At 61.0% G+C, this 54231-nt stretch carries 59 protein-coding genes (2 of these 59 running past the window's edge); 22 read left to right on the top strand and 37 right to left on the bottom strand.

Annotation, left to right across the window (positions count from 1 at the left end; all coding sequences use genetic code 11):
* Positions 1-496, top strand: the 3' portion of a protein-coding gene (locus ACJ8PI_RS11250) for a LysR family transcriptional regulator (protein ID WP_060430518.1). The gene continues 365 nt to the left of window position 1, outside the view; only the last 496 of its 861 coding nucleotides appear in the window; the start codon falls outside the window, past its left edge; the stop codon is at positions 494-496.
* A gap of 164 nt (positions 497-660) precedes the next feature.
* Here ACJ8PI_RS11250 and ACJ8PI_RS11245 read toward each other — a convergent pair whose 3' ends face one another.
* The 4 genes from ACJ8PI_RS11245 to gabD form a co-directional block, all read right to left on the bottom strand.
* Positions 661-1104, bottom strand: a complete 444-nt coding sequence (locus tag ACJ8PI_RS11245; protein ID WP_072269740.1) for a cupin domain-containing protein — start codon at positions 1102-1104, stop codon at positions 661-663.
* Between the two features lie 233 nt (positions 1105-1337).
* Positions 1338-1706, bottom strand: a complete 369-nt coding sequence (locus ACJ8PI_RS11240; RefSeq protein WP_172904844.1) for a glyoxalase superfamily protein — start codon at positions 1704-1706, stop codon at positions 1338-1340.
* 22 nt (positions 1707-1728) lie between these two features.
* Complete coding sequence (locus ACJ8PI_RS11235) at positions 1729-2142, bottom strand: GyrI-like domain-containing protein (protein ID WP_060430512.1); 414 nt, start codon at positions 2140-2142, stop codon at positions 1729-1731.
* A 101-nt stretch (positions 2143-2243) separates the two neighbouring features.
* On the bottom strand, positions 2244-3719 hold the full coding sequence (gene gabD / locus ACJ8PI_RS11230) for an NADP-dependent succinate-semialdehyde dehydrogenase (RefSeq protein WP_164134316.1): 1476 nt from the start codon (positions 3717-3719) through the stop codon (positions 2244-2246).
* 211 nt (positions 3720-3930) lie between these two features.
* On the opposite strand from gabD, the gene ACJ8PI_RS11225 reads away from it, so the two are divergent.
* Positions 3931-4146 (top strand): glycogen synthesis protein, encoded by a 216-nt coding sequence (locus ACJ8PI_RS11225; RefSeq protein WP_164134317.1) that lies wholly within the window; start codon positions 3931-3933, stop codon positions 4144-4146.
* A 38-nt stretch (positions 4147-4184) separates the two neighbouring features.
* Here ACJ8PI_RS11225 and ACJ8PI_RS11220 read toward each other — a convergent pair whose 3' ends face one another.
* Together ACJ8PI_RS11220 and ACJ8PI_RS11215 are read right to left on the bottom strand one after the other, a co-directional pair.
* A complete protein-coding gene (locus ACJ8PI_RS11220) occupies positions 4185-5099 on the bottom strand; it encodes a pyridoxamine 5'-phosphate oxidase family protein (protein ID WP_164134318.1) in 915 nt (304 codons plus the stop codon).
* Positions 5100-5103: 4 nt separating this feature from the next.
* Positions 5104-5721 (bottom strand): glutathione S-transferase family protein, encoded by a 618-nt coding sequence (locus tag ACJ8PI_RS11215; RefSeq protein ID WP_033647870.1) that lies wholly within the window; start codon positions 5719-5721, stop codon positions 5104-5106.
* Positions 5722-5819: 98 nt separating this feature from the next.
* Between ACJ8PI_RS11215 and ACJ8PI_RS11210 the strand changes: the two genes are divergently transcribed.
* From ACJ8PI_RS11210 to ACJ8PI_RS11190, 5 genes are all read left to right on the top strand, one after another.
* Positions 5820-6731, top strand: coding sequence for a LysR family transcriptional regulator (locus tag ACJ8PI_RS11210; protein ID WP_033647869.1), 912 nt, complete (start codon positions 5820-5822; stop codon positions 6729-6731).
* 147 nt (positions 6732-6878) lie between these two features.
* Positions 6879-7676, top strand: a complete 798-nt coding sequence (locus ACJ8PI_RS11205) for an alpha/beta hydrolase (protein WP_164134319.1) — start codon at positions 6879-6881, stop codon at positions 7674-7676.
* A gap of 1 nt (position 7677) precedes the next feature.
* Entirely contained in the window at positions 7678-8049 is a 372-nt protein-coding gene (locus ACJ8PI_RS11200) for a RidA family protein (RefSeq protein ID WP_060427364.1), read from the top strand.
* Between the two features lie 58 nt (positions 8050-8107).
* A complete protein-coding gene (locus ACJ8PI_RS11195) occupies positions 8108-8290 on the top strand; it encodes a hypothetical protein (protein ID WP_072265542.1) in 183 nt (60 codons plus the stop codon).
* Positions 8291-8345: 55 nt separating this feature from the next.
* Entirely contained in the window at positions 8346-9743 is a 1398-nt protein-coding gene (locus tag ACJ8PI_RS11190; RefSeq protein WP_049197280.1) for an amino acid permease, read from the top strand.
* A 38-nt stretch (positions 9744-9781) separates the two neighbouring features.
* Here the strand turns inward: ACJ8PI_RS11190 and paaY are convergent, their stop codons facing one another.
* From paaY to paaA, 13 genes are all read right to left on the bottom strand, one after another.
* Positions 9782-10378, bottom strand: coding sequence for a phenylacetic acid degradation protein PaaY (gene paaY, locus ACJ8PI_RS11185; protein WP_033635110.1), 597 nt, complete (start codon positions 10376-10378; stop codon positions 9782-9784).
* A gap of 12 nt (positions 10379-10390) precedes the next feature.
* The gene (gene paaX / locus ACJ8PI_RS11180; protein WP_033647864.1) at positions 10391-11329 is read right to left on the bottom strand and encodes a phenylacetic acid degradation operon negative regulatory protein PaaX; all 939 of its coding nucleotides are present in this window, start codon (positions 11327-11329) and stop codon (positions 10391-10393) included.
* A 78-nt stretch (positions 11330-11407) separates the two neighbouring features.
* Entirely contained in the window at positions 11408-12715 is a 1308-nt protein-coding gene (gene paaK, locus ACJ8PI_RS11175) for a phenylacetate--CoA ligase PaaK (RefSeq protein ID WP_033635108.1), read from the bottom strand.
* A 15-nt stretch (positions 12716-12730) separates the two neighbouring features.
* Positions 12731-13936 (bottom strand): 3-oxoadipyl-CoA thiolase, encoded by a 1206-nt coding sequence (gene pcaF / locus ACJ8PI_RS11170; RefSeq protein ID WP_164134320.1) that lies wholly within the window; start codon positions 13934-13936, stop codon positions 12731-12733.
* Positions 13933-14373 carry a hydroxyphenylacetyl-CoA thioesterase PaaI gene (gene paaI, locus ACJ8PI_RS11165; RefSeq protein ID WP_047730362.1) on the bottom strand — a complete coding sequence of 147 codons (441 nt, stop codon included), beginning with the start codon at positions 14371-14373 and terminating at the stop codon, positions 13933-13935. Before paaI ends, pcaF begins: the two co-directional genes overlap by 4 nt.
* Positions 14370-15899 (bottom strand): 3-hydroxyacyl-CoA dehydrogenase, encoded by a 1530-nt coding sequence (locus ACJ8PI_RS11160; RefSeq protein WP_164134321.1) that lies wholly within the window; start codon positions 15897-15899, stop codon positions 14370-14372. The genes paaI and ACJ8PI_RS11160 overlap by 4 nt, the downstream gene beginning before the upstream one ends.
* A gap of 2 nt (positions 15900-15901) precedes the next feature.
* The gene (gene paaG / locus ACJ8PI_RS11155; protein ID WP_033653574.1) at positions 15902-16693 is read right to left on the bottom strand and encodes a 2-(1,2-epoxy-1,2-dihydrophenyl)acetyl-CoA isomerase PaaG; all 792 of its coding nucleotides are present in this window, start codon (positions 16691-16693) and stop codon (positions 15902-15904) included.
* 3 nt (positions 16694-16696) lie between these two features.
* Positions 16697-17470, bottom strand: coding sequence for a 2,3-dehydroadipyl-CoA hydratase PaaF (paaF, locus tag ACJ8PI_RS11150; RefSeq protein ID WP_060451664.1), 774 nt, complete (start codon positions 17468-17470; stop codon positions 16697-16699).
* 8 nt (positions 17471-17478) lie between these two features.
* Entirely contained in the window at positions 17479-18537 is a 1059-nt protein-coding gene (gene paaE / locus ACJ8PI_RS11145) for a 1,2-phenylacetyl-CoA epoxidase subunit PaaE (protein WP_049197267.1), read from the bottom strand.
* 13 nt (positions 18538-18550) lie between these two features.
* Positions 18551-19048 (bottom strand): 1,2-phenylacetyl-CoA epoxidase subunit PaaD, encoded by a 498-nt coding sequence (paaD, locus tag ACJ8PI_RS11140; RefSeq protein ID WP_033653577.1) that lies wholly within the window; start codon positions 19046-19048, stop codon positions 18551-18553.
* A 9-nt stretch (positions 19049-19057) separates the two neighbouring features.
* A complete protein-coding gene (gene paaC, locus ACJ8PI_RS11135) occupies positions 19058-19816 on the bottom strand; it encodes a 1,2-phenylacetyl-CoA epoxidase subunit PaaC (protein ID WP_033635097.1) in 759 nt (252 codons plus the stop codon).
* Between the two features lie 8 nt (positions 19817-19824).
* Positions 19825-20112, bottom strand: a complete 288-nt coding sequence (gene paaB, locus ACJ8PI_RS11130; protein WP_004935173.1) for a 1,2-phenylacetyl-CoA epoxidase subunit PaaB — start codon at positions 20110-20112, stop codon at positions 19825-19827.
* A 21-nt stretch (positions 20113-20133) separates the two neighbouring features.
* Positions 20134-21072: a 1,2-phenylacetyl-CoA epoxidase subunit PaaA gene (paaA, locus tag ACJ8PI_RS11125; protein ID WP_033635096.1), complete on the bottom strand. Its 939-nt coding sequence runs from the start codon at positions 21070-21072 to the stop codon at positions 20134-20136.
* A gap of 317 nt (positions 21073-21389) precedes the next feature.
* Here paaA and paaZ point away from each other — a divergent pair, with 317 nt between their 5' ends.
* Positions 21390-23456 carry a phenylacetic acid degradation bifunctional protein PaaZ gene (gene paaZ, locus ACJ8PI_RS11120; RefSeq protein ID WP_164134322.1) on the top strand — a complete coding sequence of 689 codons (2067 nt, stop codon included), beginning with the start codon at positions 21390-21392 and terminating at the stop codon, positions 23454-23456.
* A 41-nt stretch (positions 23457-23497) separates the two neighbouring features.
* Here paaZ and ACJ8PI_RS11115 read toward each other — a convergent pair whose 3' ends face one another.
* Together ACJ8PI_RS11115 and ACJ8PI_RS11110 are read right to left on the bottom strand one after the other, a co-directional pair.
* Complete coding sequence (locus tag ACJ8PI_RS11115; RefSeq protein ID WP_049234682.1) at positions 23498-24391, bottom strand: Kdo hydroxylase family protein; 894 nt, start codon at positions 24389-24391, stop codon at positions 23498-23500.
* 478 nt (positions 24392-24869) lie between these two features.
* Positions 24870-26423, bottom strand: coding sequence for a sensor domain-containing diguanylate cyclase (locus ACJ8PI_RS11110; protein WP_164134323.1), 1554 nt, complete (start codon positions 26421-26423; stop codon positions 24870-24872).
* Positions 26424-26583: 160 nt separating this feature from the next.
* Here ACJ8PI_RS11110 and ACJ8PI_RS11105 point away from each other — a divergent pair, with 160 nt between their 5' ends.
* Positions 26584-26778, top strand: a complete 195-nt coding sequence (locus tag ACJ8PI_RS11105) for a hypothetical protein (RefSeq protein ID WP_033635090.1) — start codon at positions 26584-26586, stop codon at positions 26776-26778.
* A 15-nt stretch (positions 26779-26793) separates the two neighbouring features.
* On the opposite strand, the gene ACJ8PI_RS11100 is transcribed toward ACJ8PI_RS11105, so the two are convergent.
* Both ACJ8PI_RS11100 and ACJ8PI_RS11095 read right to left on the bottom strand, forming a co-directional pair.
* Positions 26794-27213: a VOC family protein gene (locus tag ACJ8PI_RS11100; protein WP_164134324.1), complete on the bottom strand. Its 420-nt coding sequence runs from the start codon at positions 27211-27213 to the stop codon at positions 26794-26796.
* Between the two features lie 178 nt (positions 27214-27391).
* A complete protein-coding gene (locus ACJ8PI_RS11095; RefSeq protein ID WP_041035716.1) occupies positions 27392-28312 on the bottom strand; it encodes a Kdo(2)-lipid IV(A) acyltransferase in 921 nt (306 codons plus the stop codon).
* Positions 28313-28939: 627 nt separating this feature from the next.
* On the opposite strand from ACJ8PI_RS11095, the gene ACJ8PI_RS11090 reads away from it, so the two are divergent.
* The 3 genes from ACJ8PI_RS11090 to ACJ8PI_RS11080 all read left to right on the top strand — a co-directional run bounded on the left by ACJ8PI_RS11090 (position 28940) and on the right by ACJ8PI_RS11080 (position 29885).
* On the top strand, positions 28940-29137 hold the full coding sequence (locus ACJ8PI_RS11090) for a DUF883 family protein (RefSeq protein ID WP_033635087.1): 198 nt from the start codon (positions 28940-28942) through the stop codon (positions 29135-29137).
* Between the two features lie 14 nt (positions 29138-29151).
* On the top strand, positions 29152-29400 hold the full coding sequence (locus tag ACJ8PI_RS11085) for a GlsB/YeaQ/YmgE family stress response membrane protein (RefSeq protein WP_033635086.1): 249 nt from the start codon (positions 29152-29154) through the stop codon (positions 29398-29400).
* Positions 29401-29495: 95 nt separating this feature from the next.
* On the top strand, positions 29496-29885 hold the full coding sequence (locus ACJ8PI_RS11080; RefSeq protein ID WP_049197253.1) for a YidB family protein: 390 nt from the start codon (positions 29496-29498) through the stop codon (positions 29883-29885).
* A 3-nt stretch (positions 29886-29888) separates the two neighbouring features.
* Here the strand turns inward: ACJ8PI_RS11080 and ACJ8PI_RS11075 are convergent, their stop codons facing one another.
* Complete coding sequence (locus ACJ8PI_RS11075) at positions 29889-30821, bottom strand: LysR family transcriptional regulator (protein ID WP_079656586.1); 933 nt, start codon at positions 30819-30821, stop codon at positions 29889-29891.
* Positions 30822-30931: 110 nt separating this feature from the next.
* Here ACJ8PI_RS11075 and ACJ8PI_RS11070 point away from each other — a divergent pair, with 110 nt between their 5' ends.
* Positions 30932-31984: an SDR family oxidoreductase gene (locus tag ACJ8PI_RS11070; RefSeq protein WP_049197249.1), complete on the top strand. Its 1053-nt coding sequence runs from the start codon at positions 30932-30934 to the stop codon at positions 31982-31984.
* 44 nt (positions 31985-32028) lie between these two features.
* On the opposite strand, the gene ACJ8PI_RS11065 is transcribed toward ACJ8PI_RS11070, so the two are convergent.
* The 3 genes from ACJ8PI_RS11065 to ACJ8PI_RS11055 form a co-directional block, all read right to left on the bottom strand.
* Entirely contained in the window at positions 32029-33036 is a 1008-nt protein-coding gene (locus tag ACJ8PI_RS11065) for an NAD(P)H-quinone oxidoreductase (RefSeq protein ID WP_033647848.1), read from the bottom strand.
* A 153-nt stretch (positions 33037-33189) separates the two neighbouring features.
* Positions 33190-33399, bottom strand: coding sequence for a hypothetical protein (locus ACJ8PI_RS11060; RefSeq protein ID WP_033647847.1), 210 nt, complete (start codon positions 33397-33399; stop codon positions 33190-33192).
* Between the two features lie 511 nt (positions 33400-33910).
* The gene (locus ACJ8PI_RS11055) at positions 33911-34285 is read right to left on the bottom strand and encodes a hypothetical protein (RefSeq protein WP_039565400.1); all 375 of its coding nucleotides are present in this window, start codon (positions 34283-34285) and stop codon (positions 33911-33913) included.
* Between the two features lie 376 nt (positions 34286-34661).
* On the opposite strand from ACJ8PI_RS11055, the gene cspE reads away from it, so the two are divergent.
* Positions 34662-34874: a transcription antiterminator/RNA stability regulator CspE gene (gene cspE, locus ACJ8PI_RS11050; RefSeq protein ID WP_004935122.1), complete on the top strand. Its 213-nt coding sequence runs from the start codon at positions 34662-34664 to the stop codon at positions 34872-34874.
* Positions 34875-35192: 318 nt separating this feature from the next.
* The gene (dsrB, locus tag ACJ8PI_RS11045) at positions 35193-35393 is read left to right on the top strand and encodes a protein DsrB (protein ID WP_033635079.1); all 201 of its coding nucleotides are present in this window, start codon (positions 35193-35195) and stop codon (positions 35391-35393) included.
* A 218-nt stretch (positions 35394-35611) separates the two neighbouring features.
* On the opposite strand, the gene rcsA is transcribed toward dsrB, so the two are convergent.
* Complete coding sequence (gene rcsA, locus ACJ8PI_RS11040) at positions 35612-36241, bottom strand: transcriptional regulator RcsA (protein ID WP_033635078.1); 630 nt, start codon at positions 36239-36241, stop codon at positions 35612-35614.
* Positions 36242-37037: 796 nt separating this feature from the next.
* On the opposite strand from rcsA, the gene ACJ8PI_RS11035 reads away from it, so the two are divergent.
* A complete protein-coding gene (locus ACJ8PI_RS11035; RefSeq protein WP_080335432.1) occupies positions 37038-37679 on the top strand; it encodes a GNAT family N-acetyltransferase in 642 nt (213 codons plus the stop codon).
* A 13-nt stretch (positions 37680-37692) separates the two neighbouring features.
* On the opposite strand, the gene ACJ8PI_RS11030 is transcribed toward ACJ8PI_RS11035, so the two are convergent.
* Entirely contained in the window at positions 37693-39108 is a 1416-nt protein-coding gene (locus ACJ8PI_RS11030; protein ID WP_041035708.1) for a pyridoxal phosphate-dependent decarboxylase family protein, read from the bottom strand.
* 101 nt (positions 39109-39209) lie between these two features.
* On the opposite strand from ACJ8PI_RS11030, the gene ACJ8PI_RS11025 reads away from it, so the two are divergent.
* The gene (locus ACJ8PI_RS11025; protein WP_033653588.1) at positions 39210-40085 is read left to right on the top strand and encodes a LysR substrate-binding domain-containing protein; all 876 of its coding nucleotides are present in this window, start codon (positions 39210-39212) and stop codon (positions 40083-40085) included.
* Here the strand turns inward: ACJ8PI_RS11025 and ACJ8PI_RS11020 are convergent.
* Positions 40082-41467: a CoA transferase gene (locus tag ACJ8PI_RS11020; RefSeq protein ID WP_049211427.1), complete on the bottom strand. Its 1386-nt coding sequence runs from the start codon at positions 41465-41467 to the stop codon at positions 40082-40084. The two genes, ACJ8PI_RS11025 and ACJ8PI_RS11020, sit on opposite strands and share 4 nt — an antisense overlap.
* Before the next feature lie 61 nt (positions 41468-41528).
* The gene (locus ACJ8PI_RS11015) at positions 41529-43712 is read right to left on the bottom strand and encodes a glycoside hydrolase (RefSeq protein ID WP_049211429.1); all 2184 of its coding nucleotides are present in this window, start codon (positions 43710-43712) and stop codon (positions 41529-41531) included.
* A 501-nt stretch (positions 43713-44213) separates the two neighbouring features.
* Here ACJ8PI_RS11015 and ACJ8PI_RS11010 point away from each other — a divergent pair.
* Both ACJ8PI_RS11010 and mgtA read left to right on the top strand, forming a co-directional pair.
* On the top strand, positions 44214-44912 hold the full coding sequence (locus ACJ8PI_RS11010; RefSeq protein ID WP_025303346.1) for an MgtC family protein: 699 nt from the start codon (positions 44214-44216) through the stop codon (positions 44910-44912).
* 241 nt (positions 44913-45153) lie between these two features.
* The gene (mgtA, locus tag ACJ8PI_RS11005; protein WP_033653591.1) at positions 45154-47853 is read left to right on the top strand and encodes a magnesium-translocating P-type ATPase; all 2700 of its coding nucleotides are present in this window, start codon (positions 45154-45156) and stop codon (positions 47851-47853) included.
* 48 nt (positions 47854-47901) lie between these two features.
* Here mgtA and ACJ8PI_RS11000 read toward each other — a convergent pair whose 3' ends face one another.
* The 4 genes from ACJ8PI_RS11000 to ACJ8PI_RS10985 all read right to left on the bottom strand — a co-directional run bounded on the left by ACJ8PI_RS11000 (position 47902) and on the right by ACJ8PI_RS10985 (position 50869).
* Positions 47902-48675 carry a DUF3307 domain-containing protein gene (locus tag ACJ8PI_RS11000; RefSeq protein ID WP_033635070.1) on the bottom strand — a complete coding sequence of 258 codons (774 nt, stop codon included), beginning with the start codon at positions 48673-48675 and terminating at the stop codon, positions 47902-47904.
* Positions 48676-48677: 2 nt separating this feature from the next.
* Positions 48678-49274, bottom strand: coding sequence for a hypothetical protein (locus ACJ8PI_RS10995; protein ID WP_049211431.1), 597 nt, complete (start codon positions 49272-49274; stop codon positions 48678-48680).
* Positions 49275-49484: 210 nt separating this feature from the next.
* On the bottom strand, positions 49485-49664 hold the full coding sequence (locus ACJ8PI_RS10990) for a hypothetical protein (RefSeq protein WP_004935085.1): 180 nt from the start codon (positions 49662-49664) through the stop codon (positions 49485-49487).
* Positions 49665-49759: 95 nt separating this feature from the next.
* The gene (locus ACJ8PI_RS10985) at positions 49760-50869 is read right to left on the bottom strand and encodes a YbdK family carboxylate-amine ligase (RefSeq protein ID WP_049211437.1); all 1110 of its coding nucleotides are present in this window, start codon (positions 50867-50869) and stop codon (positions 49760-49762) included.
* Positions 50870-51019: 150 nt separating this feature from the next.
* Between ACJ8PI_RS10985 and ACJ8PI_RS10980 the strand changes: the two genes are divergently transcribed.
* The 3 genes from ACJ8PI_RS10980 (at position 51020) to arsC (ending at position 53151) form a co-directional block, all read left to right on the top strand.
* Positions 51020-51346 carry a metalloregulator ArsR/SmtB family transcription factor gene (locus tag ACJ8PI_RS10980; RefSeq protein ID WP_060437775.1) on the top strand — a complete coding sequence of 109 codons (327 nt, stop codon included), beginning with the start codon at positions 51020-51022 and terminating at the stop codon, positions 51344-51346.
* Positions 51347-51415: 69 nt separating this feature from the next.
* A complete protein-coding gene (locus ACJ8PI_RS10975; RefSeq protein WP_060437776.1) occupies positions 51416-52699 on the top strand; it encodes an arsenic transporter in 1284 nt (427 codons plus the stop codon).
* A gap of 20 nt (positions 52700-52719) precedes the next feature.
* Positions 52720-53151, top strand: a complete 432-nt coding sequence (gene arsC / locus ACJ8PI_RS10970; RefSeq protein WP_049211433.1) for an arsenate reductase (glutaredoxin) — start codon at positions 52720-52722, stop codon at positions 53149-53151.
* A 27-nt stretch (positions 53152-53178) separates the two neighbouring features.
* Here the strand turns inward: arsC and ACJ8PI_RS10965 are convergent, their stop codons facing one another.
* On the bottom strand, positions 53179-54141 hold the full coding sequence (locus ACJ8PI_RS10965; protein WP_033635063.1) for a Dyp-type peroxidase: 963 nt from the start codon (positions 54139-54141) through the stop codon (positions 53179-53181).
* A 34-nt stretch (positions 54142-54175) separates the two neighbouring features.
* Positions 54176-54231: the final stretch of a bestrophin family protein gene (locus ACJ8PI_RS10960; protein WP_033635062.1), read on the bottom strand. 862 nt of this gene lie beyond the right edge of the window; only the last 56 of its 918 coding nucleotides appear in the window; its start codon lies beyond the right edge, outside the window; the stop codon is at positions 54176-54178.

Raw genomic sequence — 54231 nt, 5'->3', positions numbered from 1 at the left:
TATCAGGTCTGATAACTCTCTCAATCTGGAGCGAGAGTTACTCGAAGGGGCACTCGATCTCATCATTACCGATGGTCCCATAGAGCATCCGTTGCTTTCCAGCACGTTGGCGTTTAGAGAGCGATTAATGTTGATTGTGCCCCCGTCCTTGCCGGCAACCATCGATCTTGGCTTTTTGGAAACACTGGATCTTTATACATTTAGAAAAAGCTGTAGCTATCGACACCTGATTGAATACCTACTTTCGAGTAAAAAAATCAGACCTAATATGATATTGGAGATGGAGTCGTATGATGTTATCACCGCCTGCGTAAGTGCCGGTTTGGGGTTTTCCTTGGTACCGGAAAGTATTTTAGAAAAGTGCTTTCCAACTCAGAGTAAAATACAGGCCATGGAGATTCCTGAGCTTGAAAGGAATGATTTATTTTTTGTATGGAGAAAGAGTGATGACGCATCAATGCTGGTCTCTGACTTTGTATCAGGTGTGTTCTGCTAGACCTTATTCTTAATGCCATTATATCGGTGAATTAGGAGGGCGTTTGGCGGGACAGCCCTTCTAAAGCTGGGCTGTCCATGCAAGGGATTTTAACTAACAGGGTATTTAATGCAAAGTGGCATTGGATATCTAAATTGAAAAAGCATGCGGCTCAGTTTCAGTTATCAATACTCATCCACTTCGCCTGGCTCTGATGTAAATGTCGGAACACCCTTGACTGCAGAATAAGTCAATATCAGCACTGTCTCGGTATTCCCACTGATACCACGATGTACGCCTCCGACCGTTTCAGGAAAGGCCTCACCAGTTTTAAACGTTTGTTTTTTACCAGAGTCTCTGTCTTCGATAGTAAGCTGGCCTTTTAAAACATAACCTGCGTTTGGATAGGGGTGTGTATGCCAGGGAAGTGCCGTGTTGGCAGGAATCGTCATTCTGATGACTCTTAGATCAGGTTGGCCGGATGGATAACTTTTGTAGGGTGTGCCATCCCAGGCTGACGTACTTTCCACCAGCTGCTCTACTTTAGCAGAAGCCGTATTTTGATCTTTGGAAAATGCGGAAACGGACGTCAGAAGGACTATTGTGGATATTAAAATGTGACTTTTCATAAGTGCACTCCGGCAATGTTTAAGGGAGATCACGATGTTGTTATAACGAGGTGCTTACATCGGATGGGGAATTTATAGCAAAGCCCATTTTCTGCCGAAAGTAACTTTTTTTAAGCACAGCGGTGAATATTTTTGACTAAATGAATGTAATGAGCGTTTTTCAATTTTACGAGATTGAAAATAGTATTTTCATCCGGTGGAACGGTAAAATGGACTCATGAACGTTATCACATTCATTCCGATCCACTCTGCTCGCAAAACCGCAGGCGGTTGCCGAACGGATCGGTCAGGTTCAGCTCTTTGCCCCAGTCGACAACCTCCAACCCCGGCCGGGCATAGCGGTAGTTTTTGGCCGTGAGCTCCCGGTGCAGCGCGTCGATATCGTGTACCGGGATGAAAATAGCGGCGCCGGGCGTGCTGTCGCCATAGTGTTCGCTCAGGTGCAGCGTCAATCCGGCGCGGGTCACCTGCATGTACAGCGGCAGATCTTCGCTGAAACGGTGCTCCCACTCCAGCGTGAAGCAGAGAAAGTCCAAATAAAACTCTTTGGCCTTATCGACCGCAAAAATGCGCAGGATCGGAATGGCGGGGGAGAAGGTGATCATCGTCGATCTCACTGTTACGTTAGCGGCAGCCGATATGGATATCGACCGCCTCGGGGCCGGTATAGGCTTCGAAGTCGGTCAGGAAGCGGCGTTCGATTTCCGGGTGTTGCTCGAAGTAGGCCCAGATGGCTTGCCAGCCTGCGATAACCGCCGCCGGCATGGCGCCACGGGCCTGGAACACCAGATAGCGGCCGGGTTGGATGTGCAAACCGCTCTCTGCCGCGCTGCCGGCGGTGACGTCAAACGGCCCGCCGGCGTCGGAGGCGTAGTTGGAGTAGACCCCATAGACCGGCGTGGTGGGTGAGGTGGCGAAAAAGTCTGACCACAGCGCCGGGATTTTTGCCGTCTCGGGCCGGGTTTCGTCCTGATTGGTGGTTCTGACCGTTTGGCCGGCGACGTAAAAGCCGGGCAGCTGTACCACGAGAGGTTGCATACTGGAAATTCCTTTTAACCGTTCGAACGAGAGGCCTAAAGGTAGCAAAGACTCTCCAAAACCGCCAGGCAGGGCCCCCGCAGGCGCGGGAGCCCATCGCATCAGGCGCCCAAACCGCCAAGGCACAGATATTTGATTTCAAGATAGTCTTCGATGCCGTATTTTGAGCCTTCGCGCCCCAAACCTGAGTGCTTCATGCCGCCGAACGGCGCCACCTCGGTGGAGATCAGCCCTTCGTTGATGCCGACGATGCCGTACTCCAGCGCTTCGGCCACGCGCATCACCCGGCCGATGTCGCGGCTGTAGAAGTAAGCGGCCAGGCCGAACGGCGTGTCGTTGGCCAGTTCGACGGCGTCGGCCTCGTGGCTGAAGCGGATCAGGGGCGCCACCGGGCCGAACGTCTCCTCGCGGAAGATTTTCGCCGTGCGCGGCACATCGGTCAGGATGGTCGGGGTGAAGAAATTGCCGCCCAGCGCGTCAGGCTTGCCGCCCAGCAGCACCGATGCGCCGTGTTCGACGGCGTCGGCGATATGCTCGCGCACTTTCTCCACTGCGTCCGGGTTAATCAGCGGGCCGATGGTGACGCCCTCATCCAGCCCGTTGCCGACTTTCAGCTTGGCGACGGCGGCTTTCAGTTTGGCGGCGAAGGCGTCGTATACGCCGTCCTGCACCAGAAAACGGTTGGTGCAGACGCAGGTCTGGCCGGCGTTGCGGTATTTCGAGGCGACCGCGCCGGCCACGGCGGCGTCCAGATCGGCGTCGTCGAACACGATAAACGGCGCGTTGCCGCCCAGCTCCATGCTGGTTTTCTTGATGGTGGGCGCGCACTGGGCCAGCAGCTGCGCGCCGACTTCGGTGCTGCCGGTGAAGGAGAGTTTACGCACATCCGGGTTGGCGGTGAGTTCGCCGCCGATGCCCTTGCTGGGGCCGGTGATCATGTTGCACACCCCGGCGGGCAGCCCGGCGCGCTCCGCCAGCACGGCGATCGCCAGCGCCGAGAACGGCGTCTGGCTGGCGGGGCGGATCACCCCGGTACAGCCGGCGGCCCAGCCGGGGCCGGCTTTGCGGGTGATCATCGCCGCCGGGAAGTTCCACGGGGTGATGGCGGCGAACACGCCGATCGGCTCTTTCTGCACGATAATGCGGCGACCGGCCTGCGGCTGCGGAATGGTGTCGCCATAGACCCGCTTGCCTTCCTCGGCGAACCATTCGATAAAGGAGGCGGCATAGGCGATCTCACCGCGGCTTTCAGCCAGCGGTTTACCCTGTTCCGCCGTCATGATGCGTGCCAGATCGTCCTGATTTTCCATCATCAGTTCAAACAGCCGCCGCAGTTTGCCGGCGCGTTCTTTGGCGGTCAGCGCACGCCAGGCGGGCTGCGCCTTCTTGGCGGCGGCGATGGCGCGCGCGGTTTCTTCGGCGCCGAAGGCCGGCACGTGGCCGACCAGCTCGCCGTTGGCGGGATTATGAATGGCGATCGAACGGCCTGCTTGGGCCGGCAACCATTGCCCGTCGATGTAATTGGCCTCGCGGAACAGCGTGGGATCCTTGAGGGTAGCGCTAATGCTGGTGCTCATTGTTCTCTTCCTTTGCTGAGTTCAACAGAATGGTCTATCCCATACGGCTACCCTTTACCCTAGCAAACTTTGCCGCCGCCGTTTGCCAGCGTGGCGACAAGATGAGCGTTTTCTTTATGCGCACCTTCTGTATAAAAAATATCCGCCGCCGGGCCGATACTGAAAGAGCAGGCATATGACCCTTTTCGATGTGATTAAAAGGAGTGTGCGAATGATGAAATCAGTGGACAGACATCTCGCGGCCTACGGCAGCGAAATGGATTTTTTGGCGTCGAGCATCGCCCTGATGGAATGGCAAGGGCGGCAGATTGACGCCGGGCAGGTGGCCGGCAATATGTCGGAACAGCAAAGCCGCCTGTTCTTTGTGCGGTTGCGTTATTTTCGTCAGCTTTATCAGGCCGCATCGGCGGCCGAACACAGCCTGTAATCTTCCGATTCAGCCCCGCCGCAGCGGGGCTTTTCATTTCAGCGGCGCCACACCCCGGTCGCCAGCGTTGCCGGCGAATACTCCAGATCGCGTCCCCGCCACGGCAGCGCCGCCGCAAAACGCCAGGCGCGGTGAACGTCAAACCGCCAATAGCGTTCCGCCCCTTCAACGCCGGGATGTCCTTCCGCCTGCCAGAGGATCTGCGTTTTTCCCTGCAGATGCAGCACGTCGCCGCGCTCAAAATCGATGAACAGCAGCGCCGCCCGCGGTTCGGCCAGCAGGTTGCCCAACGTATTCATATAGCGGTTGCCGCGAAAGTCCGGCATCCACAGCGTGTCGCCTGCCAGATGGATAAAGCCGGGGCGGCCGCCGCGATGGGAAATATCGACGCCGCCCTGCGCCAGTTCCAGGTGCGCGCCGCTGGCGACGAAGCTGGTGTCCGCGGTGCGGACCAGCGCCTGCGCCGCCGCATCGAGCGAAGCTAAATGCTCAACCGGCTGTGGCCGGCTCTCCACCGGGTAGAGTTCGCGGCGCTGAATGTACTGCGGGCAGTTGCCGAAGCTTTGGTGAACGACGATCTCCACCCGGTTTTTGTCGGTGCGGCCGACGGTGCCGTTGGCGCGGTTGCGCCGCCGGTTGCTGAAGTCGAGCCCGAGCGCGCCGACCGGTTTACCGGGCAGCAACAGCGCCTGGGCGGGATCGTCGCTGCGGCGCGGCGCGCTGATGCGCAGGTGCGTGTCGTCCGGCGTGCGTAAAAACCCGGGCGGGCCGCTGAACAGGGTGGCGATGGGCCAGCCCTGTTCGTCCTCCGTGGCGACGAACAGGTAGGGCAACGCGGCGAAAAACGCGCGGTGCTGATCCGGCATCGCGGGGTAGATGCCGCCGCCCACGCGATCGAAACCGGCCAGCGTTTGCGCGCGCAGCTCATCGGGGTGGAACCGCTGCGAGATCATGGCGTCAGCTCGCCGCCGGTTCCGGCAGGGCCGGCATGGCGAAGAAGCCGGGAAGCGCCGCGATGCTCGCCACCCAGCGGCGTATGGCGGGGTAAGGCGCCAGCGAAATGCCGCCTTCGGCCGCGACCGCCACATAGCTGTAGCAGGCCAGATCGGCGATGGTCGCCTGTTCGCCGGCCAGATAGCCGCGCTCGCTCAGGTGCTGCTCCATCTGCGGCAGAAAACGATCGCTGATTGCCCGCGCCGCCTGATAATCCTCCGGCACGGCGAACTGGGCGATCAGCCGGCAGGAGGCCGGGCCGTAGCGCACTTCACCGGCGGCTTTGGAAAGCCAGGCCTGCACTCGCGCCGCCGCCGCCGGCTGTTCCGGCAGCCAGTGGCTGTTCGGCGCATAGCGCTTCACCAGATAGACCAGAATGGCGTTGCTGTCGGCCAGCGTCAGATCGCCGTCCTGCAAGACCGGGATCTGGCCGAACGGGTTGAGCCGGCGAAAGGCCGCGCTCTGGCGTACCTCCGCCGAGGCTTCTACCCATTCATAGGGCAGCGCCAGCATGCGCAGCAGCAACGCCACGCGGTGAACGTGGCCGGAAAGCGGGGTGCCGTAGAGGGTGATGGTGGACATGGCGTTTCTCCTCACTGTTTTTTTTCAGCATACTCTTGCGGCGAATGAGCGGAATCCGGCAATGTGGAAATTGATAATTTCATTTTTCGGAAGAGTCTATGGATCGGTTAGACGAGTTGGCCATCTTCGTGGCGGTGGTGCAGCAGGGTAGCCTGGCGGCGGCCGGGCGCAAACTGCGGCGCTCGGCGCCGGCGATCACCCGGGCGATCGCCGCGCTGGAACAGCGTTTCGGCACCCGACTGGTGGAACGCACCACCCGGCGGCTGGCGCCTACCGAAGCGGGCGTGCGGTTGCTGGAGCGCGCGCAACAGCTGCTGCAGGATTATCAGGCGGTGGTGCAGGATACCGCCGAAGCGCAGCTGAGCGGCTTGCTGCGCGTCACCTCGCCGGTGCAGTTCGGCCGCCGCTACGTGGCGCCAGTGGTGATGGCGTTTCTCGATGACTATCCGCAGATGCAGATCGAAATGGTGTTGAACGATCGCAATCTCGATCTGATCGACGAAGGATTGGATATCGCGGTGCGCATCGGTCATCTGCAGGACTCTTCCCGCGTGGCGCGGCGGCTGGGGCAGGTCAGCCGGGTGACGGTCGCCAGCCCGGCTTACCTGGCGCGCTGCGGCGAGCCGCGCTCGCCGGCGCAGCTGGCGGAGCACGCCACCATCGTTGGCACCCAGCGGCCGTCGCTGCGCGAATGGCGCTTCGGCCCGCAGGAAAACGGCGAGCGCGTGCGCTTGGCTCCCCGGCTGTTGCTCAACGACGTGGAGGCGCAGCTGCTGGCGGTGCGCGCCGGCAAGGGCATCGCCCGGCTGCTCTCGTATCAGGTAGCGGACGATCTGGCCGCCGGCACGCTGGTACGGCTGCTGGCGGACCATGAACCGTTGCCGATGCCGGTACAGCTGGTGGCGCAGCAGGCGCAGCGCATGCCGCTGAAGGTGCGCGCCTTTTGGGATTATGCGTTTGAACGGCTCAGCGCATTGCCGCAAATTCAGCCGGACGGGCGGGGAAAATAAGCGCGAAAAGTTTCATGGGTTAAACTTTTTCGCCGCCTGTCTCATTTTATTTTACCGGGCGCGCATTGCTGATGCGCCCATCTTGACAATAATGTTGCCGGTGCTAATAGTTAATTCATATCTTAAATAATAAACGAAGTTTAATATATGAAACAACTTGCGGGGAGCTATGACAACGGCGCCACGGTGGATAATGAAGACGCTATTTTGACTTCATTTCAAACTCGCAGCGCGGCTATTTATCATCAGGCTAAGCATGAAAAGAATATTGCGTATGGCGAAAGCGAACGCGAGACGTTTGATTGGCTTTATTCTGCAAAGCAGCACCAGGGCACGTTAATTTTTATTCACGGCGGCTATTGGCAATGCTGCGATAAGGCAGATTTCGCCTTTATCGCCGCCGGGCCGTTGGCGTTGGGTTTTGACGTGGTGCTGGTGGAATATGCGCTGGCGCCGGCGGTTAATCTTGACGCTATTTGTCGCCAGGTGGGGGCGGCGCTTGATGCTATTCAGCGCCGTCTGCCGCCGCACTATGCCCATCCGGTGCATCTGTGCGGCCATTCCGCCGGCGGGCATCTGGCGGCGTTTTGGCAGCGGCATGCGTTGGTGGATGCGGTCTTTCCCGTCAGCGGCCTGTTCGAACTGGCGCCGCTGCAAGAGAGCTATGTCAACCGGGCGCTGCAGCTGACCGCGCGGCAGATTGAAACGCTCAGCCCGGCGCGTCACCCGCCGGCGCGCAGTAAGCCGCTCACGTTGTATTACGGCGCTGATGAGCTGCCGGAACTGATCGGCCAGTCGCAGCACTATCATGCGGCGCTGCGCCAAGGCGGGCTGCCGGCCGATCTGGTCGCGGTGCCCGGCGCCAATCATTTCACCATTCTGGATGCGTTGTTCGCCGCCGACGGCGCGCTGCTTCGCCAACTTCACCACCACGGGAACCACTGACATGCGCGAAATCGTAGCGACCGGGCTGCCGGAGATCGGCCAGCCTTTTTCCTGGGCCACCCGGGGCGGCGGCATGCTGTTTACCGCCCACGGCCCGGTGCGGGCGGACGGCAGCATCGAAACCGGCGCGCCTGAGCAACAGATTGCGTTAACCTTCGACAACCTGGCCCAGACGCTGAAGGCGGCGGGCAGCCACAGCGATAAGGTGCTGCAGGTAATAGTTTATCTCACCGACGTTAACGACGTTAAATTGCTCGATGATATTTACCGGAAATACTTTAATTATCCTTATCCCAATCGCTCCACGGTTATTGTCGAAAAATTGGTGGTGCCGGGAATGAAAATAGAAATTACCGTCAGCGCCATCGCCTGATTTAATTTCTCATTAAGTCCGTATTCATATTAATTCAATAACGAGTTAAGGATGCGTCATGTTTAAACAGATTGCACCTTCCGCGGCCGATTCTGTTCCATCGCTGATGGGTGTCTATTTGCAGGATCCCAATCCGCAAAAAGTGAATTTAGGCATTGGCCTCTATTACGACCGGCAGCATGATTTTCGCCCGGCCGCATGTGCTTGCCGGGGCTCAACCCCGGCAATATCGACTACGTGACCGCCGCCATTCTCGACGTCACCCGTACCGTCTAACTTCGCCCGGGAACCCAGCCATGCCACAGATGAATGATTTTGAGCATATCGCCCGCCGTCAGGGCGGGTTGAACAAGCATCTTACCGCCGGGCAGATGTCGATGCTGGCGATCGGCGGCGCCATCGGCACCGGGCTGTTTCTCGGCAGCGCCTACGCCATTCAGATGGCGGGGCCGGCGGTATTGCTGAGCTACCTGATCGGCGGCGTTATTGCGCTGCTGTTGATGGGGTGCCTGGCGGAAATGACCTCCGAACACCCGACGCCCGGCTCGTTCGGCGACTATGCCGAATTCTACCTCGGCCCGCTGTTCGGTTTTCTGGTGCGTTATTCCTACTGGTCTTGCGTGGTGCTGGCGGTGGGCACCGAAGTTACCGCCATCGGCATGTACATGCAGTTCTGGTTCCCGGCGACGCCGACCTGGCCGTGGGTGCTGCTGTTCTCGGCGGCGGTGATCGTCGTCAATGTGATCGGCGTGAAGTCGTTCGGCCAGGTGGAATACGCGCTGTCCACCGTCAAAGTGACGGCGATCGTGGCGTTCATTCTGATCGGTCTCGGCATGCTGGCGTTCTCGGGCAACCCGGCCTACGGCCTGCGCAACCTGACCGCCGGCGGCTTCATGCCGTTTGGCGTCAAGGGCATGTGGTTCGCAACGATCGTGTCTATCTTCAGCTACCTGAGCATTGAAATGATCGCGGTGGCCGCCGGCGAGGCGAAAAATCCGGTGATTGCGGTGAAGGCGGCGTTCAAGGGCACACTCGTGCGGCTGTTCATCTTCTACATGCTGTCGATCGCCCTGATGCTGGCCATCGTGCCCTGGCGCCAGTCCGGCACCGGCGAAAGCCCGTTCCTGATGGCGATGAACGTCATCCATCTGCCCGCCGCCGCCGGTATTTTCAACTTTATCGTGCTGGTGGCGGCGCTGTCGGCGATGAACAGCCAGCTGTATATCACCACCCGCATGATGTTCTCGCTGTCGCGCGCCGGGCAGGCGCCGGCGGCATTGGGGCGCGTCAGCCGGCGCGGCATTCCGGTCAATGCGTTGGCGATGTCGTGCATCGGCATCGTGGTGTCTATCGTGCTGAGCCTGGTGGCGCCGGAAACCTCGTTCGCCGCCATGATGTCCATTTCGGTGTATGGCGCCTGCTTTACCTGGCTGATGATTTTCGTCACCCATCTGTTCTTCCGCCGCCGGCACCGGCAGACCCACCTGAAATTCCGCATGTGGGGGTTCCCCTATACCACCTTGCTGGGCGCCGGGCTGATGGCGGCGCTGATGATCTCGACCGCGTTTACCGAATTCTTCCGCATGACACTGTGGTTCGGTATTCCGTTCACCTTGCTGCTGGTGGCGGCCTACCGCTTCCAAAGCCGCCGCGCGGCGGCGCCGTCGCCGTTCAAGGCGCCGGAGGTGGAGTAATGCGGGAGAGGGGCTGAGGCGCGCCTCAGCCCCGGGGATTACAGCTGGCTTTTCGGGATCAGGTGGTCGCCGAAGCTCAGGCGCTGGCGGCCCGGTTCGATTTCGGTCAGCGGCGCCACTTCGCGCAGCGAGGATTTGCAGCGCTGAACCAGATCCTGATATTCGCGGGTGCCGGCGATCTTCCAGGCCAGTTCTTGCTCGGTCAGATCGCGCAACACGCGCGCCGGGCTGCCGACCACCAGCTTGTTGGCTTCGAGAGTCGCCGCGGCTTTGACGAACGCCATCGCGCCGACGATGGTGTTCTCGCCGATCTCCGCGCCGTCCATCACCACCGCATTCATGCCCACCATCGCATTGCGGCGAATGCGACAGCCGTGCAGGATGGCGCCGTGGCCGATATGGCCGTCTTCTTCCACCACCGTGTCCTGCTGCGGGAAGCCGTGCATCACGCAGTTGTCCTGAATGTTGGCGCCGTCGCAGATCACCAGGCGGCCAAAATCGCCGCGCAGGCTGGCGTTCGGGCCGATGTACACGTGTTTGCCGACGATCACGTCGCCGATCAGCACCGCCGTCGGGTGCACGTAACTGCTGGGGTCAACGACCGGCGTCAGGCCGTCAATCTGATACACAGGCATAGCGTGAGTTCCTTAATATGTAGGGTCGCGCGGCAGGCCGCCGAAGCGCCGATAGTAGCCGGCGGCCGGCGCGGGCAGGGCGCCGATGGTGGTTTCCGCCAGCGCGCTGACGTACTCCGTTGCGGCGCGATCGACCTGCTGATAAAGATTGATGCACAGGTTGCGGGCGATCTGGCCCTCCCACTGCGCGGGCAGCAGCGCGTCCGGCAGCAGCGGATCTTTCAACACCACGCGACGGAAGAAGTGAATCAATAATAGCTTAATCTGGAAACAGCGCAGCGGCGTCAGCGCCGCCGGATCGACTTCGCGCAGCAGCGCCATCAGCGGCCGGAAGGAGACGATAAACTCGTGATAGCCGGCCGCCACCTCGCTCAGCGACCAGCAGTCGGCCACCAATTTCTGCAGGGTTTGCTCGGAGCGGTTGTAGGGATAATCGGCGCGGAAATAAATCACCTGCTCGCTGGCGTTCAGCTCGCCGAGCAGCGCCGTCACGTCGGTTTGCGCATGGGTGGGAGCGGCCATCAGGTTGCTGGCGATTTGCCCGAACCCGAGCCAGCCCAGCTCTTTTTTCAGCCGCGCACGCGCGTTTTTTTCGGCGCTTTCCAGCAGCAACAGCTCCCACTTGCCGTCCCAGGCGGGCTGCTCGCGCAAATAGATTTTCGATTCGGCGTGGCGGAACTGGCGCATTCCCTGCTCGGTCACGCGGTAGAAGCTGCGGCGGCCTATTTTCTCCACCGCCAGCCACCCTTCTTTTTGCAGGCGGAACACCGAGGTGCGCACGAAGCGATCGCCGAAGCCGAAGGCCTCCAGCAGCGCGCTCAGGCTGCCGAGCCACACTTCGCCGCCGCGGTGGCTGAGCGCGTCGCCGTACAGCGAAATGATCAGCGAGGTGCCGCTGATCGGCTGCGCGTCGACGGCATGGCGAATGAACTCATCCAGTTTATGTTCCATATTTTTCCATGGGTTAGCATTCGATGAGCCATAACATTACCATAATTTAAGGCGGCGTCATCCGTGACGCCGTGCGCCTCAGCGCGGCCGCAAATCGACCACGCGCTGCGCTTTGCCTTCCGAGCGCGGAATATCGCCGCAGTTGGCGATGCTGACGTCGGTGCTGACGCCCACGATCGATTTGATGTGGTGGCGCAGCTGGTGGCAGATGTCGCAACGCTGCTGGTGGCTGAGGCTGAGCGCCGATTCTTTCAGCTCGACGCGCACCGCCAGCGTGTCCAGGTGCCCGCTGCGGCTGACCTGCAGCTGGTAGTGCGGCGACAGCTGCTCGAACTGCATGATCTGCTCTTCTACCTGCGACGGGAAGACGTTGACGCCGCGGATGATCAGCATGTCGTCGGAGCGGCCGGTGATCTTGCCCATGCGGCGCATCTGGCGTGCGTCGCCCGGCAGCAGCCGGGTGAGATCGCGGGTGCGGTAGCGGATCACCGGCAGCGCCTCTTTGGTCAGGGTGGTGAACACCAGTTCGCCGTGTTCGCCGTCCGGCAGGGCGACGCCGGTTTCCGGGCAGATGATCTCCGGCAGGAAGTGGTCTTCCCAAATGGTGGGGCCGCCGCCGCTTTCCAGGCACTCCATCGCCACGCCCGGCCCCATCACTTCCGACAGGCCGTAAATGTCCAGAGCCTTGATGCCCATGCGGGTTTCGATTTCGTGGCGCAGGGCTTCGGTCCAGGGTTCGGCGCCGAACACGCCGAGCCGCAGCGAGCAGCCGCGCGCGTCGCCGCCCATCTTGCGTTCCAGCTCGTCGATCAGCGTCAGGCAATAGGACGGCGTCACCATGATGATGTCGGGTTTGAAATCGAGGATCAGCTGCGCCTGGCGTTCCGTCTGGCCGCCGGACATCGGGATCACCGTCGCGCCGAGCCGCTCCGCGCCGTAGTGCGCGCCAAGGCCGCCGGTGAACAGGCCGTAACCGTAGGCGACGTGCACCTTGTCTTTGGCGGTGGCGCCGCCGGCGCGCAGGCAGCGGGCGACGATATCGGCCCAGTTATCGATGTCGCGCTGGGTGTAACCCACCACCGTCGGCCGGCCGGTGGTGCCCGAGGAGGCGTGGATGCGCACCACCTGTTCCATCGGCACCGCGAAGGTGTCGAACGGGTAGTTGTCGCGCAGATCCTGCTTGGTGGTGTAGGGGAAGCGCGCCAGATCGCTCAGCTGTTTGAGATCGTCGGGGTGCACGCCGGCCTGGTCGAATTTGCGTTTGTACATCGGCACATTGTCGTAGGCGTGGTGCAGCGTCCACTTCAGACGCGCCAACTGCAACGCTTCAATCTCATCGCGCGAGGCGAATTCGATCGTTTCGAGGGGCTGTGGATTTATTGTCATGGTTAGCCTCAGGGGTCAGACACGCTCAATGATCATGGCGATGCCCTGGCCGACGCCGATGCACATGGTGCAAAGCGCGTAGCGGCCGGCTCGCCGTTCCAGTTCAAACAGGGCGGACAGCGCCAGGCGCGCGCCGCTCATGCCCAGCGGATGTCCCAGAGCGATCGCGCCGCCGTTGGGGTTGACCTGCGGGGCATCGTCCGGCAGGCCAAGCTGGCGCATCACCGCCAGCGCCTGGGCGGCGAACGCTTCGTTCAGTTCGATAACGTCCATCTGCGCCAGGCTCAGCCCGGCGATTTCCAGCACCTTGCGGGTGGCGGGCAGCGGGCCGATGCCCATCAGCCGCGGCTCCACGCCGCAGGTGGCGGTGGCAACGATGCGCGCGCGCGGCGTCAGCCCCTGGCGCGCCGCCATCGCTTCGGAGGCGACGATCAGCGCCGCCGCACCGTCGTTCAGGCCCGAGGCGTTGCCGGCGGTGACGCTGCCGGGCTGACGGAACGGGGTTTTCAGCGCCTGCAGCTGCTCGAAGGTGGTGTCGGGGCGCGGGTGTTCATCCTGGCTAAACAGCGTCACCGCACCTTTTTTGCCGCTGAGGCTGACGGGGGCTATTTCCTGCGCCAGGTGGCCCAGCGCCTGCGCCCGGGCGGCGCGCTGCTGGCTGCGCAGCGCAAAGGCGTCCTGATCGGCACGGCTGATGTTGAACTGCGCCGCGACGTTTTCGGCGGTCTCCGGCATCGAATCGGTGCCGAACTCGGCCTGCATCCGCGGATTGACGAAGCGCCAGCCGAGGGTGGTGTCGTACAGCTGCGCCTGGCGGCTGAAGGCGCTGTCGGCCTTGCCCATCACCAGCGGCGCACGGGTCATCGATTCCGCGCCGCCCGCCAGCAGCAGCCCGGCGTCGCCGGCCTTGATGCTGCGCGCCGCCATCGCCAGCGCATCCAGGCCCGATCCGCACAGGCGGTTTACCGTGGTGCCGGAAACGCCGACCGGCAATCCGGCCAGCAGCAGCGCCATGCGCGCCAGGTTGCGGTTGTCTTCCCCGGCCTGGTTGGCGCAGCCGAGGATCACGTCGTCCAGCTGCGCCCAATCCACCTGCGGATGGCGTTCCAACAGCACGCGCAGCGGCAGGGCGGCGAGGTCGTCGGCGCGCACCTGGGCCAGCGCGCCGCCATAGCGGCCGATCGGGGTGCGCACGCCGTCGCAGATAAATGCCTGATTCATGCCTGATCTCCTAAAATGCTGTGGCCGAGGCGGTGCGCGCGGCCGCGGAACCAGGCGACGGTTTTGCCCCGTTGGTTAACGATCTCGACGTCATACAGCCCGGTGGCTTTGCCCTGATGGCGCATCTCCGCGCTGGCGGTGAGGCGGTCGCCGGCCAGCGCCGGGCGGACGAAGTCGATGCTGCAGCCGGAGGCCACCGCCGCCAACCCCTGGCTGTTGCAGGCGTAGGCGAAGGCGGTGTCCGCCAGGCTGAACAGCTGGCCGCCGTGGCAGGTCTGGTGGCCGTTGAGCATCTGCGGGCCGACGGTCATGCTGACCTGAGCGTATCCGGCGTCGACGGCGTCGATGTGCATTCCCATCGCCTGAGCGCAGGTATCTTGCTGGAACATCTGTTCGGCGCAGCGCTGAGCCAGCGCGCGCGGCGTATTGGCGTTCATCGTTCGGCTCCTGGGAAAGAGGCGGGGGAAGCGTAGCGGCGCAGCAGCGGCATTGGGCGATAGCGCGCTTCGCCGTAATAGCGTTGCAGGTTTTCCAGCGTCGCCAGAATGTGGCACCAGCCGAGCGCGGCGCCCCAGGCCAGCGGGCCGCGCGGATAGTTGACGCCGCGCAGCATCGCCAGATCGGTATCTTCGTCGCTGGCGACGCCTTTGTTCACCACGTCGAGCGCTTCGTTGGCCAGCATGGCCAGGGTGCGCATCGTCAGCAGGCCGGGGTAATCCGGCAGTTGAATGACCTGCTTGCCAAGGGACTGCAACAGGCGAATCGCTTTGGCATTGTGTTGCGCATCGTTTTGCGCCGCGCAGCTGATGGCGATGGCGGAAGCGTGCGCATAGTCGGCACAGAGATCGAACAGCACCACGGGCGTTCCACGTTCGTCGGCCAGTTGGCCGGCGGTTTTACCATTGGTTAACATCAGTGTAACGTCGTCGATCGTGACGTGCGGGCTGGTCTGGCCGGGTTGTTTGATCGCCCCCGCATTTTCGCTTAACAGTTCCGCCAAATCGGCCAGCGAAGACCAGTCGCCGTGCAGCGTAACGCGTTGCGGCAATGCGGCCTGCGCCGGAGGCGCAAAGGCGATCGGGGCGGCGGATCGCGGTGCGTCGTAGCGGTAGAAACCGCGGCCGGACTTGCGGCCGAGGCGCCCGGCCGCCACCAGTTCCTGCTGCACCAGTGAGGGCGTGAAGCGCGGATCCTGATAGAAGGCCTGATACACCGATTCGGTCACGGCGTAATTGACGTCCTGGCCGATCAGATCGGTCAACTGCAGCGGGCCCATGGCGAAACCGCCGGCGTCGCGCAATACCGCGTCCAGCGTGGCGGCGTCGGCCACCCGTTCTTCCAGCGCGCGCAGGGTTTCGGCATAGAACGGCCGCGCCACGCGGTTGACGATAAATCCGGGCGTCGAGCGGCACACGACGCTTTGCTTACCCCAGCGCTGCGCCAGAGCCTGCAGCGCGGCGAGGGTATCGGTACCGGTCTCCAGACCGCTGACGATCTCCACCAGTTTCATCAGCGGCGCCGGGTTGAAGAAGTGCAGCCCGGCCATGCGCTGCGGGTATTGCAGTGCGCCGGCGATGGCGGTGATCGACAGCGAAGAGGTATTGCTTACGAACAGCGTCGTGGGCGAGCAGATCGCCTCCAGATCGCGAAACAGGCTCTGCTTAATCGCCAAATTTTCCGCCACCGCTTCAATCACCAGCGTGCAGTCGGCCAGCTGCTCGAGCGAGTCGGCGCGTTCGAGGCGCGCCAGCAGCGCTTCGGTGGGCGCGGCGTCGGCCTTGCCGCCGTCTACCCGCTGGCGCAGGCGGCGAGCGAGATCGTCGATCGCGCGCTGGGCGGCGGCGGGCGCGATATCGAACAGCCGCACCGGGTGGCCGGCGGCGGCGGCCACCTGGGCGATGCCGATGCCCATGGTGCCGGCGCCGATCACCGCCACCTGGCCGTTAATAAGGGGCGCGTTCATGGCTATTTCCCGCTGAAGTTGGGCGTGCGTTTGGCAAAGAACGCGCTGACGCCTTCGCGATAGTCGTCGCTGCGGCCGCCCAGGCGTTGCAGATCGCGCTCCAGATCGAGCTGCTGATCGAGGCTGTTGGTGGCCGAGCTGTAGAGGGCTTTCTTGATCAGCCCCAGGCCGTAGGTCGGCTGGGTAGCCAGATGGCGCGCCAGCGTTTGCGTGCGGTCAGTCAATTCATCCGCCGGCACTACCTGCCAGATCATGCCCCACGCCAGCGCCTGTTGGGCGCTGATTTTGTCACCCAGCATGGCCATGCCCATCGCGCGGGCGTGGCCGGCCAGCCGCGGCAGGAACCAGCTGCCGCCGGAGTCAGGCACCAGCCCCAGACGGCAGAACGACTGAATGAAGCTGGCATTGTCGGCGGCGATGACGATATCGCACGCCAGGGCCAGCGCGGCGCCGGCGCCGGCCGCCACGCCGTTGACCGCGCACACCACCGGCTTCGGCAGGGCGGTCAGGCGACGGATCAGGGGGTTGTAGAAACGTTCGACCGACAGGCCGAGATCCGGCGCCTGTTGATCGGCGCTGACGTTGCGATCGTTGAGATCCTGCCCGGCGCAGAAACCGCGCCCGGCGCCGGCGATCAGCAGGCAGCGCACGCTGTCGTCGCGCTCGGCTTGCGTCAGCGCTTCGCTCAGCTGGCGATGCATCTCGTCGTTAAAGCTGTTGAGCCGATCCGGCCGGTTGAGGGTCAGCGTCAACACGCCGGCGTCGAGATGGCTGAGAATCAATGCGTTATCCATAAATCAGCGCCCCTGATAGTTTGGCGTACGTTTTTCGAAAAAGGCGGCGATGCCTTCGCGGCGATCGTCGGTGGCGGCCAGGGTGACGAACTGCTGACGCTCCATCGCCAGCCCCTGGCTGAGGCCGGTTTCCTCGGCCTGTTTCAGCGCCTGTTTGGCGGCGCGCAGCGCCAGCGGCGCCTGACGGCTGATGCGTTCGGCAATCTGCTGCGTGCGTTCCAGCGTCAGGGCATCGACGCACACTTCGCCGATCAGGCCGGCCTGCAGCGCGGTGCGGGCGTCGATAGGCTCGCCGGCCAGCACCATCTGGCTGGCGCGCGACTTGCCGACGCAGCGGATCAGGCGCTGGGTGCCCCCGGCGCCCGGTATCAGGCCGAGGGTGATCTCCGGCAGGCCGAAGCGGGCGCTTTCGCCGCCGATGACGATGTCGCAGGCCAGCGCCAGCTCACAGCCGGCGCCCAGGGCATAACCGTTCACCGCCGCCAGCAGCGGCTTGCTGAACTGCGCCAGACGCTGCCACAGCTGCGGACGGCGATCCGCCAGCGCGGCCGGCAGATCCTGCTGTTGCAGTTCGCGCAGATCGGCGCCGGCGGCGAAGAAGCGCGCCGCACCGGCGATCACCACGGCGCCCACGCCGCTGTCGGCGTCGGCCTGCTCCAGGCGGGCAACCAGCTGTTCCAGGCACGGCGTGCTCAGGGCGTTGCGCGCCTCCGGGCGATGCAGCGTCAGCGTGACCACGCGGTGCTGCTGCTGATGTAAAATAAAGGGGGTGTCCATCGCGGCTCCTAGACGTCGAAGTCCAATACCACGCCGTCGCCTTTCGGCCACGACTGGCAGCTCAATACGTAGCCTGCCGCCAGCTGATCCGGCTCCAGGCTATAGTTGACGCCCATCTCCACCTGGCCGGCTTTCAGACGGCATTTGCAGGTGGCGCAGACGCCGCCTTTGCAGGCGTAGGGCAGGTCGGCGCCCTGGCGCAGCGCGGCGTCGAGAATGCTGTCGTCCTGTTCGCCGATCTCGATATCCAACCGGCGGCCGTCGAGCAGGATCGCCACCCGGGTGGCGTTGCGATCGCCGCTGTGGCGCGGGCGGGCGGCCAAGCCGCTGGTGTTGAAGCGCTCGCTGTGGATGTGATTGGCCGGTACGCCGGCCTGTTCCAGCACGGTTTGCGCGTCGTCCATCATCGATTCCGGCCCGCAGATAAAGGCGTGGTCATAGTCGCGGAAATCCAGCAGCGCGCCGCCGATCGCCGCGAGGCGTTCGCGGTCGATACGGCCGCTGAGCAGCGGGCTGTCGAGACTTTCTTGGCTGAACAGGTACAGCGGCTGAAAACGCTGCGGGTAGCGGTTTTTCAGATCCGACAGTGCCTCTTTGAACATCATCGAACGGCTGTTGCGGTTGCCGTAGATCAGGGTGAAGCTGCTGCCCGGTTCGAGCTGCAGCGTCGCCTTGATGATCGACAGCATCGGCGTGATGCCGGAGCCGGCGGCGATCGCCAGGTAGTTGCCGTGGCGCTCTGCCTGCGGCTGGTAGCCGAAGCGCCCCTGCGGCACCATCACCTCCAGCGCGTCGCCGACCTTCAGCATGCGGTTGACGAAGCCGGAAAAGCGCCCCTGGTCAATCGCCTTCACGCCGATCTGCAGCAGGCCTTCCTGCGGCGAACTGCAGATGGAGTAGCAACGCCGCAGCTCTTCGCCGTTGACCAACGCCTTGAGCGTCAGGTGCTGGCCGGGGGTATAGCGGTATTGGTTTTGCAGCTCTTCGGGCACCCGCAGGGTGATGGCTACGGCGTCCGGCGTTTCGCGCTCGATGGCGGCGACGTTCAGGCGATGAAAGACCGTCATGGTGTCAGCGCTCCTATATGCATTTGAAATAATCGAACGGTTCCCGGCAGTCGCAGCAGCGGTACAGCGCTTTACAGGCGGTGGAGCCGAACTCGCTGATCTTCTCGCTGTGGGTGCTGCCGCAGCGCGGGCAGGCTACCGGGCCGTGGGCGTGTGGCCGATCGCAGGTGTGGCCCTGCGGGGGCGCTACGCCGTATTGCCGCAGCCGTTCGCGGGCGTCGGCGTTCATCCAGTCGGTGGTCCAGGCCGGGCTGAGGCGAATGTCCACCTGCACCGGGCTGAAGCCGGCGGCCGCCAGCCGCTGCTCGATGGCGTTGAGCAGAAATTCGGTGGCCGGGCAGCCGGAATAGGTTGGAGTGAAGGTCACGCGCCAGCCCGCGCCGTCGCGCGCCACGTCGCGCACCATGCCCAAATCGGTGATCGACAGCACCGGCAGTTCGGGATCGCTGATCTGCTGCAGGCAGTGCCAAATCTGCGGAATTTCGGCGGGTTGCAAACGGGTGACGTTCATCGCGGCCTCCTACCATTGCCCGTTTGGATAAGCGCGCTGCAGGAACTGCATTTCCGCCAGCAGCGGGCCGAGGTGTTCGCTGTGCCGGCCTTGCTTGCCGCCGTGCCGGAACGCCTGCTCGGCAGGCAGCGCCAGCGTCGCCTGGCGCAGCGTCTCTTCCACCTGCGCTTGCCAGGGGGCCTGCAGTTCGCGGGGATCGACGGCGATGCCTTGTTCCGCCAGTTCCAGCTCCAGCGCGTCGGCGTGGAACAGCTCGGCGGTGAAGCGCCACAGGTTATCCAGTGATTGCTGGATCTTGCGGTGGCTGACGTCGTTGCCGTCGCCAAGGCGGATCATCCAGCCGTGGCTGAAGCGCAGGTGGTAATCGGCCTCCTTCAGCGACTTGGCGGCGATGGCGGCGATCTGCGCGTCGCGGCTGCGGCTCAGCGCCTGGTGCAGCTGTACGTGGTAGGCATCGAGCAGGAACTGACGCACCAGCGTGTCGTTGAAACCGCCGTTCGGCTGCTCCGCCAACAGCAGGTTATGAAACTGGCGCTCGTCGCGCCCGAAGGCCAGGCTGTCTTCGCTGCAGGGCGGGCCGGCCAGTTCGGCGGCGTAGCCCAGGAAGTTGCGCGCCTGGCCGAGCAGATCGAGCCCGATGTTGGCCAGCGCCAGATCGATTTCCAACTCGGGCGCGTGGCCGCACCAGGCGCACAGGCGCTGGGCGAGGATCAGTGGCGTGTCGCCCTGGCGGAGTAAATAGCTGATGCGCGGATCGTTAACCGTCATGGTCGCCTCTACATGTTCTTGATGCCGTCGGGAATGGTGTAAAACGTCGGATGACGGTAGATCTTGTCTTCGGACGGATCGAAGAACGCGCCGCGATCTTCCGGCTGCGAGGCGATCAGATGGCGCGATTGCACCACCCAGATCGAGCAGCCTTCGTTGCGGCGCGTGTAGGCGTCGCGGGCGTTTTCCAGCGCCATTTGGTCGTCGGCGGCGTGCAGGCTGCCGACGTGGCGATGCGCCAGCCCTTGTTTGCTGCGGATAAACACTTCATACAGCGGCCATTCAACGTGGCTCATGATCTCGGTTCCTTATGTTGGCTATGCGGCGGAGGCGGCGTTTTTCGCGGCGTGGGCCATGGCGCCGTCGCGCACCCAGGCGCCGTCTTCCCAGGCGCGGCGTTTGGCCTGCAGGCGTTCGTGGTTGCATTGGCCGCGCCCTTTGATCACCTCATGCAGCTCGCTCCAGTCGATTTCGCCGAAGCGATAGTGGCCGGCGGCGGCGTCCCAGCGCAGCTCCGGATCCGGCGCCGTCATGCCGAGCGCTTCAAGTTGCGGCACGGTGTTGTCGACGAACTTCTGCCGCAGCTCATCGTTGCTGTGGCGTTTGATCTTCCACGCCATGCTCTGGGCGCTGTGGGGGGAGTCGGCGTCGCTCGGGCCAAACATCATCAGCACCGGCCACCAGAAGCGATCGATGGCGTCCTGCAGCATGGCGCGCTGCGTGTCGCTGCCGTTGGCCATCGCCATTACCGCCTCGTAGCCCTGGCGCTGATGGAAGCTTTCCTCTTTGCAGATCTTCACCATCGCCCGCGCATAGGGGCCGTAGGACGCGCGGCACAGCGCCACCTGGTTGACGATGGCGGCGCCGTCGACCAGCCAGCCGATCACGCCGATATCCGCCCAGTTGAGCGTGGGGTAGTTGAAGATAGAGGAGTACTTCATCTTGCCGTCGAGCATCTTTTGGTAGATGTCCTGGCGCGAACAGCCGAGGGTTTCGGCGGCGCTGTAGAGGTACAGACCGTGGCCGGCCTCATCTTGCACTTTGGCCAGCAGCACCGCTTTGCGGCGCAGCGTGGGGGCGCGCGTCAGCCAGTTGGCTTCCGGCAGCATGCCGATGACTTCCGAGTGGGCGTGTTGGCCAATCTGCCGAATCAGGTTCTGACGGTAGGCGTCCGGCATCCAGTCTTTGGCCTCAATGGCGATATCCGCCGCGATCTTGTCGTCGAAATGCTGCTGATACTGTGCGTCAGTTGTCATGCTTGCCTCTTGGTGATTCGTATTTTTCACATTAAACATAAAAATGTGAATCACTTTAACTAACCATAAGGCTACAAACTGATAACAAAAAGATCAAACGTAATTAATGTGGTTTTGCGAGGCCACTCACAATTGGTTTTGTTATTTATTTGATTTTATTTGATAAATAAAGTGATTAATTCCTTGTTTATGGCAGGTTAAGCGGTCTGAAAACGCCTTTTGTTCTCTTTTTGTTAAAATTTGATTTGGCCTCGACTGGCATTTATATGATACGTAATTAAGCTGTATGGTGAAAATTTATGAATTTCGGAGGGCACATGCAGCAGTTACACAGTTATCTTTCTGGCGCCTGGGTGTACGGGCAGGGAGAGGCGCGCGAAATCCGCCACGCGGTGACCGGCGAAGCGCTGTACCAGGTCTGCACCGACGGTCTGCCGTTGGCGGCGAGCCTGGACTATGCCCGCAGCCGCGGCGGCCCGGCGCTGGCGCACATGACGTTCCAGCAGCGCGCCCAGATGCTGAAAGCGGTAGCCAAACACCTGCTGGCGCATAAAGAGGCGCTGTATCAGATTTCCTATCAAACCGGGGCGACGCGCAGCGACGGCTGGGTCGATATCGAGGGCGGCATCGCCACGCTGTTCGCCTATGCCGGCATGGCCGGCCGCGATCTGCCGGACGATACCCTGTGGCCGGAAGACGAGCTGATCCCATTGTCGAAACAGGCGCAGTTCGCCGCCCGCCACGTGCTCACTTCACGCCCCGGCGTGGCGCTGCACATCAACGCCTTCAACTTCCCGTGCTGGGGCATGCTGGAGAAACTGGCGCCGACCTGGCTGGCGGGCATGCCGGCCATCATCAAGCCGGCCACCGCCACCGCGCAGCTGACGCAGGCGATGGTCAGGCTGATCGTCGATAGCGGCCTGGTGCCGGAAGGGGCGCTGCAGCTGGTTTGCGGCGGCGTCGGCGACATGTTCTCGCACCTGGATTACCAGGATGCGGTGACTTTCACCGGTTCGGCGCAGACCGGGCAGCGGCTGCGGGCACACCCGCGCCTGCTGGAGAAATCGATCGCGTTCACCATGGAGGCGGATTCGCTCAACTGCTGCGTGCTGGCGGAAGACGTGACGCCGGAAATGCCCGAGTTTGCGCTGTTCATCAAAGAAGTGTGCCGTGAAATGACCGCCAAGGCGGGGCAGAAATGCACCGCGATCCGCCGCATCATCGTGCCGGCGGCGCAGGTGGCGGCGGTGCGTCAGGCCTTGCTGCAGCGCCTGGCGGGGGTGACGGTGGGCGACCCGCAGCTGGAGCAGGTGCGCATGGGGGCGTTGGTCAGCCACGAGCAGCGTGATGATGTGCAAAGCAAGGTGGAGTTCCTGCTGCGCAACGGCTGCGAACCGCTCTGTGGCGCGGCGCTGGATAAGCTGGAGGTGCTGGGCGACGGCGCGCGCGGCGGGGCGTTTTATCCGCCGACCCTGCTGTATTGCGCCGATCCGTTCACCCATCAGGCGGTGCACGGCACCGAGGCCTTCGGCCCGGTGGCGACGCTGATGCCGTATGCGGATACCGAACAGGCGATCGCGTTGGCGTTGCTGGGGCAGGGCAGCCTGGCGGGCTCGCTGGTGACCGCCGATCCGGCATTGGCCACGCGCTTCATTCGCGCGGCGGCCTGCGCCCACGGCCGCATGTTGATTTTGGATGAGCAGGCGGCGGCGGAGTCCACCGGCCACGGTTCGCCGCTGCCGATGCTGGTGCACGGCGGCCCGGGGCGCGCCGGCGGCGGGGAAGAGCTGGGCGGGCTGCGCGCGGTGAAACACTATATGCAGCGCACGGCGATCCAGGGCAGCCCGGCGATGCTGGCGGCCATCGGCGGCGAATGGGTGCGCGGCGCGCCGGTCGCCGAGCATCCGGTGCATCCGTTCCGGAAATACTTCGAGCAGTTGCAGCTGGGCGACAGCCTGTTGACCGCGCGCCGCACCGTGACCGAAGCGGATATCGTCAACTTCGCCTGCCTGAGCGGCGACCATTTCTACGCGCACATGGACAAGATCGGCGCCGCCGACTCGCTGTTCGGCGAGCGGGTGGCGCACGGTTACTTTGTGGTGTCCGCCGCGGCCGGGCTGTTTGTCGACGCCGCCGTCGGGCCGGTGATCGCCAACTACGGCATGGAAAATTTGCGCTTTATCGAGCCGGTGAAGATCGGCGATACCATTCAGGTGCGGTTGACCTGCAAAAAGAAAATCCGCAAGCCGCAGAAAACCGCCGAAGATCGCCCGCACGGCGTGGTGGTGTGGGATGTGCAGGTGTTGAATCAGCAACAGCAGCCGGTGGCGCTGTACAGCATTCTGACGCTGGTGGCGCGCCAACAGGGGGACTTCGAAGCGTGATGCGCGTTTGCCGCCGCCGGCCCCCGGCGGCGGCAAATCATTCAGATCAGCGGCTGACCGCGCAGCTGTTCAAGCACTTTCAGCGGTGAACGCTGCGGATCCTGCATCTTATTCACCGGCAGCAGGAAGGTCTGTTCCAGCATAAACTGGCCGCCCATCGCGGCATGCGGCGTTTGATCAGAGAAGCAAATCCAGCTGCTGCCCGGCGGGAACGTCAGCGCCAGCTGCGGCCCCCGTTGCTGATAATCGCCGTCGGCCTTCATGGCGTCATGCAACTGCAGCATCAGGTGGTCATAATGGCTGCGGCGGGTTTTGGTGATGCGCACTTGGTGCTGCAGCCAACTGCCGAAAGCGGAGTAGCGAGCGAGACGTGGCATAAAGCGTGCCGCCAGCTCAGGGAACGGCTCGCCGACCCGCCATTGGCGATGCTCACCGTGCGGGTTGATGTTGGTGAAAATGCGCAGAATGCGTTCGCCGTAGTTCGGGCGCGACGGGAAGGCGTCAACGTGCAGCCGGCTGTCGTCTTTGCGCCAGGAACTGGCCGCCCGCCAGGCGGAAACCGGATGTAAACGCAGGCTGCCGGTCGGGTGGTGCAGCGCCTCCTGATATTCGGGCAACAGCCCGGCGATCAGCTGGCGGCAGGATTGGTAATAGCGTTCCAGCAATTGCTGAACCTGCTGCCGGCGTTCCGCGACGGCGACGCCGCTCAGCTTGCCGGACAGCGGTTGGTAGCTGATGTTTTTGCGCTTCGGGTCGACCAATGTCGGATCCAGCAGCGGCATTTCCTGTTCAGACAGGGTGAAGGCCAGTTCGGGCAGAAACAGCACCTTGCCCTGTTCCAGTTCGCTGACCGCGCTGGATGCTTCCGCTGCCGCCCATTGTCGTAACGGCAGCGTCAGGACGGCCTGTTCGTGCATAATATCGCCAGTAGGCATGAGATCTCCTTGCAAATCTATATCGCTTTATTCCTGCCTCTCAGGTTGCCGCGTGATTGGCTGCACTGGCTTGCGCAGTGGCTGGCTGGAGCGGCGTCAGCAGGCCGCCCAATGGCAACGTGAAATTTGTGGGTTCTATTATGGCTGTATCAGCAGGGCGCAATGCGCCGAAGCGTGCGATGGCTTCCTGATAGATAGAATAATCCTGATAAGGGTATCACCGGCAATGCCAATGAAAAGTAAACGGGGTATAAACGAGGCGATGCATAGGCACGAATAATCAAAAAAGGCACAAATTGCCTGCTGAATGGCGTGTTTTATCTTGTTGAATTACAATGAAAATAAATATACTGCTTATTATTTTCGTTATTTTATTCAGAGTGCAGGGTAAACCAGTGAAATAATGTTTCGTGAGGGAACTACTTCATTTTTCTGGCGAATAAATCGGGCCGCCAAATCTTGGTGACCCGATTATTGGTTAAGCGCCGTAAATGCAGTTTTTGCCTTTTTTCTTGGCCTGATACAACGCACTGTCCGCCTCATTGATAAAGCTGATCGGCGTATCGTTATACATATGCGGCACTTTGGCGCAGATGCCGATACTGATGGTAACGATGCCGTGCGGGTTGCCCTGATGCGGAATTTTCAGATCGCGCACCGCGTTGATAACGCGCTCGGCGAAAATCAGTGCGCCTTGCACGTCGGTATCCGGCAGGATAATCCCCATCTCTTCGCCGCCGTAGCGCGCCAGGACGTCGTTGCTGCGGCAGGCCAACCCTTTGAGCGTTTGGCCGATCTGCTGCAGGCACTGGTCACCGGCGACGTGGCCGTAGCTGTCGTTGTACTGTTTGAAATAGTCGATATCCAGCATCAGCAGCGCCACGCTGCGGTAGTTGCGCGAAGCCCGCGCCAGCTCGTTCTTCAGCGCGATATCAAACTGGCGGCGGTTGGCCAGCCCGGTCAGGCCGTCCAGCAGCGCCAGCTCTTCGAGCATCTGGTTGATGCTGGTCAACTGATCGCGGGTGCGCATCAGCTCGGCTTCGGTTTGCATGCTGTGCTTGATTTGCCGCAGTAGCACCATGCCCATCGCCAACAGGATCATCAGCAGCGAGAGGCCGCCCGCGGCGAACAGACCGGCGTCGGTGCGCCAGTCCGCCAGCGCGTCGCGTTTCGACAACCCGGCGGCGATCACCAGCGGAAAGCGGTTGACCCGCGAATAGCCGTAGATGCGCTCCACTTTGTCGTACAGCGAGGTGATGGTGGCGTTGCCGAACTCCGAATGCGGTAAAATTTCGCTGAACAACACGCCCTTGGCGATGCTTTTACCGATCGACGCCGCCGAGTAAGGGCGGCGGTAAAGGATGGTGCCGTCCGCCAGTAGCAGGTTCAGTGAGGCGTCGGTGTTGAGGGCGAAGCTGTCGTAAAACTGGCGGAAATAATCGACGTACAGCGTCGCCAGCACCACGCCGCCAAAGCTGCCGTCCGGGTTGTTGAAACGCCGCGAAACGGGAATGATCAGATCGCCGGTGGTGCGGCTGCGGATCACCTTGCCGATGTACAGGCCGCCGCCGTCGCGGTTTTGATGGTATTTGAAGTAATCGCGATCGGCGTTGTTGGCGTTCTTGATGAATTTGCCCGAGGAGGTCGCCAGCCAGCGGCCGCGCGCATCGTAGAGAAACAGCCCGTGCAGCTGCGGCAGGTTGCCGACCTGCGTCTGCATGACGCGCTGCAGCCGCGTCAGCTGCGATGGGCCCAACCCGTCGGTCTGGAGACGTTCGGTCAGATCGAGCAGGTTGCCGTCCACCTGCATGAAAGTATCGTCGGCATGCTGCGCCAGCGAGCGGGCGAGGTTGGCGGACTCATGCTCGGCGCTGCGCAGATCGCGCTGATGCGCGTTCCAGATTTGCCAGCTGTTAAAGAGGATCAGCGTGGCGGCAACGATGATGACAAACACGCCGGCCTGAAATAATAATGGGGAGCTTTTAGCGCTGCGCGCCGGCACGGCATCCTGTATGGGTTGCTGCTGAGTCATGTCACCCTTGTTGTTTGATTACTATTCAATTTGAGTTAAGAGCAATCTTATATTTTATGCATAAATGCGCCAGACCTCTAGCCCCTAACGTGGCGATAGCGAGAAAGGGCGTTTGCACCCCGTATCAGCGGCGGGGTGGACACTGCGGAGTGAAAGAGCCATGTCGGATTACATCATAATCACTTTACTGACGCTGGCGGTGTATTACCCCCTTACGCTGGGGACGCTGGCGGTGATGATGTACTTCGCCTGGCGGCGGCGCCGGTCGCCCTATTGGCGGTTGGGATTGGCGCTGTTGGCGCTGCTGTTCGTGCTGTTCGCCAAGGCGGCGTATGACTGGCACCGCTATGGCTAGCGGCGCCATGACGGGTTATTCGACGTTGATCATCCAGTTGACGCCGAATTTGTCGGTCAGCATGCCAAAGCCTTTGGCCCAGAAGGTGGCTTGGTAAGGCATCGTCACCTGGCCGCCCTGCGCCAGATTGTCGAACAGTTTGCGTCCTTGCTCCGCATGGCTGGGGTTCAGCGACAGCGAGAAGCCTTTATGAGAAGCGCCGCCGCCGTCATCTTGCGGGCAGCCGTCGGAGGCCATCAGTACGCCGTCGCCGATCAGCAGGCGCGCATGCATGATCGCCTCCGGATTGACGTCCTGCGGCCCGTCTTGCCGGGCTTCTTCGGGCATATCTTTATAGCGCATGACCATTTCAATTTTGGCATTCAACTGCTGTTCGTAGAAGTTAATCGCTTGCTCACAGTTACCGCTGAAAAACAGATAGGGTTGTACCAGCATGACATTGACCTCGGTTGTGGCTCGACAGGCAACGACCGGCCCTCGGGCAGGAAGAAATGGTTGCTGGCGGCAATAATTGCCGTCGGTGACTTATTAGTGTAGTTCCCCTGGCGCAGAATGCTTGTGCGAGGTGAGTGCGCCTTCGCCGCCGGCATGACGGGCGAAGGCGCAAGGGCGGTCAATACAGCGACGGCTCGCCGGCTGGGCGGGTTTTAAAGCGGCGGTGCAGCCACATGTACTGATCGGGAGCCAGCAGCACCTGTTCTTCCACCACGCGGTTCATCTTGGCCGCCGCGCGCGTTTCATCATCCAGCGGGAAGTCCGTCAACGGCGGCTGCACGATCAACTCATAGCCCTGAGCATCTGGCAGGCGGCGCGGCACGAAAGGCACGATCGACGGCCGTCCCATGCGCGCCAGGATAAAGGTTCCGGTGGTCGTGGCGGCATTTTCCACGGCGAAGAGCGGCGCGAACACGCTGCTTTGCGGCCCATAATCGTGATCCGGCGCGTACCACAGGATTTCGCCCTGTTTCAGGTTGCGGATCATGCCTTTGATATCTTTACGATCGAGCATGAATTTATTCGAGCGCAGCCGGCCGCGGGTTTGTACCCACTCCATCAGCCTGTTGTTGTGCGGGCGATGCACGCCGATGCCGGGGTTTTGCATGCCGAAAATGCGCGCGCCCAGTTCCAGTGTCAGAAAATGCAGACCGATCAGCAGAACGCCTTTGCCGCCCTGACGCGCCAGCCGCATGTTTTCCATGCCGCTCACCTTGAACCAGCGGGCGATGCGCCAGTCGGGCCAGAACCAGGCCATGCCGACTTCGAACAGGCCCATACCGACGGACTCAAAATTTTTGACGATCAGCGCCTCGCGCTCGGCGGTGGGCATTGCGGGGAAGCAGAGCTCTAAATTGCGGCGCGCTATTTTTACCCGGCGTTTCATCAGGCGCATGGCTATTCTGCCAAGGCCGTGTCCGAGTCGATAAATCAGCGGGTAGGGCAGTAATACCAAGAGATAGAGTATTCCCAGCCCTATCCACAGCAACCAATAACGAGGGCGCAAGAATTCGCGCTCAAAGCGTTGGTTAGAAAGCATTTTTCCTGTGATTCCTTGTTTTTCCAATGGGACCTTAACCCAAATTTTCATAGAGCGAATGGTAGAACATTCTGAGCTAAATAGGATTTTCCATTAATGCTTTTTTTACGCTTTAGTTAAGCGCAGGCGAAAAACGGGGGGAGATAGGATTTTTACCGAGGGAATGGCAGATATTTTAAGCTATTTCAAACGACTGGCGAAATTGAAAAATAAAGACACAATTAAGCGCATCGCAAAAGTGACAACTGCTATGTAACCTTAATGAAACAATAACGCAGCGGAACCGTCCCAAACGGCGGCCAGTGCGTACAGTAGCGCGAGAATCAGGACAAAAGGGGCATTGAACATCGGCGTTTCCTCCAGGAGGATTTGTTTAAAGTTTAGCCTCGCGAGATGACAGCAGGATGAAATTAGATCGTTTTTTGTACGGTGAAATTCAGACGGACGGAAATGGGTAAACCGCTGATTTTTTACTATAGTCATAGTGTGAAGTTATGCGTTTGTCGCCGTACGCCTCTGCATTGAGCGGCAGCGGGCAGGTTGCCCAGAGCAAGATCGCGGAGCGGACGGCGCCTGGCGCGAAACATGTGACGAGATTCTCAGAGGGTTGGTCTGTAAGGATTTGACATGTCATATGAAAATGACGATCTAAACGGTGTTGAGCAACCGAGCGACTACGTGAAAACCACCGCCTGCGAAGTGCGCAGCGGCGTAAAGGCAGCGCTCGAGCAATCATGTGCCTGCATCAAGGATAACCCTTGGGCGGGGATAGGCGCCGGCGCCGTCGTGGGCCTGGTAATAGGATTTCTGTTAGGCAAAAGGTAATAGGGAGAGTAAAGATGGGCATCATTTCCTGGATCATTTTTGGTTTAATCGCCGGTATCCTGGCCAAGTGGATTATGCCGGGCAAAGACGGCGGCGGCTTTATTGTGACCGTTATATTGGGGGTCGTGGGCGCCGTAGTCGGCGGCTATATCAGCACCTTCTTCGGTATGGGCCGCGTTGACGGTTTTAACCTGGGCAGCTTTGTGGTGGCAGTAATCGGCGCCCTGGTGGTGCTTTTTGTCTACAGGAAGATCAAAGGCTAAGCAGCCATTGCTCAACAGGGTCGCCGCGGCGGCCCTTTTTCGTGAAATCAATCCGGCGGCGCGGCGCAGTCCGCACTCGCTGAAAGGGGAATATCATGGGTCTGTTCGATAGCGTATTGGGTAACATTCTGGGCGGCGGCGCCAACGGCAAAGGCATCGACTACATCGCCATTATGCAGTGGGTCGAGCAACAAGGCGGCCTGCAGGCCATTTTGGACAAATTCCGTCAGGGGCAGTTTGGCGATATCGTCGGTTCCTGGCTCGGCAATGGCGAAAATCAGCCGATTACCGGCGAACACGTACAGCAGGCGTTGGGTAGCGACGCCATCAACCAACTGGCTGAAAAGCTGGGTATCGATCCGGCTCAGGCGTCCAGCACCATTGCACAGTTCTTGCCAACGGTCACCGATGCCGCCTCGCCAAACGGTGAAGTGCAGCAAGACAGCAACGAGCTGGGCGACATGGTCGGTAAACTGTTCAAATAATGATTAGGCTCCCGGCGTCTGGCCGGGGGCATTCACTCCGCTGATCCCCTCGATCTTCGTCAACGCCTGCTGCAGATGCGCCACCCAGGCGCGCACTTTCTCCGGAATAAAACGCAAGGCGGGATAGACCGCGTGCAGCGCCATGGGCGGATAGCGGTATTCCGGCAAAACGGGCACCAGCGCCCCTGTCGCCAGCTGTTCGGCGATTAAAGGCCGTTGAGCGCCGCCGATGCCGGCCCCAGCCTCAATGGCGGCCAGCAGGGATAGCGTATTGTTGGCGCGGAACGTGGGCCGCAGAGCAACCGTCTCGGGGCCGTGCGGGCCGAACAGGGTGAGCGTATCGCCGTCGTTCAGGCCGCTGTAACGAATGTGCGTATGTTTCGCCAACTCCGCCGGGGAACGCGGCGTGCCATGCCTGGCCAGATAGGCCGGTGACGCCACCAGCAGGCGTTGCAGCTCGCCCAAACGTTTCGCCACCATGCCGGGCGCATGCAGTTCACCGAAACGCAGCGCCACGTCGATGCCTTCGCCGATCACGTCGGCGAGGCGATCGTCCAGCAGCAGCTCGATGGCGAGGTTCGGATGGCGCTGCTGGAAAGCGATGGCCAGCGGTGTGACGTGCAACTGCCCGAACCCGGTCGGGGCGTGAATGCGCAGATTGCCCTGCAACTGGTGGCGCTGGCCGTGCAACGCCTCTTCCGCTTCGTCGACCGCCGCCAGAATCGCTTTGAGGCGCTGATAATAACCGCTGCCGGCATCGGTCAGGGTGACCGCCCGGGTGCTGCGAAACAGCAGCTGGGCTCCCAGTCGCTGCTCCAGGGCAGCGATTTGCTGACTGACCGCCGGCTGCGTCAAACGCAGATCGCGAGCGGCGGCCGACAGGCTGCCCAGTTCCGCCACCCGCATAAAGGTTTTCATTGCGCTCAGTTTATCCATGTCGATCTTGCCTATAGATTTTTCTTATAAGTGTTAGTGCTAATACTGCTCTACCGCAAGCATCGCTAATCAATAACACTCAGGGCATCGACAACCTGAGGAGTGGCAAGATGAATGCAAAGCGACAGGCATTGGTGATCGGCGCCAATGGCGTGATTGGGCGCCGATTGATTGAGGAGCTGACCGGCCAGGGCTGGCAAGTGGTGGGCGTCTCGCGCAGGGGGGGGCAACCGGCGCCGGGGGTGCGCCACCTGCAGGTTGATCTGCTGGATGCGGCGGCGACGCGCGACGCGCTGCGGCCGCTGAGCGCGATTAGCCACGTTTTCTATGCCGCCTATCAGGATGCGCCGGACTGGGCGGGGTTGGTGGCGCCGAACCTGCAGATGTTGCAACACGTTGTCGAGGGGCTGGAGCCGGCCGCACCGGCGTTGGAGCACATCAGTCTGATGCAGGGCTATAAGGTGTATGGCGCGCATTTGGGGCCGTTTAAAACGCCGGCGCGCGAAAGCGACGCCGGGCATATGCCGCCGGAGTTTAACGTGGCGCAGCAACAGTATCTGGCGCAGCGGCAGGTCGGCAAGCGCTGGCGCTGGAGCGCCATTCGCCCGAGCGTGGTGGGGGGCTTCTCCCTCGGCAATCCGATGAATCTGGCGTTAAGCATCGCGGTTTACGCGTCGATCAGCAAAGCGCTCGGGTTGCCGCTGCGCTTCCCCGGTAAACCGGGCGCTTACCACAGCCTGCTGGAAATGACCGATGCCGGGCTGTTGGCGCGCGCCACGCTGTGGGCGGCGACCGAGCCGGCGGCGGCCAATCAGGCGTTTAATATCAACAACGGCGATCTGTTTCGCTGGAGCGAGATGTGGCCGAAAATCGCCGCTTACTTTGGGCTGGAATGTGCGCCGCCGCTGCCGATGCCGCTGGAGAGCATGATGGCGGACAAAGCGCCGCTGTGGCGCGAGCTGGTGCAGCGGCACCAATTGGCCGAACCGGACTATCGCGCGGTGGCCGGCTGGCGCTTCGCCGATTTCGTCTTTTCCTGGGACTATGACATGTTCGCGGACGGCAGCAAGGCGCGGCGCTTCGGTTTCCATCAGTTCGTCGAAACCGAAGCCATGTTTTTCTCGCTGTTCGATGAGTTCCGCCGTCGCGGCATCATCCCCTGAGCGTGGCATCGGTTTCCCCGCAGCACCGGCCGCGGGGAATGAGGTCAGAACGTCAACATGATCTTGCCGATGTGCTCGCTGGACTCCATCAGCGCATGCGCGGCGGCGGCCTGCTCAAGCGGGAAGGTTTTAAAAATTTGCGGCTTCAGCACGCCGCGCTCCAGCAGCGGCCAAACCTTCTCGCGCAGCTCGGCGGCGATCTGCGCTTTGTCCGCCACGCTGCGCGAACGCAGCGTCGAACCGGTATGGGTCAGGCGTTTCAACAGCAGCGGCATCAGATTGAGCTCTTTCACCACGCCGTTTTGCGTGCCGATTTGCACGATGCGGCCTTCCATCGCCGCGGCCTGATAGTTTTTGGCTACATAATCGCCGGCGATCAGGTCGACGATCACGTCGGCGCCTTTACCGTTGGTGGCGTCTTTGGTGCGTGCGACAAAGTCTTCGCTGCGGTAATTAATCGCCACGTCGGCGCCCAGCGCCAGGCTGGCCTGTCGTTTCTCTTCGGAGCCGACGGTGGTGATCACCTGAGCGCAGAAGGCCTTCGCCAGCATGGTGGCGACCGTGCCGATGCCGGAGGTGCCGCCATGGATCAACACGGTCTCGCCGGCCTTGAGGTGGCCGCGCTGGAACACGTTGACCCAGACGGTAAAGAAGGTTTCCGGCAGCGCGGCGGCCTCGGTCAGGCTCAGGCCCGCCGGAACGGGCAGCGCATTGCTTTCATGCACGGTGCAGTATTCGGCATAGCCGCCGCCGGCGATGAGGGCGCAAACCCGATCGCCGGGCGCGAAGCGGGTCACGCCTTCCCCGGTGGCCACCACTTCGCCAGCAATTTCCAGGCCGGGGATATCCGAGGCGCCGGGCGGCGGCGCATAGTTCCCCTGGCGCTGCAGCACGTCGGGGCGGTTAACGCCGGCGGCGGCGATTTTCACCAGAAGTTGGCCCGCTTGCGGAACCGGCACCGGGCGTTCAGCGACGACCAGAACCTCGGGGGCGCCCGGCTGGCTGATTTCAATCGCTTTCATCGTGCCGGGCAGCGCTGCATTTGTTGACATGGTCACTCTCCTCATCGTGGCGGACGTGGCTATCGGGCGAAACGTCCGCAATAAAGTCTGCTGTTAGCTTAGCGAAATCGAATGAGGCGCGCGTGGTCGAATAGAGCGGTTTTGCGAGGAAGGGGCGAAGCCGCCGCGATGGGCGGCAGGGCATCAATCGTTAGGGGGGATGCGGAACCCTTTCAAAGAGACGATGAAGTGGTCTTTTCCTTTGGAGATCTTGGCGCCTTTATCGCACCACAGGCTGGCAAGCTGGAAGAAGTCGTCGCTGCCGATATCGTAGGCCAGTTCGATTTTCTTGGCGGTGCCGGCGCGGATGAGTTTTTCTGCTTCCTGATGGTTTGCAGCTTTAATTATGGTCATGGGCGAAATCCTTGGTGTTAAGCCAGAGCGGATAAACGCGAATAATCATATGGCCATAGTGTGACAATTTTGTGATGAAAGCATGACAGCCCGCGAAGGCGCGGCGTGCGTTGTGCCGGGCCTTCGCGGTGAAAGCGCGTTGTCGGTTACCGATCGTACGGGCGGATGAGTGTGCTTTTTTTCTGAGATTTTAAATGTTTATAGAGGGCGAAGCCCGCAATGCCGGCCAAGACGGCCAGGAGGGCAAGGGATCCTGTGGCCATGAACGTTACCTCCGAATAAGAATGGCAAGGAGGCGTATTTGTGACATTGATCACTCTGCGGGGCAATGAGAGCAATCTGTAATCGGGAAGACGCTGTGAGGGCGAGGCAAAAAAAAAAGCGCCTATAGGGAGGCGCATAAAGATTTGCAACACAGCTTGTTGTGTTCAACACCAGGAGGAGTGGTGAACTGACGCTATTCTATGCAGCGGCAAAGGCGGCTGATATAGGTATTACTCCGAAAGCGCCGCTACCACTCATAGCCCAACTGAATGTTGTAATCGGGATCCTGATTGGTGGAATAAGGATCGGACTGGCGGCGGCGATCGGTTTTCTTCACCGGGCCTTCATACGCGGGATAAGGTTTGGCGCGTGGTTTGCTGCAGCCTGGATGATCGCACTCGATATCGACGCGAAAACCGCTTTTATCTCTCGCCTCTGCCCAGGCAATCGGCGGTTTTTCCGCTTTGGGGGCCGGCCCCGGCTCCGGCGCAGTTTTGGGGGCGGGGGTGATGCTGGGTTCAGGCGGATGATAATTCAGCTCCAGCGCGCCCAACGGGGCGCTGCAAGCGGCAAAGGCCAGCAGAATGGCACTGGCGGCCGGCAATGTAAGCCATCTCGGCATGGTGACTCTCCCTGAATGATTTCGTCAGGCAACTATAAAACAGCAGAACGAGAATTACTATCATTTGCCTTGGGCGTTACGGGCGAGCCAGGCGGCGATTCCATCGGCAGACGGGGTCAAATCCTGTGCGTTTAGCCGAGATTAGCGCCCCATCGCGGCGAAAAAGGTTGCTATTGCCGCTCGCTCATGAGTTAATGATGTCGGCCTGTGGTACAGACCTATTTATGCACGACATTTTGAGTAAAGTAGTTCAAATTTAAAGCGTTATCCCGGATAGCCCTTCTCTGACGAATTTCCTTTCCAGTGCCTCCATAAGTAACTGATGACCGGCTACCTCGCCCATGGCGGCTTACATTTATTATTGAAGGAATTAGACATGTCTAACATGATCAAAGGTCAAGTGAAGTGGTTCAACGAAGCTAAAGGTTTTGGTTTCATCACCCCAGCAGACGGCAGCAAAGACGTATTCGTACACTTCTCTGCTATCCAGGATCAAGGCTTCAAGACCCTGGCTGAAGGCCAGAACGTACAGTTCTCTATCGAGAACGGTGCGAAAGGTCCATCTGCGGCTAACGTTACCGCTATCTAATTGGCGCCTGGCGCTGATTGAAAAAAACCCGCTGCGGCGGGTTTTTTTGTGTCTGAAATTCGGCGGTGCGAAAAAAAGCCCGCAAGTCTGCGGGCAAAAGTTCCTTGTTACTTCTTCATTTGCGAGCGCTTCTCTGGGGGGGAAACGCCTGAAGACAGGCTACGCGAGACCGGCTTAAGATTCTGCGGCCAAACCGTTAAGAAAGTGAAAATCCAGGCGGCTGCTACGCTGATAGCAGAGGCCGGCAGGGTTAGGGCGGTGTCCATCGCCCTCGGTTTTGTAATACACTGACGGCAATCGCAAATAATGGGGAATGGTATGCAGGTTAACGATCGAGTGACGGTAAAAACAGACGGCGGCCCGCGGCGTGAAGGCATCATTTTGGCCGTAGAGGTGTTCAACGAAGGCACCATGTATCTGGTTTCTCTTGACGACTACCCGGCGGGCGTATGGTTTTTTAATGAAATCGACAGCCGTGACGGCACGTTTGTGGAGCCCTGTCGCGAGCATGGGCAGTAACTTCGGCTAATCTCATTAATTTGCTAATGAGATTGTCCGTTTTGAGATTATTTCATAGCGGTAAGATTCTTTTTATCGATGACAAAAAAATACCCGTTGCGCTAGCGGGGGATAACGCAGCAGGTATTCTTTTAAGGGCGCCAGCATCTGATATCCAGATGACATTATCACCGGGTATTTAACGGCTGGCAAAACAGAGTGGGGGCCTTCTCTGTGGTTTAACGGCTATTGACAAATATTCCACTGGTCAAGGTATCGGTCAGACGAACAACGTGGTAAATGATCTGCTTGTTGTGCGTCTTTATTTTCCGCTTGATGTTTCCTTTGTGGGAAGAGACCGTTTTGGCCTTTATTTGCATCTGGTCTGATATCTGGATGGTGCCTTGACCGGACATCCACATGCGTAACATGTTCGATTCGGTCTGGCTCAGCGTTACCGGCGTTTGATCCAGAGAGGATTTCTCCGCCCGTAGGGACGTTCTCTCGAGATAGTGACTAAGTAGCTGATTCATAGTCTCTGGTTTGATGGATTTTGACGATATGATGACGTTCTTGCGAACATATAAATAATCGTCGAAATGTACGTTGGTAATGGCCATGAAGATGAAGAATAACGTATCCGGGTGCAGTGAAATCACCCGTTTTATTCGCTCGGTGGCGTTCGCTTCGTGGATGAAGCAGTCCTCGTTAATAAACACCAGGCTGGGATTCAACTTGCTGCATTTTTCGTGCAAGCTGTCAATGTCCTCGATGGCATTAATATGGCGTTTCTTCACGCCATGCGAAGTCAGATAGTCGGTTAATCCCAATCTGGTATAGCTACATGAATCCATGATGATCGTTGGCATATCGCACCCCCACTTAAATCCGTTTTACTGCGGTAATATGAGAAAAAGCCTAAAAAGCCGAAAGGCAAAATGGAGCAATAATTCAGTGTAGCGAGTGTTCTATCAATAAACACGACGTCACTCAATGATATTTTCATACTAAACTTATTAATTGCATGAATCTATAAGTTTGGCTTAAGTCAGGGCGATCTGCTGTTCGTCCAGCTTCGGCATGTTGAGCCTGATTTGCGCTTGGCGCCCGAGCCTGTCTGCATTGCTTGCCGTGAATCTGTTCATCATGTCACGAAACAAAATTTTAGTTTGCTAGGAAAAGTCTTAAAAAAAATTCATGTGTCGTTTTTTTGAGGTCTTTTAGCGTGTTTCTTGAGCGGTGAAAAAACACTCGCACTGAGTGATTTGGCTTTTTACATATAAAAATCATTACATTGCGGTGTTTTTTGCTTTTCGCGCAAATGATAAGCACGCCTTTTTTTATCATAACAACAAACAGAAGTTAACATTCTGGCTGGAATGTGTAGCTTAATTGTTGCTATAAATCACCGTTTTACAATGAGTTATCTGGATATTTATTTCACATGAAATAGTTTTCGTGAATGTTTAACGGTGATTGAGTGATTTTTCTAAACTATCATCCTGCTGCCCGATCCCCGGGGAGGAATGGCAGGTCGGAGTTGTCTCTGGCCCGCGTTGGTTTTAACTTGCCTCTCCACCTTTCAAAAAACAGGATGCCGCGGTGAGACGGAATCAGTATGGGCAGCCGATAGGTGAAGCCCTCCCTCATTGGCAGCCGGCAGGCATGCCCGGCCACACGCCACTGCAAGGGCGGTTTTGCCGCCTGGAACCGCTTAACCTCGAGCGCTGGGGGGATGCGCTTTATCAGGCTTATCAAACCGCCGAGGACGATCGCGACTGGACCTATCTGTTTTGGGAACGCCCGCAGTCGCGCGCAGATTTCCAACGTTATCTCCAGGCGCAGGCGTCCAGCGCAGACAGAAACACGATGGTGGTGATCGATCGGGCGAACGGGCGCGCGGTAGGAACCTGCGCTTTTTTGCGCATCGATCCCGCCAACGGCGTGGCCGAACTGGGCACCATCAACTGGTCGCCGCTGATGAAGCGCAGTGTGCTGGGCAGCGAGGCGATCTTCCTGATGCTGCGGCACCTGTTCGACGATCTTGGTTACCGGCGTTGCGAATGGAAATGCGATAGCCTCAATCTGCCTTCACGTCAGGCCGCCGAGCGCCTGGGGTTCCGCTATGAAGGCACGTTCCGCCAGGCCGTCGTCGTCAAAGGACGCACACGCGACACCGACTGGCTGTCGATCGTCGACGGAGAATGGCCGGCGCGGCGCGCGGCGTTTGCCGCCTGGCTATCGCCGGATAACATCGGCGATGACGGGCGGCAAGCACGGCAATTGCAGGCCTTCCGACGCGAGTAATGCGCCGCGTGCATTAGGCCGCTTCCGCCAGGCAATGGCGCAGCGAGTCCAGCGCCAGCCTGATGTCCTGTTCCTCCGTCATCCAGTTGACCAGCGCGGCGCGGATCCCCGGCTGATGGTGATAGCTCGTCGGGGTGCAACGCACCACGCCGTGCCGGTTAAGGCGATCGAGAAAGCGATCGCGCGCCGCTTCGCTGTCGCCCTGCGGGTGACTGAGCGCGAAGCACACCACGTTCAAATTCACCGGCGCCAGCAGATGGAAGCCGTCGTCGGCCGCTAACGCCGCGCCCAGCGCCTGCGCCAATCGGACGTTGCGCTCGACGATATCCCGTATGCCGCTGCGGCCATAGGCTTTCAGCGTCAGCCAAAGCGGCAGGGCGCGAAAGCGGCGCGAATTTTCCGGCGTCAGGTGCAGATAGTTGTCCGGCCGCGGCGTCGGCGCTTCCAGGTAAGCCGAATGGTTCTGAAATACCTGCATCTGCAGATCCAGGTGGCGGGTAAATTGGATCGCGCTGTCATAAGGCACGTTCAGCCATTTGTGCGCATCGACGGTGATAGAATCGGCATGCTGCCAGCCCTCGAGCCTTGGGGCGTATAGCGGCGAGCAGGCCGCCACGCCGCCGAATGCCGCATCGACATGCAGCCAGAACGGGTAGCGCTCCCGCAGCGCCAGCAGACGCGGCAGATCGTCGAAAGCGACGGTGTTGACCGTGCCGGCGCTGGCCAGCACCAGCGTGGGACGGCCTGCGCCGGCGGCGAGCTGTCGCTCCAGCGCCGCCATATCCATGGCTTCTGAGTCCGGCAGGCTGGCGACGGTCGTCAGCGCGTCGCGGCCGATGCCGAGCATGCTGAGCGCCTTCACGCTGCTGGAATGCGGGTTGGCCGCCAGCACCCGGATGGGGCCGAGCGCCGCCAGGCCCTGTTGGGCGATATCCACGCCGTGCTGTTGCCCCAGCCACTGCCGGCCAATGGCCAGCCCGGCGAAATTGGCCATGGTGGCGCCGCTGACCAGGCTGCCGCTGAACGCTTCCGGCAGGCCCAGCAGGGATTTCAACTGCGTCACCGCGGCCAGCTCGATCGCCGCAGCGATCGTATCATGGCTGAGCTGGCTATTTTGGTCTGTCACGCTAACCAGCCAGTCTGCCGCGACCGCCGCCGGCGTGCCCCCGCCGGTGACGAAGCCAAAATAACGCGGGCCGGCGCTGGCGGAAATGCCCGCCTGATAACGTTGCCAAAAGTCATCCAGCGCCGCCAGGGCGCCTTCGCCGTTTTCCGCCAGCCGATCGTCACCGGGTTGCAGTTGCTGTTGCGCGAGCGGTGGGCAGACCGGGCGTTGCTGCAGCCCGGCCAGAAAATCTTCCGCCAACTGGCGGGTGTGATCGAGGATCTGCGGAAACTGTGCAAGATCCTGTTGTAAACGTGGGTGCATGGCGGCTCCGAAAGCGTCAGGGATGATGGGGTAAACATAGAACATTTGCCTGCGGGCCAAAATCGATGAAAAATAGCCTTTTTGGCTAGCCTGGTTAACCAATGATGAATGAACGTCTCCCGCTGCATGTCTTGCCGACCTTTGCTATCGCCGCCAGGTTGGAGAATTTGCGCGCCACGGCGCAGCAGGTGCATTTGACGCATGGCGCGGTCAGTCAGCAAATTCAGCTGCTGGAGCAGGCGGTGGGCTACCCGCTGTTTGAACGGCGCGGGCGCGGTGTGCGCCTGAATGCCGCCGGGAAAGAGTTGCTGGCGGCGGTAGAGCCGGCGCTGCAGGCGCTGCAGCAGGGCGTCGCCCGCGCCCGGCGCTTGGCGGCGAGCCAGACGCTGCGCATCAGCGTGCTGCCGTCTTTTGCCCATTACTGGCTGTTGCCGCGGTTGCCGGCATTTCATGCAGCCTGCGCCGATATTGCGCTGGATATCGATGCCTCGCTGGCGTTGCAGGATCTGTCGCAGCGCGGGTTCGATGCGGCGATCCGCATCGGCAGCGGCCAGTGGGCGGGGCTGCAGGCGCAGCGCATCGCGTCGGGCGACGTGCTGCCGGTCGCCTCGCCGGATATGGCGCGTCAGTGGGGAACGGCATTCGAGAACGGCGGCGACGTTCCCTTGCTGGAGCACGACGTCAGCCCGTGGCGCGACTGGTTCAATGCGCAAGGGCGCTCGCTGTGCGGGCGGCAACAGGCGGTGTTCAACGATGCCGGGTTGTTGATTCGCGCCGCGGAGCAGGGGTTCGGCATCGCGCTGGCGAAAAAGCTGCTGGTGCAGGATGCGATCGACGCGGGGCGACTGGTGGCGCTGGCTGCGCCCTGTCGCCTGAGCGAGGACGACGTTTATCTGGTGTGGCCGCAGACCGCCGGGCTGACGCCGGCGGTCACACGCTTGCTGCAATGGCTGCAGCAACAGTTGGCGGCGGTTTAACGGCGCAGCCACTCCGGCTGTGAGGTGCCGAGCGTGGTCGCCGGCAACGCCCATTGCAGCGCCGTACCCTGCAGGCTTAACGGGGCGCGCAGGCGTTGCGCGGCGCCCCAGTAAGTCAGTTCCGTTTCCGGGTTCTCGTCGGCGGTTCCGGCCGGCGCCAGCGGCTCCGGCCGATAATCTGCCGAACAGGGATGCGCCAGCAGCAGTTGCGCCGTGCGCGCCAGCGACAGCCGCGCGTGGTAGCCGGTGCCGCGGCTTAGGCGCTGCGCCATTCCGGTCAGCACCGCCGCCGCCATCAAATAGCCGGTGGCGTGATCCAGCGCCTGTACCGGCAGCGGTACCGGCAAACTGGCGCTGCGCCAAACCATGCCCGCCTCCGCCAGCCCGCAGCTCATCTGCACCAGGCTGTCGAAACCGCGCCGGGTGCGCCACGGCCCGCTCCAGCCGTAGGCATTCAGGCAGACGTCTATCAGGCCCGGCGCCAGCGCGCGCCTTTCCTCCGCGCCATAGCCCAACTTCTCCAGCGCACCGGCACGGTAGCCGTGCACGATCACGTCGGCGTTCCTCAGCAGATGTTCAAACGTGTGGCGATCGTGCGCATTGGTCAGGTTGAGGCGCGCGCTGCGTTTGCCCAGCATTACCTCGTGCTCGACGCCGGGCTCATCCCAACCGTAGGGATCGATGCGCAGCACGTCGGCGCCCAAACCGGCGAGAAAACGGGTGGCGATCGGCCCGGCGAGAATGCGCGTCAGATCTAGCACCCGCACGCCGTGCAGCGGCCGGGCGACGGGCAACGTCCAGCCCGGCGGCGATGCTTCCGGCTGCAGCGAGGCGTGGATCAGCGGTTCGAGCGCCACGCTCTTGCCCTGAATATGTTGTCGCCACGCGGCCGCCGAGCGCATTTGGGCCGCGCAGCCGCCGGCCTCGAGCACCGCTTCCTCCAGCTCGTTTTTTTTCCAGCCCAGCACGCGTTCCGCCAGCGCGCCTTTGTCCGATGCCGGGCCCAGCACCTGTTCCACCGCCCGCCGATGGTGCGGTGCATTGGTGTGCAGGCGTATCCAGCCGTCCGCCGTCGCGTAGTCGCCGGCCAGGGCGTCCCAGGCCGCAGGCAGCGTCCAACCCAGCGGGCGCAGCGTCCAGCCGAACCAGAGCGAGGCCAGGCGTTGATCGATCCAGACCTGCGGCGCATCGGCAGCCTCGCGGCGAAGCAACTCGGCGCAGGCCAAACCGGCGGCGCTCCAGGCGGCGGTAGCCAATTCGGTCACGGGAAAAGCCGAAGGCAATGCGCCGGTACCGCTTATGGTTAAACGGTCGCAGGGCGCGGGGCGTTGCCCCAGGCTTTGCCAAATCTCGTCGAGCAGAGTGTGGATCAGAGGCGTCATCAGCCACTCCTTGCGGGTCGTCGGAAATATAGCCTAGCGTAGCCCATCGCCGGCGACCTTGCTAAGGCGCAACGTCGAACGTGCGGCCGTCGGCCAGTTTGGCGCGCAGGCTGTGGGCCGCTACGCCGGCGAACGGCTGCGCGCTGAAGTTGGCGGTCAGCGTCGAACCGTCGCTGAAGGTCGTCTGCTGCACCCAGCCGTCCCGATCGAGCCAGCGGAAGTCGGTCAGCGCTTTGTCCCAGAGGGCCTGATGCAACGGCCGGAAGGCGGCGTCGGCGCGTTTGATCGCCGGCAGGCGGGCCGCCAGGGTGACGCGGCTCAGATGGAACATCGGCGCGGTGTTGTACAGCTGGCTGAGCAGACTGCGGGTGGTCTGAACGTCGCTGAACTTCAGATTGTCGTAATTCCAGTGGTGGCTGCTGACGATCGCATCGTGGAAAACGGCCTGGTACAGCGGCAGGCGATAACGCGGATCGAATTCGACGGTGCGGTAGGGCTGCTTCACCTTGGCGGGGCGGAAGAAAAACGCCGGTTGGGCGTTGGGCCACCAGGCGCCGAGATAATAGGGCGAGGATTTATCCTGATTCATCTGCTTGTCGCCCCAGCCGAATCCCCAGGTTTCCATGCCGTGGGCGAACATCAGGCTGCGGGCGGTCACCGCATTGCCGTCCTCCGAGCCGAGCGGCAGCTTAAGGGTGGCGCTGAACCAGGCCAGCCGAGCGTTGCGCGCCTCGGCCATCTGCGCCGCGCCGGTCGGGTGGCCGGGCTGATAGTCGTCGGAGACCATGCCGGTGCCGTCCACGTCGAGGAACAGGCTGTTCAACCCGGCCAGTTGCACCAGCTCGCGCATGCGCCGTTGAGAATAGGGCAGGACGCAGCCCGGGTTGAGGTAGTAACCCTGTTTGCCGAAGCCGGGTTTCTTGCTGCCGTCGGCGCGCACGATGGCGCAACTTTCCCGCAGCGCCGTCGGCAGTTGCGCGGTGAGCCAGCTGTCGTTCACGCCGCGCGCAATGGCGGTATCGTAGGAGTCGTAGCTGGCGATCAGATAGCCGGCCGCTTTGGCTGCGCCCACCGCCTGCGGGTGCAGGAAGGCGGCGGTCCAGTTATCGGTGCCTAACCACAGGCGCGGCAAGCCGGCCTGGCGCAGCGCGTCGATCACCGGTTCGGCCAGCCCTTGCCCCCAACGGTCCGCCGGGGTTAGCCAGCGCCCCAGCTCTCGCTGCGCCCGCTCTCGCACCGCAGCGGCCTGGCGCTGCTGCGCCTGCAGAAAGTCGGCGTCATCCGGCGTGGCGCCCAGCGGAATTTGCGCCGTCAACGCCTGGTTGATGCCGTCGATCAGGGGCTGTTGCTGCCAGCCCTCCGGCGTTTTGCCCGCCAGCTGCAGCAGGAGCCTTCTGCTCTCGGCATCCATCCGCTGCCGCAGCGCTTCGGCGGCGGGAGAGGCGAGGTAGTGCAGCAACCCCGGCCAATCTTTGACATCTTCCGCCGCCAGCAGTTTGTCCCCCCACAGGTAGACATGGGTGGCGCCGATCAGCTTTTCGCCTTCGGGCGCCTGCTTTATCTTCTCGTGCAGGCTGCTGAACTGGCCGTTCTGTTGCAAATAGTCGCGATAGCGGCGGGCGCCGGACAGCGGCGTGTCACCGACGTGCAGCAGCACCTCGAATGCCTGCTGTTGATTGAAGCGGTTGAACTGATGCCCGGCGCGCATCTCCAGCTTTTCCTGCGCCGAGGCGAAGGTGACCCGGTTGCTGAACGGCGTCAACATCAGCCAGCTGTAGACCTTGCCCTGGTATTGCTGGCTCCACAGCGGCAGCTTCAGATCCCAGTTGGTATCCAGCGGCGTCATTTCCGCCGTCAGGTAATGGCGCCAGACGGCGTTGTCGAGCGGAATGCGGCTGCCTTCGCCGATCGGCAACAGCAGCGTTTCTGTTTGTGGCGGCAGGCGATACCAGTTCAGAAGCTGTGGCCGGTCGCTGCTGAAGCTCAGGCGCAGATCGCCGCCTTCCAGACGGGCGCTAACCTTGACCGCGCTCTGCGGCCAGCGCCAGCTGGCGCGTTGTGGCGACGCGGTGAGATCTTCCACCTGTTGCGCGGGCTGCGCCAGATTGACCGGCACAGCGCCGGCGGCAATGCGCAGCGTGGCGGGATCGAGTTCAAACTGCGCGTCGCCTTGCAGCAGCAGCAGGGCATCGGCGGGAAAGCTGACGAGCAGCGCGAGCGCGAGCGGGGAAAGCCGGTGTTTCATCGGGAGCGTCCTTGAAAGATGAAGGGGAGCAGTTTACCGATAAGCGCACTGGCGCCCAACGCTGTCGCTGCCGATTTGTGACATCGAAATATCATCGCGGTATTTCAGTTTATTTTTCGTTTAATAAATTAGCCTTTACTTCATTACCCGACGTCACTATACTCAGCCAAAATTTCAGTGGAGAAACCCAATTGGACAGTTGTAGTTGTAATAAAACAAATAAGGCAAGCTGACCAATTCTCTTCTGATTTGTTGCTTGCCGTTATCGGCGGGCAGCACCCCTCTCCAGTTATTCCTGAGCTGTGCATACCCGAATAAAAAACGTTTCCTGAGGCCTGATGGTTTCAGGTGAATTGAGTTGGACGTTATTATGGTATTCTGCAGCCACAGCCTTTTCCCTCCAGGCACAGTACGCTGATTCGCTGATTTATTTTCGGCGCGATTTTGCGTGTGCTAAACAGCACATGATTTTATCTCCTGAGGTTAATTAAGGGGACAGTCATGGCTATGACTCCTTTCGTTTTAAATTTATTGCTGGCGATGTGCCTGGGCGCGGTAATTGGCGCCGAGCGCCAGTGGCGCCAACGCATGGCCGGCCTGCGCACCAATGCGCTGGTGGCGACCGGCGCGGCGGTCTTTATTCTCAGCTCCATGTCCACCGATCCGGCCAGCGCCGGCCGCGTGGCTGCGCAGATCGTATCCGGTATCGGCTTCCTCGGCGCCGGCGTTATCATGCGTGAAGGGCTGAACATTCGCGGCCTCAACACCGCCGCCACGCTGTGGTGTTCGGCGGGGATCGGCGTACTGTGCGGCCTGGGCCAGCATTGGGATGCGGTGGTCGCCACGTTGGTGATCCTGTGCGCCAATATCCTGCTGCGCGAGGCCGCCCAGCGCATCAATCTGCAGCCGCACCAGCAGGCGACCGATCTGGAACTGTGCTATCGCATTCAGGTGACCTGTGGCGAGCAGGATGAAATTCTGGTGCGCACCCTGATTCTGCAGGCGCTGAACGGCGTCGCCTTGCGGCTGCAATCTTTGCGCAGCGCCGATATTTCCAGCCCGGGGCAATTGGAAGTGTGCGCGGAAATTACCGCCACGCCGGCCGCACAAAAAGAAATTGAGGGTATTGTCTGCCGCGTCAGCCTGGAAAAAAGCGTGAGCGCCGTTCGCTGGCGCGTTGCGTCCGAATTACCGGTCTGAGTAATGATATAAATATTTATTAACTTGATTATATGTTCGTGTTTATTCAGGTAGGCCTGAATAACGCGGGCATTAAGGAGGCGTTATGGACGATGACCCCGGAAGGGAAATGATTCTTGCGTGGCTGACAGGGTAATCACGCTATTCAGTCACGCTAATTAAAAATTCCACTCTGCGCAGAGTCACCTGTTTATCGGGCGGGATATCCCTGTGCGCAGAACGAAAATAAGAGAATAGCGTTATGACTCAGATTAATGAAAGAACGCGTCGCCGTGATAAAGACGCGGTGACCTACGCCATTGCGGAAGAAGCGACCAACAGCATCGCCCAAACGCTGGCGAACCTGAAGTGCAACCGCAACGGTTTGACTCAGGACGACGCCGATGAGCGGCTGGAGCAGTTCGGCGCCAATCAGGTCGCCCACGACAAGGCGCCGCATGCCTTGATCCAGCTGATCAAGGCTTTCAACAACCCGTTTATCTTCGTGCTGATGGTGCTGGCTGCGATCAGTTTCTTTACCGATTATTGGCTGCCGCGCCAGAGCGGTGAAGAAACTGAACTCACCGGCGTCATTATCATTCTCATCATGGTCACGCTGAGCGGGCTGCTGCGTTTCTGGCAGGAATACCGCACCAACAAAGCGGCGGAAGCGCTGAAGTCGATGGTGCGCACCACCGCCACGGTGCTGCGCCGCAGCAGCTACAGCGCGCATCCGCTGACGCTGGAAGTGCCGATCCGCGAACTGGTGCCGGGGGATATCATTCAGCTCTCCGCCGGCGACATGGTGCCGGCCGACGTGCGCCTTATCGCCTCGCGCGATCTGTTCATCAGCCAGGCGATTTTGACCGGCGAAGCGATCCCTATCGAAAAATACGATGCCATGGGCAGCGTGGCGCAGAAGTCGAGCGAAGGGGAAGTGTCCAGCGAGAACGCGCTGCTTGAGCTCTCCAACGTCTGCCTGATGGGCACCAACGTCGCCAGCGGCACCGCCACGGCGGTGGTGGTGGCGACCGGCGGGCGCACCTACTTCGGCTCGTTGGCCAAGTCGATCGTCGGTTCGCGGGCGCAAACCGCGTTCGATCGCGGGGTGAACAGCGTCAGCTGGCTGCTGATTCGCTTCATGCTGGTGATGGTGCCGGTGGTGTTGCTGATCAACGGTTTCACCAAAGGCGACTGGAGCGAGGCGGCGCTGTTCGCACTGGCGGTGGCGGTCGGCCTGACGCCGGAAATGCTGCCGATGATCGTCAGCTCCAACCTGGCGAAAGGGGCGATCGCCATGTCGCGCCGCAAGGTGGTGGTGAAGCGCCTGAACGCCATTCAGAACTTCGGCGCCATGGACGTGCTCTGCACCGACAAGACCGGCACGCTGACCCAGGACCGCATCATTCTCGAGCACCATATCGACGTCAACGGCGCCAGGGATAACGAGGTGCTGCACCTGGCCTGGCTGAACAGCTTCCATCAGAGCGGCATGAAGAACCTGATGGATCAGGCGGTGATCCGCTTTGGCCGCGGCAAACCGGGGATCGAAGCCCTGGGGCGTTTCAGCAAGGTGGATGAGCTGCCGTTCGATTTCGTGCGCCGCCGCTTGTCGATCGTGGTGGCGGACGAAAATGGCAAGCAGCAGCTGATCTGTAAGGGCGCGGTAGAGGAGATGCTGGAGATCGCCACTCACGTGCGTGAAGGCGACAAGACGCTGGAACTGGATGACGCGCGCCGTGCGGCGCTGCAGGCGCTGGCCCGCGAGTATAACGAAGACGGTTTCCGCGTGCTGGTGCTGGCGACGCGCGAGCTGGATGCGCAACGCCCGGCCGACCCGCTGAGCGTGGCCGACGAGCGCGACATGGTGGTGCAAGGGTTGCTGACCTTCCTCGATCCGCCGAAGGAGAGCGCGCAGCAGGCGATCGCCGCACTGCAGGAAAACGGCGTGACGGTGAAGGTGCTGACCGGCGACAACCCGGTGATCACCTGCAAGATTTGCCGCGACGTCGGGCTGGAGCCGGGTGAACCGCTCTCCGGGCTGCAGATTGAACAGATGGATGACGAAACGCTGGCGCGCGAAGTGGAGCAGCGCACGGTCTTCACCAAACTGACGCCGCTGCAAAAATCGCGGGTGCTGAAAATGCTGCAGGCCAACGGCCATACCGTCGGCTTCCTCGGCGACGGCATCAACGATGCGCCGGCGCTGCGCGATGCCGACGTCGGCATTTCGGTCGACACCGGCACCGACATCGCCAAGGAGTCGGCGGACATCATCCTGTTGGAAAAGAACCTGATGGTGCTGGAAGAGGGGGTGATCAAAGGGCGCGAGACCTTCGGCAATATCATCAAGTACCTGAACATGACCGCCAGCTCCAACTTCGGCAACGTGTTCTCGGTACTGGTGGCCAGCGCCTTCATTCCGTTCCTGCCGATGCTGGCGATCCACCTGTTGATTCAAAACCTGATGTACGATATTTCCCAGCTGTCGCTGCCGTGGGACAAGATGGACAAAGAGTTCCTGCGCAAGCCGCGCAAGTGGGACTCCAAAAACATCGGGCGCTTTATGCTGTGGATTGGGCCGACCTCGTCAATCTTCGATATCACGACGTATGCGCTGATGTGGTACGTGTTCGCCGCCAACAGCGTGGAACACCAGGCGCTGTTCCAGTCCGGCTGGTTCATTGAGGGGCTGCTGTCGCAAACGCTGGTGGTGCATATGCTGCGCACCCAGAAGATCCCGTTCATTCAGAGCACCGCGGCGCTGCCGGTGTTGCTGACCACCGGGTTGGTGATGGCGCTCGGCATCTACATTCCGTTCTCGCCGCTCGGCGCCCTGGTTGGCCTGCAGCCGCTGCCGTGGGAATACTTCCCGTGGTTGGCCGCTACGTTGGTCAGCTACTGCGTGGTCGCGCAGTTGATGAAGCGTTTCTACATCCGCCGCTTCGGCGAGTGGCTGTAAGCCGCTTCGGCACTCACTTCGGGGGCGAAATTCTTCGCCCCCGCTCCGCTACAGCAGTTTGTTGACCAGCAGGCCGAGCATGATGGTCAGCGTGAAGGAAAACAGCGTGCCGAGCAGCACATACTCGGTGCGCATCTTATCGTCGCTCTGGCGCAGATCGCCGAAACGGAAGATAGATTTGGCCGCCAGCAAAAAGCCGATCGCCGGGATTTGCCCCAGCAGCACAAAGGTCAGGATCAGCGTTCTCTCCAGATAGCCAATCTGTTTGCCCGCGCGCAGCAGCGAGTCGTTGTCGGCCTTGGCCGAAGGCGGCATTTGCGGCGTCCAGTGCGCCAGCAGTTGCCCGATCAGCAGGCTCATCGGCAGATAAATCAGGCTGTAGGCCACCAGCACCAGGCCGGTTTGCCAACGCCCCAGTTGCCGCCCCAGCGCGGCGAGCAGTTCACCGGCATTCGGCGTCAGCCCCAGCCACAGCAAAGCGATTACCGCCAGATGCAATCCCTGATCTAGCAGGAAACTGCGGGCCGGGCTCAGGCGGTTCATCGCGGTGACCTTCAGTAAATCGATCAGGTAGTGGCTGACGGCGATGATCAGCAGGCTGGCCAGCACCTGAAGTGAAGAAAGCCCGCCGTGCAGCAGGCCGAAACCGGCCACCACCCAGGCGGCCAGCACCCCGTGCAGCAACGCGTGCAACACCAGAAAACGTGAACGCGCGCGATGCTGGATTTTATCTTCCACCCAACTCAGCGGCTGCAGTGGAAAATCCGCCAGCAGATGGACGAGCAACAGCCAGGCCAGCAAAGGCGCATAGGTCAGATCCATAGTCAGACGATCCTGTTAATGGCGTGAATAAACCGCATGATTTCCTCGTAGGCCGCGCGTTTCAGCGCGGCGGAGACCGTGGAGGCGGCTTTTTGCAGCTGATCCGCCACGGCAGCGCCGCTGTCGGCGAACATTCTCGCCTGGACGATGCGCGCTTCGGTCTGCGACAGGCGGCCAATCACATGATCTAACATCGGCAGCAGATCGCTGACAATGGCGTTTGTCCGATCGTTGTCGGTTTTCAGAGCCAGCCGGCAATTTTTCGCCATGGCGTCCAACGCGCTGCCGGAGTTGATAAAGGCGCTGCCATAGCCGGCGGCGTCGGGCCGTTGGCTGCCCAGCCCGACGGCGACGCGCGCATCCCAGTGCGCGGCGCCCGTTGCCCGCAGCGCGAGGCGAATATACACCGCTAGCAGCAGCCCGTCCTCCGGGGCGGCCTGCGCCTGGAAGGCGTCGCCGCGAAAGATTTCCACCTGATGCAGCCGCCCGTCGCGCCGCAGCCGATCGAGCAGGCTGTGCAGCTCATCGAGGTAGTTGACGGTGTCTGATCGGCGGGAATCGACCAGATCGCCGCTGATTACGCTGATTGGCGTCGGCATGACATGTTCCGATGTTTATAGAAGGATGACTATAAATTCGCACCTAGATACGAATATGTCAATAATTCGCCTGTGAATACGAATTTATCGGCTTTTCGCCTGTGAGGACGAATTGATGCAGGGTGAGGAGGGGAATGAATGGCCGGGAATGCGCGGGCCTGCAGGCTCGCCACCGGCGGCGTAAACGGAAAGTGGCCGGCAACCGGCCGTTCAGAAGCTTTTAACCAGCACGTCACGCGGCATTTCGCTGCCGTGTTTCAGCAGGTGCTCAAACGATCGCTCGCTGCTTTTCAGCTGCTGCAAAAATTCCTGCGGCGACAGATCGTGTTTTTTGCCGCTCATGTAAGCCAGCGCCAGTTCTTTTGCCTGATAGCGGGAGAAGTTGTACATGGTGTCCTCGATACGGTGAATGTCAGTGCTCACGATTGTAGCGAAAGAGCACATAATGAACAGCGGCTTTGGCGTATGGAATCGATAGCCGAAACTTAACTTGCCGGTTGCAACAGCTCATCGCACAGGCGCTTGATCACCTGAGCCTGCGGCAGGCCGTTGTGCAACATCTGGCGGATATGCTCCGAATCGCTGATGCCCTGGCGGACATGGCGCTCGATCGCCTGTAGCACGGCCCGATCCTCCCGTCGCTCGGCGAAACCGCTCAGCGCGTCGAGAGTGTGCAGGATATGGGCGGTCAGGCTGCTGCGGCGCAGCGTCGCGGGATCGACGTATTCGGCGGCGAAACCGCTGCGATAGGCGTTGATCTTGTTGTAATTGGTGAAGGCATCGTATTCCGGCGCGATCGGCGTGCGGTGTTGCAACAGAAAATCAGCCAGCAGACGGCAGTAACCGACCAGCAGCACGGCATGCGTGAGGCGCAGCGGCGTATCGCAGATGCGGATCTCCACCGTGCCCAGCTCCGGTTTGGGCCGCGCATCCCAGTAAATATCCTTGATGCTTTCAATCACGCCGGCGGCGTTCAGCCGTTCGTAGTAGGCGTTGAATTCGCGCCAGCTGTAGATGTGTTCCAGGCATCCGTAGTTGGGGAAGGAATTCTGCGCGCTGAAACGGGAGCTGGCAAAGCGCGTATCGACGCCCTGGTACAGCGGTGACGATGCGCTGAGCGCGATCAGCTGCGGAAAGTAGGGCGTCAGCGCATGGCACAGGTACATCGCTTCGTCCCCGTCGTTGACGCCGAGGTGGATGTGTTGGCCGAACACGCAGGCCAGCTTGGAAAGATAGCCAAAGCGGCTGGCCAGCTGCCTGTAGCGCGCGTTGTCGCTGATGACCTGCTTGCGCCAGTCGTTGCTCAGATGGCGGCCGCCGCCGCAGACGTCACAGCCCAGGCGCTGCGCGCTGCGCCGGACGGTATGGGTCAGGGCGCGCAGCTCGGCGTGCAGCTCATCGAGATCGCGGTGCACCGAGCTGTTCAGCTCCACCATCGATTTGGTGAGCTCATGTTTGACGCGCCGGCGGTCGCCGACCGCGCTGACCACCCGGTCGGCCCGATCCGTAAGATCGTAGTGCTTGTCATCGACCAGCTGCAGCTCTATTTCGGTGCCGATGGAGAGCCTTTCCGAACGTTTGAATGTGAGCGGCATGGTGCCTCCTTCCTGCAAGAACAGCATAAAGATAAGTATATGCCTCGGCGAGGGGGGCAACGTTTTGTGTTTTATATTTGTTTTTCCGAATATGAAAATGGTATCTTCATGAGCGATTTGTGGAGACGATAAGGTTAACGGGAGTGCGACATGACGTCATTGACGCCGCTGAAGCTGTTTAAAAACCTGTCGGACGAGACGCGTCTGACGCTGGTGCTGTTGCTGCGCCACGCCGGCGAGCTGTGCGTGTGCGAGTTGTCGGGCGCATTGGTACTGCCGCAACCCAAAATCTCAAGGCATTTGGCGATGCTGCGTGAAAGCGGGCTGTTGCTCGATCGGCGCGATGGCAAGTGGATATATTATCGCCTGTCGCCGCATATGCCGGCTTGGGCGGCGGGGATTATTGAGCAAGCTTATCAGTGTCGGGCAGAACAGATGATGGAGTTGGGGCAACGTGTAGCGAAAGGCTGCCCGTAACGGTAAAAAATTTGCGCAAACACATACGAAAAATCGAATATGTAGATGTGAAGAGGCGGTGAGACGGCGATGATAGTGGCAGGAGCGATCTTTATTCTGACGTTGGCCTTGGTTATCTGGCAACCGAGAGGGCTGGGCATTGGCTGGAGCGCGGCGTTCGGCGCGGGATTGGCATTACTGAGCGGCGTGGTGCACGTCGGCGATATTCCCGTGGTGTGGCAGATAGTCTGGAATGCGACCGCGACCTTTATCGCCGTCATCATCATCAGCCTGCTGCTGGATGAGAGCGGCTTCTTTGCCTGGACTGCTCTGCACGTCGCGCGCTGGGGCAACGGCAAAGGCCGATGGCTGTTTACCTACATGCTGCTGCTGGGGGCCGTGGTGGCGGCGCTGTTTGCGAACGACGGCGCTGCGTTAATCCTTACGCCAATCGTGATCGCCATGCTGTCGGCGCTCGGCTTTCGCCCTGCGGCGGTACTGGCTTTCGTGATGGCGGCGGGCTTTATCGCCGATGCCGCCAGCCTGCCGCTGGTGGTGTCCAATCTGGTGAATATCGTTTCGGCGGATTTCTTCCGGCTGGGCTTTACGGAGTATGCGGCGGTGATGGTGCCGGTCAACCTTGCCGCAGTGGCGGCGGCACTGGTGATGTTGCATCTGTTCTTTCGCAAGGATATTCCGCGGCGCTACGCGTTGACGCGTTTACCGATACCCCAAGAAGCGATTCGCGATCGTGCGACTTTCCGAGCCGGCTGGGCGGTATTGGCGCTGTTGCTGATTGGCTTCTTCGCTCTGGAGCCGCTCGGCGTGCCGGTGAGTTTGGTCGCTGCCTGCGGCGCGCTGGTTCTGCTGGCGGTGGCGAAACGTGGGCGCGCGATCGACACCGGCAAAGTGCTGCGCGGTGCGCCCTGGCAGATCGTGATTTTCTCGCTGGGCATGTATCTGGTGGTCTACGGGCTGCGCAATGCCGGCTTGACCGAGCTGCTTTCCGGCGTGTTGGACGCGCTGGCGCGGCAGGGGCTGTGGGCGGCGACGCTCGGCACCGGCTTCCTGAGCGCGTTTCTCTCTTCCGTCATGAATAATATGCCGACGGTACTGGTGGGGGCGTTGTCAATCGACGGAAGCGGCGCGGAAGGCGTCATCAAGCAGGCGATGATTTACGCCAACGTCATCGGCAGCGATCTCGGCCCCAAAATCACCCCGATCGGCAGCCTGGCCACGTTGCTGTGGCTGCATGTGTTGGCAAGGAAGAACATCGTCATTACCTGGGGCTATTATTTTCGCGTGGGGCTGGTGATGACGCTGCCGATCCTGTTCGTCACCCTGGCCGCGCTGGCGCTGCGGCTGTCCGTTTGATCCTGATAGGAGAAACCGTCATGAGCAGTATCAAGATTTATCACAACCCGGCTTGCGGCACGTCGCGCAATACGTTGGCGCTGATCCGCAACAGCGGCGGTGAGCCGGAGGTGATTTTGTATCTGGAAACACCGCCCAGCCGTGAACGGTTGATTGCGCTGCTGGCCGAAATGGGGATGACGCCACGCGCGCTGCTGCGTAAAAACGTCGAGCCTTACGCCGAGCTGAAACTGGATGAGACCGGCTGGAACGATGAGCAACTGATTGACTTCATGCTGCAACAGCCGATTTTGATCAATCGGCCCATTGTGGTGACACCGCTCGGCACGCGCTTGTGCCGGCCGTCGGAGGCGGTGTTGGATATTCTGCCGGATCCGCAGCGCGGGGCTTTCAGCAAAGAGGATGGGGAGCCGGTGATCGATGCGCAGGGCTGCAGGATAACCAAAGGTTGATCGCTGCGGCCCTGCGCCCAGGCAAAATCAGTGCAGTTCGGCGCCGCTGCGATCGGCCAGTGCTTCCAGCAGCGGGGCGGACGGCACGAAGAACAGGGTGCCGGTCACCGCGTGGCTAAAATCGAGCAGCCGATCGTAGTTGCCGGCCGGGCGGCCGATAAACATGTTTTCCAGCATCTGCTCGATTGGCTGCGGAGAGCGCGCATAGCCGATAAAGTAGGTGCCGAATTCGCGCAGGCCGGGGCGGCCGAACGGCATGTTGTCGCGCAGAATTTTCACCTCGTTGCCTTGCTCGTCGGTGATGGTGGTCAGCGAACTGTGCGATGACGACGGTTTGACCGCTTCATCCAGTTCGATGTTGGACTGCTTATGGCGGCCGATGATCTTCTCCTGCGTTTCCACGCTGAGCGAGTTCCAGCCCTGCATATCGTGCAGGTATTTTTGCACCAGCACATAGCTGCCGCCGCTGAACGCCGCGTCTTCGTCGCCGATCACCGTGTAGTCGAAGGCTTCGTGCCCCTCCGGGTTCTCCGTGCCGTCGACGAAGCCGATCATGGCGCGCTGATCGAAGTAACGGAAGCCGTGCACCTCTTCGACCACCGTCACGGCGTCGCCGAGCTTGCCGACCAGCTGCGAGGCCAGTTCGAAACACAGATCCATTTCATCGGCGCGGATATGCAGCAGGATATCGCCGGGCGTGGCGACGGCGACGCGTTCCCCGCTGCCGATCGGGCTGAACGGATGCAGCTGGCGAGGGCGCGGGGCGCCAAACAGCGTATCCCAGGCTTCGGAGCCGAAGCCGCAAACGCAGGTGAGGTTGCCCGCCGGCGCGCGTTTGCCGACCGAACGCACCACGGCGGCGATGTCGCCGCACCAGGCGCGCACCGCCGCCAGATGGGCGGGAACGGGCGACAGGGTGGCGACGATGAAGATGGCATGGCGCGTTACCGGCGTGAATACGGCTTGCGGCGGGTTGTTGTTTGCATTCATTGCATTCGGCTCCAGTGTGTTCGGGTGAAATCGATCAGATCAAATTAAAGTGCTCGTCGGGTTTCATCGGCGGCGGCAGCGGGCTTTGGT

It is taken from the genome of Serratia sp. CY82433 (assembly GCF_052166535.1).
GTDB lineage: Bacteria > Pseudomonadota > Gammaproteobacteria > Enterobacterales > Enterobacteriaceae > Serratia > Serratia sarumanii.
This window is presented reverse-complemented; position numbering and strand designations above follow the sequence as displayed.

Coding starts and splice junctions, on each gene's coding strand:
- ACJ8PI_RS11200 (WP_060427364.1), top strand. CDS start 7,678: ATGCGCGAAATCGTAGCGACCGGGCTGCCGGAGATCGGCCAGCCTTTT.
- ACJ8PI_RS11030 (WP_041035708.1), bottom strand. CDS start 39,108: ATGCACCCACGTTTACAACAGGATCTTGCACAGTTTCCGCAGATCCTC.
- ACJ8PI_RS11210 (WP_033647869.1), top strand. CDS start 5,820: ATGGATCGGTTAGACGAGTTGGCCATCTTCGTGGCGGTGGTGCAGCAG.
- ACJ8PI_RS11070 (WP_049197249.1), top strand. CDS start 30,932: ATGAATGCAAAGCGACAGGCATTGGTGATCGGCGCCAATGGCGTGATT.
- arsC (WP_049211433.1), top strand. CDS start 52,720: ATGAGCAGTATCAAGATTTATCACAACCCGGCTTGCGGCACGTCGCGC.
- ACJ8PI_RS10975 (WP_060437776.1), top strand. CDS start 51,416: ATGATAGTGGCAGGAGCGATCTTTATTCTGACGTTGGCCTTGGTTATC.
- ACJ8PI_RS11065 (WP_033647848.1), bottom strand. CDS start 33,036: ATGTCAACAAATGCAGCGCTGCCCGGCACGATGAAAGCGATTGAAATC.
- mgtA (WP_033653591.1), top strand. CDS start 45,154: ATGACTCAGATTAATGAAAGAACGCGTCGCCGTGATAAAGACGCGGTG.
- ACJ8PI_RS11090 (WP_033635087.1), top strand. CDS start 28,940: ATGTCATATGAAAATGACGATCTAAACGGTGTTGAGCAACCGAGCGAC.
- paaK (WP_033635108.1), bottom strand. CDS start 12,715: ATGACAATAAATCCACAGCCCCTCGAAACGATCGAATTCGCCTCGCGC.
- ACJ8PI_RS11055 (WP_039565400.1), bottom strand. CDS start 34,285: ATGCCGAGATGGCTTACATTGCCGGCCGCCAGTGCCATTCTGCTGGCC.
- ACJ8PI_RS11220 (WP_164134318.1), bottom strand. CDS start 5,099: ATGATCTCGCAGCGGTTCCACCCCGATGAGCTGCGCGCGCAAACGCTG.
- ACJ8PI_RS11080 (WP_049197253.1), top strand. CDS start 29,496: ATGGGTCTGTTCGATAGCGTATTGGGTAACATTCTGGGCGGCGGCGCC.
- ACJ8PI_RS11105 (WP_033635090.1), top strand. CDS start 26,584: ATGTCGGATTACATCATAATCACTTTACTGACGCTGGCGGTGTATTAC.
- cspE (WP_004935122.1), top strand. CDS start 34,662: ATGTCTAACATGATCAAAGGTCAAGTGAAGTGGTTCAACGAAGCTAAA.
- ACJ8PI_RS11190 (WP_049197280.1), top strand. CDS start 8,346: ATGCCACAGATGAATGATTTTGAGCATATCGCCCGCCGTCAGGGCGGG.
- paaB (WP_004935173.1), bottom strand. CDS start 20,112: ATGAGCCACGTTGAATGGCCGCTGTATGAAGTGTTTATCCGCAGCAAA.
- ACJ8PI_RS11235 (WP_060430512.1), bottom strand. CDS start 2,142: ATGCAACCTCTCGTGGTACAGCTGCCCGGCTTTTACGTCGCCGGCCAA.
- ACJ8PI_RS11025 (WP_033653588.1), top strand. CDS start 39,210: ATGATGAATGAACGTCTCCCGCTGCATGTCTTGCCGACCTTTGCTATC.
- dsrB (WP_033635079.1), top strand. CDS start 35,193: ATGCAGGTTAACGATCGAGTGACGGTAAAAACAGACGGCGGCCCGCGG.
- ACJ8PI_RS10985 (WP_049211437.1), bottom strand. CDS start 50,869: ATGCCGCTCACATTCAAACGTTCGGAAAGGCTCTCCATCGGCACCGAA.
- ACJ8PI_RS11020 (WP_049211427.1), bottom strand. CDS start 41,467: ATGACGCCTCTGATCCACACTCTGCTCGACGAGATTTGGCAAAGCCTG.
- paaI (WP_047730362.1), bottom strand. CDS start 14,373: ATGAACGCCAATACGCCGCGCGCGCTGGCTCAGCGCTGCGCCGAACAG.
- ACJ8PI_RS10990 (WP_004935085.1), bottom strand. CDS start 49,664: ATGTACAACTTCTCCCGCTATCAGGCAAAAGAACTGGCGCTGGCTTAC.
- ACJ8PI_RS11100 (WP_164134324.1), bottom strand. CDS start 27,213: ATGCTGGTACAACCCTATCTGTTTTTCAGCGGTAACTGTGAGCAAGCG.
- paaE (WP_049197267.1), bottom strand. CDS start 18,537: ATGACGGTCTTTCATCGCCTGAACGTCGCCGCCATCGAGCGCGAAACG.
- ACJ8PI_RS11195 (WP_072265542.1), top strand. CDS start 8,108: ATGTTTAAACAGATTGCACCTTCCGCGGCCGATTCTGTTCCATCGCTG.
- ACJ8PI_RS11110 (WP_164134323.1), bottom strand. CDS start 26,423: ATGACTCAGCAGCAACCCATACAGGATGCCGTGCCGGCGCGCAGCGCT.
- paaZ (WP_164134322.1), top strand. CDS start 21,390: ATGCAGCAGTTACACAGTTATCTTTCTGGCGCCTGGGTGTACGGGCAG.
- ACJ8PI_RS11015 (WP_049211429.1), bottom strand. CDS start 43,712: ATGAAACACCGGCTTTCCCCGCTCGCGCTCGCGCTGCTCGTCAGCTTT.
- gabD (WP_164134316.1), bottom strand. CDS start 3,719: ATGAGCACCAGCATTAGCGCTACCCTCAAGGATCCCACGCTGTTCCGC.
- ACJ8PI_RS11060 (WP_033647847.1), bottom strand. CDS start 33,399: ATGACCATAATTAAAGCTGCAAACCATCAGGAAGCAGAAAAACTCATC.
- ACJ8PI_RS11215 (WP_033647870.1), bottom strand. CDS start 5,721: ATGTCCACCATCACCCTCTACGGCACCCCGCTTTCCGGCCACGTTCAC.
- ACJ8PI_RS11245 (WP_072269740.1), bottom strand. CDS start 1,104: ATGAAAAGTCACATTTTAATATCCACAATAGTCCTTCTGACGTCCGTT.
- ACJ8PI_RS10980 (WP_060437775.1), top strand. CDS start 51,020: ATGACGTCATTGACGCCGCTGAAGCTGTTTAAAAACCTGTCGGACGAG.
- ACJ8PI_RS10965 (WP_033635063.1), bottom strand. CDS start 54,141: ATGAATGCAAACAACAACCCGCCGCAAGCCGTATTCACGCCGGTAACG.
- ACJ8PI_RS11095 (WP_041035716.1), bottom strand. CDS start 28,312: ATGCTTTCTAACCAACGCTTTGAGCGCGAATTCTTGCGCCCTCGTTAT.
- ACJ8PI_RS11035 (WP_080335432.1), top strand. CDS start 37,038: ATGCCCGGCCACACGCCACTGCAAGGGCGGTTTTGCCGCCTGGAACCG.
- ACJ8PI_RS11010 (WP_025303346.1), top strand. CDS start 44,214: ATGGCTATGACTCCTTTCGTTTTAAATTTATTGCTGGCGATGTGCCTG.
- ACJ8PI_RS11075 (WP_079656586.1), bottom strand. CDS start 30,821: ATGGATAAACTGAGCGCAATGAAAACCTTTATGCGGGTGGCGGAACTG.
- paaC (WP_033635097.1), bottom strand. CDS start 19,816: ATGACGGTTAACGATCCGCGCATCAGCTATTTACTCCGCCAGGGCGAC.
- paaD (WP_033653577.1), bottom strand. CDS start 19,048: ATGAACGTCACCCGTTTGCAACCCGCCGAAATTCCGCAGATTTGGCAC.
- ACJ8PI_RS11160 (WP_164134321.1), bottom strand. CDS start 15,899: ATGAACGCGCCCCTTATTAACGGCCAGGTGGCGGTGATCGGCGCCGGC.
- ACJ8PI_RS11225 (WP_164134317.1), top strand. CDS start 3,931: ATGATGAAATCAGTGGACAGACATCTCGCGGCCTACGGCAGCGAAATG.
- paaX (WP_033647864.1), bottom strand. CDS start 11,329: ATGGAACATAAACTGGATGAGTTCATTCGCCATGCCGTCGACGCGCAG.
- ACJ8PI_RS11115 (WP_049234682.1), bottom strand. CDS start 24,391: ATGCCTACTGGCGATATTATGCACGAACAGGCCGTCCTGACGCTGCCG.
- ACJ8PI_RS11000 (WP_033635070.1), bottom strand. CDS start 48,675: ATGGATCTGACCTATGCGCCTTTGCTGGCCTGGCTGTTGCTCGTCCAT.
- rcsA (WP_033635078.1), bottom strand. CDS start 36,241: ATGCCAACGATCATCATGGATTCATGTAGCTATACCAGATTGGGATTA.
- paaG (WP_033653574.1), bottom strand. CDS start 16,693: ATGGATAACGCATTGATTCTCAGCCATCTCGACGCCGGCGTGTTGACG.
- paaA (WP_033635096.1), bottom strand. CDS start 21,072: ATGACAACTGACGCACAGTATCAGCAGCATTTCGACGACAAGATCGCG.
- ACJ8PI_RS11085 (WP_033635086.1), top strand. CDS start 29,152: ATGGGCATCATTTCCTGGATCATTTTTGGTTTAATCGCCGGTATCCTG.
- paaF (WP_060451664.1), bottom strand. CDS start 17,470: ATGGACACCCCCTTTATTTTACATCAGCAGCAGCACCGCGTGGTCACG.
- paaY (WP_033635110.1), bottom strand. CDS start 10,378: ATGCCTGTGTATCAGATTGACGGCCTGACGCCGGTCGTTGACCCCAGC.
- ACJ8PI_RS11205 (WP_164134319.1), top strand. CDS start 6,879: ATGAAACAACTTGCGGGGAGCTATGACAACGGCGCCACGGTGGATAAT.
- pcaF (WP_164134320.1), bottom strand. CDS start 13,936: ATGAATCAGGCATTTATCTGCGACGGCGTGCGCACCCCGATCGGCCGC.
- ACJ8PI_RS10995 (WP_049211431.1), bottom strand. CDS start 49,274: ATGCCGACGCCAATCAGCGTAATCAGCGGCGATCTGGTCGATTCCCGC.